Origin of the sequence: Rhizobium sp. N122, assembly GCF_002211295.1 — a bacterium.
In the GTDB taxonomy this organism is placed as follows: Bacteria; Pseudomonadota; Alphaproteobacteria; order Rhizobiales; family Rhizobiaceae; genus Rhizobium.
Genome location: NZ_LOKU01000002.1, coordinates 169,442 through 222,500 on the forward strand (window position 1 = coordinate 169,442; position 53,059 = coordinate 222,500).

A 53,059-nucleotide genomic window follows, 5' to 3' on the forward strand; every position below is an offset into this window, starting at 1 on the left:
GATGGTGACGATCAACTCGGAGACCTCTTCGGTCATCGAAGCGACAATTCCCGTCCAGTTTCTCGGAATGACGGGATCGCCTTTTTCCGGCGCGGCGCGAGGCTGAGCCGCAGGCGCCTCGGGCGCTTCCTGCCCGTCCTCGGCCGCTGCGATCTCGGTCGGCAAGCCTAGCGCAGCGTCGATCTCCTGTGGCTCGGATTCTTCCAGCGCGACCTCGCTTGCCGCTGCCGACGCGGATTGAGCCCGGATTTCGGGCCGAGGCGTCTCCGGATCGGCTGCTTCCACGGGCTCGGCGATGACCGCTTCCTCGGCGGTCGCCAGCGCCGTGGCCTCGATCAGCGCACTGGCCGGCGCGGACAGCGTGTCTGCCGGCTGGCGCATGGCGGCAGGCGAATGATTCTCATGCAGCTGGATCTCCGGCCGGGCTTCGGCGCGCATCGGCGAAGCGTCGTTCTGGCCATAGGAGCGCATAACGGCGCGGGCGGCGAGATCGCGATCCTTGTAGCGGACGATTTCCAGATAGGCGACGATGCGCGCCGCCTCCGGGCCCGCGGGGTTCTTCAGCGCTGCGGCGATCATCCGAAGCGGCAAGCTGTGGCCTTGCTCGGTGAGTTGGCGCTCGACTTCGTCGATCCTGGCGGCCGGCAGCCGCTGGATGGCATCGGCAAGCCGGGAGGCGAAGGCAAGATTGCTCTCGTCCTCGCCGCGATCCAGCGAGAGCGCGCGGCCGGCCGCATCGATGGCGTCGAAAAGGGCTTCGACCATGCGCTCACGTGCGGCAAGGAGCAGGATATTGAGCTTGCCGGCAATGGCGGAATTGAGGTCGGCGGCTTCGACGGGATTGACAGGCGCCGGTGCGATCACGGAACGACCGAGGCCGCCGGCGACGATTGCCGCAGTCTGGCCTTGGGACGAAAAGCTTGCATTGGACGCTGCACGAACGGGAGTCAACATGGCATGCTCCTTTCGTAAAGTGACGATGAAAGCAGGCTCTATAAAAGGACCGTGATCATCCGGCCCCCTTGCATCCCAGCAGATCCTCCCATCCGCATGACGCAGTACCGGCGTCATCGAAATGCATAAATATTAAGGGGAATTTTAGAAAAGAGGCGTTAACGAATCGCTAACGGCCGCAGACACGCCAGTCCACGGCCTTTGTCTATCTGCGTGTCGCAGCTGCTTTACTCAGCTATGGGCGAAGATATCGGCCTCTTCCCAGCCGAGCAGGTCGAGCTTGGCGCGGGTCGGCAGGAATGCGAAGCAGGCCGTCGCATGGTCGAACCGCCCGTCGCGGAGCAGGCGTTCCGTCAGCTTGTCACGCAATGCGTGGAGATAAAGCACATCGGAAGCGGCGTACTCGAGCTGGGCCGGCGACAGCGTCTCGGCCGCCCAATCGGACGATTGCTGCGCCTTGGAGATATCGACGTCGAGCATCTCCTTGAGATTGTCCTTGAGACCGTGGCGATCCGTATAGGTGCGGATCAGGCGCGATGCGATCTTGGTACAGAAGACGGGGTTCGTCGTGACACCGAAAGTGTGGAAGAGCACGGCAATATCGAAGCGGCCGTAATGGAAGATCTTCTGATGGGTCGGATCTTCGAGCAAAGCGACAAGATTGGGGGCCTCTTTCTGGCCGGCGGCGATGCGGATGACGTCGGCGGTGCCGTCACCCGGCGAAAGCTGGACGACGCAGAGCCGGTCCCGGCGCGGCACTAGGCCGAGCGTTTCGGTATCGATGGCGACCGCGCCGGTGTAGCGGGCGGCATCGGCCGCAGATATATCGCCTTCGTGATAACGTATGGTGGCGGCCATGAGACTGTCTTTCGTTCGGATGTCAGGCTGAACCGGCCCGAGATCGGGTCTTAGCGCTATAGCGCAAAGCGGCAATAGGCGAAACCGCTTCCTCCGCGGATGGGTCAGAATGTCGGCGGCGTGTTGATCCAGAGCAGCACGGTTTCGCCATCGTGGCGGTTGCGCCAGGAATGGTAGCGGCGGCTTTCGAAGTAAAGTGAATCGCCGGGTCCGAGATCGAAGAATTGATCGCTGTCGAGCACCAGTTCGAGCCGGCCGGACAGAACGTGCATGAACTCCTCGCCCTCGTGACGATAGGCGCCTTCGCTGGCAGCACCCGGCGCCAGCACGAAACGATGGCAATCCATCATCCTGCGGCCTTCGGCAAGCAGCTGCACCGTAACGCCCGGCGTCGTTTCCGGCCAATTACGCCATTCGCCTGAGCGCACCACAGCCGATCCATCCTCGGTTTCCTCCCCGGAGAGGCGGGAAACGGTGGTGCCGTAATACTCGGCGAGGTCATGCAGCGTCTTGAAGCTGACCCCCTGCGAGGTGCGCTCCAGGGTCGAAAGGGTCGAAGCGGTGATGCCGATGTCGCCGGCCACCTGATCCAGCGTCTTGCTGCTCGCGTGCCGCAGGCTGCGCAGCTTGCGGCCGAGGCCGGTGCCCTGGCTTGTCTCCGCGCCATCGGCGGACGGCTCCTCGGCCTCCAGCGCCTCGCGGATGGCCGCGGGATTGAGGCCGCGCTCGACACGATACCAGGAGATGCGCTTCAAGCGCGCCAGATCGTCGGCGCTGTATTGCCGATGGCCGGTTTGCGAACGGCCGGGAACGAGCAGACCCTGGCTTTCCCAGAGCCGCAGCGTCGAAGCCGAAACGCCCGCCAACCGCGCGGCCTCGGCCACCTTGTAGCGTACAGGCCCGCTATCATTCATCCGAAATATCCCTGATTCCAATCGCGTGCGAGCATTCATCAAAACACGTGATGTTTGAAGCAAAAAATGGCTCTTGTTTTCTTACAGGAAAAATGTAGGAATTTCGATAGCGATTGCAGAATTTCTGCAAGATAATTCCAGAACCCTTTCAGCCAGGAGCGCATCGATGACCGCGACAAGCCTTACCGACCGGAAGAACGCCGCCATTTCCCGCGGTGTCGGCATGACGACCCAGATCTATGCCGACCGTGCGGAGAATGCCGAGATCTGGGACAAGGAGGGCCGCCGCTATATCGATTTCGCGGCCGGCATCGCCGTTCTCAATACCGGACACCGTCACCCCAAAGTCATCGCGGCCGTCAAGGATCAGCTCGACCATTTCACCCATACCTGCCACCAGGTTGTTCCCTACGAAAACTATGTCAGTCTTGCCGAACGGTTGAACGCGCTGCTGCCGGGCGCCTTCGAGAAGAAGACGATCTTCGTCACCACGGGCGCCGAAGCGGTCGAAAACGCCGTCAAGATCGCGCGTGCGGCCACCGGCCGCTCGGCCGTCATCGCCTTTGGCGGCGGCTTCCATGGCCGAACCTTCATGGGCATGGCGCTGACCGGCAAGGTCGTGCCCTACAAGGTCGGCTTCGGCGCCATGCCGGGCGATGTGTTCCACGTTCCTTTCCCGGTCGAACTGCACGGCGTCACCGCCGATCAGTCGCTTGCGGCGCTGAAGAAGCTCTTTGCCGCCGATGTCGATCCGCAGCGGGTCGCGGCCATCATCATCGAGCCGGTGCAGGGCGAAGGCGGTTTCTACGCCGCCCCCGCCGCCTTCATGAAGGCGCTGCGCGAACTCTGCGACCAGCACGGCATCCTGCTGATCGCCGACGAGGTGCAGACCGGTTTTGCCCGCACCGGCAGGATGTTCGCCATGGATCATCACGAGGTGGCGGCCGACCTGACGACGATGGCAAAGAGCCTTGCCGGCGGCTTTCCGCTCGCCGCCGTCACCGGTCGCGCCGAGATCATGGACGCGCCCGGACCGGGCGGTCTCGGCGGCACCTATGGCGGCAATCCGCTCGGCATCGCCGCCGCCCACGCCGTGCTCGACGTCATCCAGGACGAAGATCTCTGCGGCCGCGCCAACCAGCTTGGCGGACGGCTGAAGCAGCGGCTGGAATCGCTGCGCGAGACGGTGCCCGAGATCGCCGATATCCGTGGCCCTGGCTTTATGAACGCCGTCGAATTCAACGACCGGACGACGGGATTGCCGAGCGCCGATTTCGCCAACCGGGTGCGGCTGATTGCACTCGACAAGGGGCTGATCCTGCTCACCTGCGGCGTCCACGGCAACGTCATCCGCTTCCTCGCGCCGATCACCATCCAGGACGAAGTTTTCGGCGAGGCGCTCGACATTCTCGAGGCCTCGATGCTGGAAGCGACTTCGGCCAAGTGACGCGACGGGTATCGGATTACAACGGCTGCCGGCAACAGGCAGCCGCTCCCAAGGAGATATGACATGGCTTTCACCACCGCCCTGACAAGGCACGTTCCCTTCTCTTCGCCGTTCCTGCGCGCTGCCGGCTATGTCAACGGCGTCTGGACATCGGGCGATGCCTCAAAGACCTTCGACGTGCTCAACCCGGCAACGGGCGAGCTGCTCGCTTCGCTGCCCGATATGGGGGCTGCCGAGACGCGGGCGGCGATCGATGCAGCCTATGCCGCCCAGCCGGCCTGGGCTGCCCGCCCGGCCAAGGAGCGCAGCGCCATCCTGCGCAAATGGTTCGACCTGATGGTCGCCAATGCCGACGCGCTCGCCGCGATCCTGACCGCCGAAATGGGCAAGCCTTTCGCGGAAGCGCGCGGCGAGATCCTTTATGCCGCGTCCTATGTCGAATGGTACGCCGAAGAAGCCAAGCGAATCTATGGCGAGACGATCCCCGCGCCTTCGAATGACAAGCGCATGATCGTCATCAAGCAGCCGGTCGGCGTCGTCGGCACGATCACGCCGTGGAATTTCCCGGCGGCGATGATCGCCCGCAAGATTGCGCCGGCACTGGCCGTCGGCTGCACGGTCGTCTCAAAGCCCGCCGAGCAGACACCGCTGACGGCAATCGCCCTTGCCGTGCTCGCCGAACAGGCCGGCATTCCCTCAGGCGTCTTCAACCTCATCGTCGGCGTCGACGGCCCGGCGATCGGCCGCGAGCTGTGCGGCAACGACAAGGTGCGCAAGATCAGCTTCACCGGCTCGACGGAGGTCGGCCGCATCCTGATGCGGCAATGCGCCGACCAGATCAAGAAGGTGAGCCTGGAGCTCGGCGGCAACGCGCCGTTCATCGTCTTCGACGATGCCGATCTCGACGCCGCGGTCGAGGGCGCGATCGCCTCCAAATACCGCAATGCCGGCCAGACCTGCGTTTGTGCCAACCGTCTCTACATCCAGTCGAGCGTCTATGACGCCTTCGCGGCCAAGCTTGCCGCCAGGGTCGCCGCAATGTCGGTCGGCGACGGCTTCCAGCCGGGGGTCGAGATCGGGCCGCTGATCGACGAGCAGGGCCTTGCCAAGGTGGAAGACCATGTCGGCGACGCGCTTGCCAAGGGCGCCAAGGTGCTGACCGGCGGCAAGCGCATCGACGGCGCCGGCACCTTCTTTGCCCCGACGGTGCTGACCGGTGTTGTTCGCGGCATGAAGGTGGCGCGCGAGGAAACCTTCGGGCCGGTGGCGCCGCTCTTCCGTTTCGAGACGGCCGAGGATGTCATCGCTCAAGCCAATGATACGGAATTCGGCCTTGCCGCCTACTTCTATGCCGGCGACCTGAAGAAGGTCTGGCGGGTGGCCGAAGCGCTGGAATATGGCATGATCGGCATCAATACCGGCATCATGTCCTCCGAGACCGCGCCCTTCGGCGGCATCAAACAATCCGGCCTCGGCCGCGAGGGCTCACGCCACGGCGCCGACGACTATCTGGAAATGAAATATCTCTGCATCGGCGGCGTCTAAGACCATTCCGTGAAAACAGTGCACGCGGCAGACAGCCGCGTGCCGTCAATAATGCGGCGGGCGGGTGATACCAGGCGCCTCCAGCGACTGTTCCTCGAGCGACAGGAAACGTTCGGTCAGCCGGTCGAGCTTGGTGCGCATCTGTTCCACGATCTTCCATTGCTCGGTCAGTTGATCGGAAAGCTCCTCGATCGTCTTTGCCTGATGGGCCAGCATTTCCTCCAGCCTGGTGATGCGGTTCGTCTCGTCGGACATTGATCCTCCTTTGCCGAAACCGGCAGTACAGATGGTTCTCCCAAAGCGGAAATAGGCCGCTTCGTCAATGCTTTCGAGGGCCCGCGCCGCCGCCTGCAAAAACCGAACCGTTCAGTTACTAAAAGACCTTGCCGCGCCTGATGTTGTGGGGTAGGCCCTTATCCATCAGGGAGGAATACTGATGGATGTAGGAAACGGCTTTCTTCATCCGGACCGGCTCTTTCCGGCCGACCCGGCAACACGGACGATCGCGCGCGACCTCTATGAGACGGTGCGCAATCTTCCGATCGTCAGCCCGCACGGGCATACAGAACCGTCCTGGTTCGCCGACGACAAGCCCTTCGAAGATGCGGCCTCGCTGCTGGTCATTCCCGATCACTATCTCTTCCGGATGCTGCACAGCGTCGGCGTTCCCCTGGACGCGCTCGGCGTGCCGCGGCTCGACGGCAAGCCGGTGGCAGCGGGGCGGACGATCTGGCGGACCTTTGCCAGGCATCATCATCTCTTCCGCGGAACACCGTCGAGCCTCTGGGTCGACCACGCGATGTCGGCCGTGCTCGGCTGCCCCGAGCCGCTGACATCAGACAATGCCGATGCGCTCTACGACCATATCAATGCTCAGCTCGCCCTTCCCGAATTCCGCCCGAGAGCGCTGCATCAGCGATTCGGCATCGAAACGATCGCGACGACCGAGGGCGCGCTCGACCCGCTGACGCACCATCAGAAGATGGCGGCCGACGGCTGGATCGGCAGAGTGCGCACCACCTACCGGCCGGACAGCGTCACCGATCCGGATGCGGTCGGCTTCCGCGACAATCTCGTCAAGTTCGGCGAGATCACCGGCGCTGACGTGACGCGCTGGGAGGGCCTGATCGAGGCGCATCGGCGCCGGCGCGCCTATTTCCGCCAGTTCGGCGCCACCGCGACCGATCACGGCGTGCCCACAGCCTTCACCGCCGATCTGCCGCTTGCCGAAAAGCAGGCGCTGCTCGACAAGGCGCTGAAGGGACCGCTTTCTGCTCAAGATGCCGAGCTTTTCCGCGGCCAGATGATGACGGAGATGGCCGGGCTTTCGGCCGAGGACGGCATGGTGATGCAGATCCATGCGGGGTCGCGGCGCAACACCGACAGTGGGTTGTTTGCGACGCGCGGGCCCAATATGGGCTCCGATATTCCAACCCGCACCGACTGGGTCGGCGGCCTGAATGCGCTGCTTTCCAAATACGGCCATGCGCCGGGGCTGCGGGTGCTGCTCTTCACGCTCGACGAGACGACCTATGCGCGCGAGATGGCGCCGATGGTCGGCCATTGGCCCTGCCTGATGATCGGCCCGCCCTGGTGGTTCCACGACAGCCCGCTCGGCATTCGCCGCTATCTCGACCAAGTGGTGGAAACGGCAGGCTTCGCCAATATGGCCGGTTTCAACGACGATACGCGGGCGCTGCTTTCGATCCCGGCGCGGCATGATGTCTGGCGCCGCGAAGTTTGCCGCTTCCTCGCCGGGCTTGCCGCCGAGCACCGGATTTCCAAGAGCGACGCCGCGATCGTGGCAGGCGAACTTTCCTATGGCAATGCGAAGAAGGCCTACAAGCTGTGACCGAACGACTGCAGACCCTTTCCGGCCTCGCCCCGACGGCGAAGCTTCCCGCCTATGACCGCAGCCGGCTGAAAAGCGGCATCCTGCACCTAGGCCCCGGCGCCTTCTTCCGCGCGCATTTCGCGCCGTTCACCGATGGCGCGCTCGCGGCCGCAGGCGGCGACTGGGGCATCGAGGTGGCAAGCCTGCGCACACCCGATGTCGCCGACAATCTGAGTGCCCAGAACGGGCTTTATACGACGCTGATCCGCGACACCTCGGGCACGACCGCCGAGGTGATCGGCTCGATCCTGAAGGCGCATGTGGCGCCGCGCGATCCGGCCGGACTGCTGGCCCGGCTCGAAGATCCCGCGATCCGCATCGTCAGCATGACGGTGACGGAAAAAGCCTATGGTTTCGATCCGGCAACCGGCGGCCTTGACCTCAAACATCCCGATATCGTCGCCGACCTCGCCGACCGGCATGCGCCGCGCGGCGTCATCGGCTATCTCGTCGAAGGCCTTGCCCGCCGCCGGCAGAAGGGCATTGCCCCGTTTACGCCGCTCAGCTGCGACAACCTGCCGAGCAACGGCACTGTTCTGAAGCGCCTGGTGCTCGAATTCACCTCCCGCATCGATGCCGATCTGCATCGCTGGATCGAAGCCAATGTGCCCTTCCCGTCGACGATGGTCGACCGCATCACGCCGGCCAGCACCGAGGCGACCTATGCCGATGCCGAGCGGCTGACGGGCCGCACGGATATGGCGGCGATCGAGACCGAGCCCTTTACGCAATGGGTCATCGAAGACCATTTCGCCAATGGCCGGCCGGCCTGGGAAAAGGTGCGCGGCGCGCTGATGGTCGAAGATGTCTCGGCTTATGAGAAGATGAAGCTCCGGATGCTGAACGGCGCCCATTCGCTGCTCGCCTATCTCGGTTATATCGGCGGCTATGAATTCATCCGCGACGTGATGGACGATGCCGCCCTGGCAGCGCTGGCCTATCGCCACATGCATGCGGCGGCGAGAACGCTCGATCCGGTCCCCGGCATCAATCTCGACGATTACGCCAACGAATTGATAGCCCGCTTTGCAAACAAGGCGATTGCCCATCGCACGTATCAGATCGCCATGGACGGCACGCAGAAACTGCCGCAGCGGCTGCTGGAACCGGCGTGCGAGGCGCTGGCCCATGGTGACCGGGCGGAGACCTATGCGATCGCCGTTGCGGCGTGGATGCGCTATGCGATCGGCGAACACGGCAATGGCGAGCGCTTCGAGCTGCGCGACCCCCGGGCCGCGGAAATCGCCGCGCTGATCGCCGATGTCCCGCGCACCGGCCCGGCGATTTCGGCGGCGCTGTTCGCCCTGCCCGGACTTTTCCCGAAGGCTTTGACGGAACATCGGGCCTGGGCGCAGGATGTGTCGGACAAGCTGGAGATTTTGATCCAGGATGATCGGCTGCCGTTGTTTTGAGAGTTGAAGATTCTCTAACGCAGCCTCTATCTCTTCCTCCGGCACGCCTTGCTCTAACTTAGCGAGAGCTGGCAAGGCGCGTGCTACACGTCCCTTCTCCCCAGCGGGGAGAAGATGCCGGCAGGCAGATGAGGGGGTGAGCGGCAAGGTCGCGAATGCGCTGAGCGCAAGCGAAGGCAATGGATGGCGTGCCGTGTGGCCCCCTCATCCGACCCTTCGGGCCACCTTCTCCCCGCTGGGGAGAAGACGGAGCCAAGTCGCGACCGTCCGCTTTGACGCAGAGGCGCAAATCTACGCCGCCCCCATCACGCCTTCACCCGCACCATATCCGGATCGTAGAGCGGCGCCAGCGACACCTTGCAGGGGATGCGCTCCCTGGCGACATCGAGTTCATAGGTGCCGGAGAGGACGAAATCCTCCGTCACGCCGTCGGCATTGCGGACATAACCGTAGCCGATCGGCTTGCCGAGCGTGTAGCCGAAGCCGCCGCTCGACAGCCAGCCGACGCGCTTGCCGTCGCGATAGATCGTTTCGCGGCCGAGCAGCACGGTATCGGGATCGTCGGGCACGAAGCAGGCGAGGCGCTTCTTGACGCCGTCCGCAAGCTGCCGTTCGATCGCCTCACGGCCGCGGAAGGGAATGTTCTTTCTGGTCTTCACCGCCCAGCCGAGGCCGGCCTCAACGGGCGTGTGATCGGGGCCGATATCGGAGCCCCAGGCGCGATAGCCTTTTTCCAGACGGCAACTCTCGATGGCGCGGTAGCCGGCATTGACGAGGCCGAACTCGCCGCCAGCAGTCATCAATACGTCATAAACCGTGGTCGCATATTCGATGGGGACATGCAGTTCATAGCCGAGTTCGCCGACATAGGTGATGCGCAAGGCCCGCACCGGGCAGCCCGAAATGCCGATGGTTCTGACCTGGCCGAAGGGGAAGGCCGTATTCGAGACGTCGCTTCCCGTCACCTTTTCCAGCACGGCGCGTGCATTCGGTCCCATCAGCGACAACACTGAGTAGGCTGAGGTGACATCGACCAGTTCGGCATGCATCTCCTCCGGAATATTGCGGGCGATCCAATCGAAATCGTGGGTGGCGAAACCGGTGCCGGTGACGATGTAATATTCGTTCTCCGCGACGCGGGCGACGGTCAGGTCGCATTCGATGCCGCCCTTGTCGTTCAGTATCTGCGTGTAGATCAGCGATCCCACGGGTCTTGCGACATCGTTGGCGGCGATCCAGGAGAGCGCCGCCTCGGCATCCCTGCCCTTCAGCACAAATTTGGCGAAGGAGGTCTGATCGAAGATGACGGCCGCCTCGCGCACCGCCTTGTGCTCGCGGCCGACGGCCTCGAACCAGTTCTGCCTGCCATAGCTGTAGACGTCCTTCGGTTCCTCATTGGCGAAGAGATCGGCAAACCAGTTCGGCCGCTCCCAGCCAAGCTTTTCGCCGAAACAGGCGCCCTGCGCCTTCAATCGGTCATAGAGCGGCGACTTGCGGCAAGGGCGGCCGCTTGCATGCTCCTCGAAGGGCCAGGCCATGGTGTAGTGTTTGCCATAGGCTTCGAGCGTGCGGGTGCGCACCCAGTCGGTATCGAAGTGCGGACGGCCGAAGCGGCGGATATCGACCGGCCAGAGATCATAGGGCGGCTCGCCCTTCGTCACCCATTCGGCGAGCGCCATGCCGGCGCCGCCGGCCGAGGCGATGCCGAAGGCGTTGAAACCGGCGCCGACGAAGAAGTTCTTCAGCTCCGGCGCCTCGCCGAGAATGAAATTGCCGTCCGGCGTGAAACTTTCCGGGCCGTTCAGCAGCTGCTTGACGCCGACATTCTCCAGCGCCGGAACGCGGCCGAGCGCCTGCTCCATGTTCTGCTCGAAATGGTCGAAATTGCTGTCCAGCAGCGTGTAGTGGAAACCTTCGGGGATGCCTTTCTCCGCCCAGGCGATCGGGTTCGGCTCATAGCCGCCCATGACGATGCCGCCAACCTCCTCCTTGTAATAGGTCAGGCGATCGGGATCGCGCAGGGTCGGCAGGTTGGAGGGCACACCGAAAGATTCGGTGATGATATATTGATGCTCGACCGAGACCAGCGGCACGTTGACGCCGAAGCGGGCAGCGAAGGCGCGCGTCCATTGGCCGGCGCAGACGACGACGCGCTCGCATTCGATACGGCCCTCAGCGGCAATGACGGCACGGATCCTGCCCTTGTCGATCTCGAGATCGAGGACTTCGGTATCCTCGAAGATCGAAACGCCAGACATGCGGGCGCCTTTTGCCAGCGCCTGGGTGATGTCGGAGGGATTGGCCTGGCCGTCGGTGGGAAGGAAGGCGGCGCCGACGAGATCGTCTATCGTCATCAACGGCCAGAGATCGAAGGCCTCCTGCGGCGTCAGCAATTGCATTTCGAGACCGAAGGACTGGGCCGTGGTTGCCTGGCGCTTGACTTCGGTCCAGCGCTCCTCATTGCAGGCAAGACGCAGGCCGCCATTCATCTTCCAGCCGGTGCCGAGGCCGGTTTCTTCTTCCAGCCGCTTGTAGAGATCGACGGAATAACCGAGCAGCTGGGTGATGTTGGCGCTGCTGCGCAACTGGCCGACGAGGCCGGCGGCATGAAAGGTGGTGCCCGACGTCAGCTTCTTACGTTCCAGCAAGACAGTATCGGTCCAACCGAGCTTGCCGAGATGATAGGCTGTCGAGCAGCCGATAATGCCGCCGCCGATGACCACGGCTTTCGCCGTCTTCGGTAATTGTCTCGTCATTTATCGATCCTGTTCAAAGGCTTGGTAGGCGCGTTCGAAACGCGCGAGATTTTCGGCGGTATAGGCGGCATAGTCGAATTGGATGGTGGAATGGATTTCCGAAATCATGCTCCACAGCGTTTCGCGCAGCAGCGAGGCGCATTTCATCGCGCGATAGCGCCGGCTGAGATCCGATGTCAGCGGCCGATCGAAATAGGTCTCCAGCATCATCTGCTCGCCAGCTTCCGAGAACTCGTTGTTGGAGGCCAATCCGCCGAGATCGAACAGCGGCGTGTTGAAGCCGGCATAATCCCAGTCGATCAGCCAGAGCCGCTTGCCGTCGTCGAGAAAATTGGCCGCCAGCAGATCGTTGTGGCCGAAGGCAATGTCGAACGGCCCTGCCGCTTGTTCCAGCGTCTCGGCCCTGCCGATCAGCGCCGGCAGCAATGGAAGATAGGGGCTGCCCGACTCCTTCAGGCTGGCGGCGTAGTCGCGGATGACGTGGAAGACCCAAAAGATCATCGCCTGGCCGCGGAGATGCCGGGCGATGTCGTGATGGCAGGCGCGCACCAGCGGAACGATCCGGGCGAGCATATCAGGCGTCCTGACATCCTCCGGGCAAAGCGCCCGCGCTTCGATATAATCGAGCACCAGCACGCCGGGCGAATGGTGGATGACGGCAGGCGATATGCCGGCAGCATGCGCCGCGCGGCTTGCAGCAAGCTCGTTCTGGCGGCTGATGTGATGGATCGGAATATCGGTGCCGAGTCTCACCACGCAGCGCGCGACGGCATCGCTGACCAGATAGTTCCGGTTGGTGATGCCGCCTGAGATCGGCGAGATTTCGATCGGGCCCTGCCAAATGCCGAGCGCATGAATCCTATCTTCAGGCGTCATGCATCATCCCCCATCACCTTCTCGAAATGATGGGGCAGAGCAGGATCGGCTGTCAAGCAGGGCGGTTAGATGGTCTTTCCAGCGGCGTCGAAGACGTGGCAGCGGGCCGGATCGAAGAAGGTCTTCACATTGGCGCCGCGCTCGACCTTCTGCTGGCCGTCGAGGGCGATCGTCAGCAGTTGGCCATCCGGCGTCGTGGTGTAGAGCATGGTGGCGCCGCCGAGATTTTCGACGAGATCGACGTTGACGGTCGACAGCGTGATGGCGCCCTCCGTGAGCGAAAGATGCTCGGGACGGACGCCGAAGGTGACGTCCTCACCGGCTTGCCCTTTCAGCCGGCGCGGCAGGCGGACGGAATTGCCGCAGACATGAATGCTGGTTTCCGTCTCGCCGACCTCTTCGATGCGGGCCTTGAGGAAATTCATCTTCGGGCTGCCGATGAAGCCGGCGACGAAGCGGTTGGCCGGATTGTTGTAGAGATCGAGCGGCGCGCCGACCTGCTCGATGCGGCCGGAGTTGAGCACCACGATCTTGTCGGCCATCGTCATGGCTTCGACTTGGTCATGGGTGACATAGATCATCGTGTTGCCGAGCTGCCGGTGCAGGCGGGAGATCTCGACGCGCATCTGCACCCGCAGTTCGGCGTCGAGGTTCGACAGCGGTTCGTCGAACAGGAAGATACGCGGCTCGCGCACGATCGCCCGGCCGATGGCCACGCGCTGGCGCTGGCCGCCGGAGAGCGCCTTCGGCTTGCGCTCCAGGAGTTTCTCGATCTGCAGGATTTCGGCGGCGCGTTTGACCTTCGGCTGGATCTCGGCCTTCTTATAACCCGCCGTCTCCAGACCGAAGGCGAGGTTCTTGTAGACCGACATATGGGGATAGAGGGCGTAGGACTGGAAGACCATGGCAATGCCGCGCTTGGCGGGCGCCACCTCGTTCATGCGCTCGTTGTCGAGCAGCAGCCCGCCGCCCGATATTTCCTCCAGACCGGCGATCATGCGCAGAAGGGTCGATTTTCCGCAGCCGGAGGGACCGACGAAAACGACGAATTCGCCGGGATCGATCGTCAGGTCGATGCCATGGATCACATCCATCGCGCCGTAGCGCTTCTCGACCTTCTGAAGAACGACACTGGTTGCCATCTTCTCAAAACCCCTCTCGTTTATTTATCGGTTACTTCGTTCTTGCGCGCCAATCGGCGTATTTCGGACTGTCGGGGCCGACCGGCAGCGGCACTTCGGCGCCGCTGTCGGAAGACTGGTAGATGGCGGTGACGAGTTCCAGCGCCCGGCGCGCATCCGCCGTCGTCACCGGCAGCGGCCCCTGGCCGCTGAGGAAGGCGTGGAACTGGCCCATCTGGGTGGTAAACCGGGGGGCGACCGGCTGCCAATCGCTGACCACCCGGTCGATCTTTTCCCGGACGTCGTCATTGGCGGCGATGATCTTCCAGGGGTCCTTGCCCGGCGTATAGGGCTCATGGCTGCTTTCGAAGGTCACATTCTCGAAATGCAGCCTCAGCCGGCTCAACTGTTCCTGCGAACCCAGCGTGCAGGACAGTGAGACGAAGGCGCCGCTTTCCATCAGCAGGCTAGCGGAGGCGCAATCCTCGACCTCGATATCGTTGACGCGGGTGGCGACCCGGCCGAAGACCCTTGCCGCCGGGCCCATCAGGTGCATCATCATGTCGTGCAGATGCAGCGCATGGGTGACGAGCACGCCGCCGAGTTCGGTCGCCCATTTGCCGCGCCAGGGCACGGCATAATATTCGGGTTTGCGCAGCCAGAAGGTTTCGACCGAGGCCGTATAGGCTTTGCCGGCAATACCGGCGTCGATGATCCGCTTGGCCTTCTGGATGCCGTCGCCGTAGCGATACTGGAAGATCGGCATCAGCACGCCTTTGGCGGCTTTCTCCGCTGCCATGATGGTATCGACGGCCGCGAGCGAGCCGGTCAGCGGCTTTTCGCAAACGACATGTTTGCCAGCGGCAAGGGCAGCCACGACCTGCTCCAGGTGCACCCCGGGCGGGGTGCAGATGTCAATGATGTCGATCGTGTCGTCGGCAAGCAGCTCGGCAAAGGAGGTGGTGCGCCGTTCGATGCCGAACTCATCACCGACTGCCGCCAGCCGCTCTGCGTTCAGGTCACAGATCGCCACGACCTTGAATTTGTCGGCATGCGGCAGATAACCCTCGACAATGTGGGAGCGGCCGATGCCGCAGCCGACGATCGCGACCGTTCTGATGCTCATGTCGCTGTTTCCCGTGACCGCCATCAACGCTTCATGCCCGTCGTGGCGATGCCCTCGATCAGCAGGCGCTGGAAGAACAGGAAGAAGAAGAACACCGGCACGAGCGTCAGCGTCGACATGGCGAACAAGCCGCCCCAATCCGAGGCGCTGGTGGAATCCACGAAGGTGCGCAGGCCGAGCTGGATCGTATAGGTGTTCATGTCGTTCAGGTAGATCAGCGGACCGAAGAAATCGTCCCAGGTCCAGATGAAGGAGAAGATGGCAGCCGTCGCCAAGACCGGCAGCGACAGCGGCAGCATGATCTTCCAGTAGATGCGCCAGGCGCTGCAGCCGTCCATCATCGCGGCTTCGTCGAGTTCGCGCGGGATGCCGCGGAAGAACTGCACCATCAGGAAGATGAAAAAGGCATCGCTTGCCAGGAACTTCGGCACGACGAGAGGCAGGATGGTGTTGACCCAGCCGAGGTTGAGGAAGAGCACATATTGCGGGATCAGCGTCACGTGATAGGGGATCATCAGCGTGCCGAGCATGATCGCGAACCAGAAATTCCGGCCGGCAAAACGCAGCCGGGCAAAGGCAAAGGCCGTCAGCGAACAGGCGATGACATTGCCGGTCACCACCAGCAGCGAAATGACGAGCGAATTCCAGAAGAACCGGCCGAAGCTGACATCGAGGCCAACCCAGCCGCGCGCATAGGAGGAGAAGTCGATCGACGACGGAATAAGCGAGGTCGATGAGAAGATCTCGGTCTCCGGCCTGACCGATGCCGAAACCATCCACAACAGCGGATAGACCATCAGAAGCGATGCGGCGATCAGCAGAGCGTGGATGATGAGCGACGCCGGCAGGCTGCGTTTGGTGATATCCGATGGCGGCCGGGCCGCAGTGACGGAAGCGGTCATCTCAGTCATCGTAATGCACCCAATAACGCGAGGTCAGGAAGGAGAAAGCGGTGAAAACGGCGATGATCAGCACCAGGATCCAGGCGAGCGCCGAGGCATAGCCCATGCGGAAGTTGCCGAAGGCCTCCTGATAGAGGTAGAGCGTGTAGAACAGCGTCGAGTTGATCGGACCGCCTGTGCCGCCTGAGATGATGAAGGCGGGTGTGAAGGCCTTGAAGGCATCAATGGTCTGGACGACGGCATTGAAGAAGATCACCGGCGTCAGAAGCGGCAGGGTGATCTTGTAGAATTGCCGGAATTTCGAGGCGCCGTCGAGGCTTGCGGCCTCATACATATCCTGGGGAATCTGGCGCAGGCCGGCGAGGAAAATAATCATCGGCGAGCCGAACTGCCAGACCGACAGAGCCACTAGCGTATAGATCGAATAGTTCGGATGCGAGATCCAGCTCGGACCTTCGATGCCGAATTGCGAGAGTGCGGCATTGACGAGACCATCGCTGGCGAAAAGCTGGCGCCAGAGCACGGCGATCGCCACGCTGCCGCCCAGCAAGGAAGGGAGGTAGAAGATGGCGCGATAGAAGGTCAGTCCGCGCAGGCCGCGGTTCAGCGCCATGGCGACCAGCAAGGCGAAGGTCAGTTTGAACGGCACCGAGAAGACAACATAAGTCAGGGTGACGTGCATGGCGGCCGAGAATTTCGGATCCGCCGTGGCGATGCGCACGTAATTCGCCATTCCCACCCACCGCGGCGACTGCAGCATGTCGAAGTCGGTGAAGGAGAGGTAGAGCGAAATCAGGGCCGGCCCGAGCGTCAGCCCGAAAAAGCCGATAAGCCATGGCAGGAGGAAGAGATAGCCGGGAGCATTGGCATTCCAGAGACGCCGGAAGCGTCCTTCGGCCACGGCCCCCTGATATCTTTCCACATTTATGGCCCCTGCGGGCGTGCGCATCGCATTGCTCATACGGGATCAGCCTCGTGCGAGAATCTGCGTGATTTCGGTGACCAGCTGTTTGCCGCCGTCGGCAGGAGACAACTGTCCGAAACCGACCTGTTCGGCGATGTTTCGCAGCATCAGCTCGCCTTCACCGGCGCCGGCCGGCGGCGGCGGCGGCAATTTGCCGGCGAGATCGCCGAGACCGCTGACATAGGCCAATGCGACCTTACCGTTCTCATCGAGCTTCGCCGCGACGACCTCGCGCATGGCGGCCGATTCCGGAATGCCGCGCTCGACATCCAGGAGCAGCACTGCCTCGGGATTCTTGACGAAGAAGTTGATGTAGTCCACGGCCAGGTCGATCGCTTTCGACTGGGCCGAAACAGAGAAGAACATCGAAGGCTTGCGATAGTGGCCGCCCTTCGAATCCGCCTTGATACGCATATAGTTGGTCAGCGCCAGCTTGTCCTTGTTCATGGCCTGATAGGCAACGAACTGATTGGAATGGGCAAAACCGGCCGCAGATTTGCCGAGCGACACTGTGTTCGTTTCGATATCGTTCTTGTCGAGAGCCTGGATATCGGCGGGAACGCAGGCGCCGGCTTCACGGAACTTGGCCCACATATCGTACCATTCCGATGCATCGTCCACGCCGAAGCCGATCTTGCCGTCGGCGGTATAGAGCGCCTTGCCGCGCTGACGCAGCCAGTTTTCGAACAGAGGTTCGCCGCCGCTGCCGTCAGCGAGGCCGAACATACCCTTGCGCTTGCCGGCCTTGGTGATCTCGGCGCCCATGCGGGCGAACTCGTCCCAGGTGGTCGCCTGCGTCGGCAGATCGACCCCGGCCTCCTTGAAGGCGGTGGTATTCAGAACCGTCGCGGCCGAATTCGCGCCGAGGCTGACGCCATACAGATGACCGTCGACGCTGCCGCCATCGATCTGCGCCTTGTCGAAATCGTCGAGGTTGAGCTTCGCCGGCATGTAGGATTCAAGCGGCGCAAGCGCGCCGCGACGCGCGTACTGAACGATATAGCGGTAGTCCATCTGGATGACGTCAGGCGCATTGCGGCCGGCGACCTGGGTCGCAAGGCGCGGCCAGTAATCGCCCCAACCGAGGAATTCGCCGGTGATCGAGGTACCGGCATTCTTCGTCTGATAGAGCTGGGACACCTTGTTGGTGCGGTCGGCGCGCGGCTGCGAGCCCCACCACAGGAGGCGCAAGCGCTGTTCCTGTGCAAAAGCGCTGGTTCCCAGCGCCGAGAGTGAAAGGAGCGTGGCCCCTCCCGCAACGAAATTACGTCTGCTTACACGTAGGCTCATTTTTTCCTCCTCCAAAGGGAAGCGCCTCCACACGCTTCCAACCAGTTACTCTTGCATAAATAACTAATTGGTTACAAGCTACGAGCAAAGCGGCAAGCGTGTCAAGCGGGTGTCGGTTCTTGGCGGCCGCCCTTTTAAATTCGGTTTTTACAATTTCGCACCGAAGGCTTATGAGCGCAACATGCGAGAGGGAGGGGAACGATGAACGACAGCGGCGAAAACGGGGAGAAGAGAAAATCCCGGCGTCCTTCTCAGGAACGCACGGCCCAGCGCGATCCGGAGCGGACGCGCGCCGCGATCCTTGAGGCGGCCACGCGGGAGTTTGCCGAAAACGGCATGGGCGGAGCCCGCGTCGACGCCATCGCCGAGCGCGCCGGCACCAATAAGCGCATGCTCTACCATTATTTCGGCGACAAGGAGCAGCTCTATCTCCGCGTGCTCGAAGAAGCCTATGTCGGTATCCGCACCGCCGAACGCGCGCTGCATATCGGTGACCGCAGCCCGGAGGAAGGCATCGGGGAACTGGCACTCTTCACCTGGCGTTATTTTCTCCAGCATCCGGAATTCCTCAGCCTGCTCGGCACGGAAAACCTGCATCGGGCCCGGTGGCTGCGCCAGTCCGTTCGGCTCAAGGAATTGCATTCGCATCTGATCGGCGAGCTTTCTGATGTGCTCGAGCGGGGAAAGAAGCAAGGCGTCTTCGTCGAGACCGCCGATCCGCTGCACGTCTATCTGACGATCGCCTCGCTCGGCTATTTCTATCTGTCCAACCAGTACACGCTTTCGACGATCTTCGGCCGAGACCTGATCGAGCCGAACCATCTCAATGCCTGGGAAAGACATATCGTCCATGTGACGCTCGCCTCGATCAAACACTGAATTCCGAAATCAGGATTTGACTATTGACAGCCTCGCCGCTCTTCTGCCATCAAGTAACTGTTTAGTTACCGGCTTGGGAGGGCCGGGCCGAATGCCCGCTCCCGCCGTAAAAGATTCCAGGGAGGAAAAAATGGCACGCTTGGGGATCATCTTGCACGGCGTTACCGGCCGCATGGGCTATAATCAGCACCTGGTGCGGTCGATCCTCGCCTTCCGCGACCAGGGTGGCATCACGCTGAAATCGGGCGAGAAACTGGAGATCGACCCGATCATCGTCGGCCGCAACGGCGCCAAGATGGAAGAGCTGGCGAAGAAGCATAACATCCAGCGCTGGTCGACCGATCTCGATGCCGCTCTCGCCAATCCCGACGACACGATTTTCTTCGACGCCGGCACGACGCTGATGCGCGCCGAGCTGCTGTCGAAAGCGCTCGACGCCGGCAAGCACGTCTATTGCGAAAAGCCGATTTCCGACGATCTGCAGGTGGCGATCGACCTTGCCCGCAAGGCGCGCCGCTCCGGCCTCAAGCACGGCGTCGTGCAGGACAAGCTCTTCCTGCCCGGCCTGCGCAAGCTGGCGCTGCTCAAGGATTCCGGCTTCTTCGGCAAGATCCTCTCGGTGCGCGGTGAATTCGGCTACTGGGTGTTCGAAGGCGACTGGGGCGTGCCGGCCCAGCGCCCCTCCTGGAACTACCGCAAGGGCGACGGCGGCGGCATTATCCTCGATATGCTCTGCCACTGGCGCTATGTGCTCGACAATCTGTTCGGCGAGGTCAAGGCGGTTTCCTGCCTCGGCACCACGCATATTCCGCAGCGCATCGACGAGCAGGGCAAGCCCTATGACTGCGATACCGACGATGCGGCCTACGCGACCTTCGAACTCGAAGGCGGCGTGATCGCGCAGGTCAATTCCTCCTGGGCGGTGCGTGTGCGCCGCGACGATCTTGTCACCTTCCAGGTCGACGGCACCCATGGTTCGGCCGTCGCCGGCCTGACGAAATGCTGGAGCCAGCACCGCGTCAACACGCCGAAGCCGGTCTGGAACCCCGACCAGCCGCAGACGATCGACTTCTACAAGACCTGGGACGAGGTTCCGGATACGCAGGCCTTCGACAACGGCTTCAAGGCCCAGTGGGAAATGTTCATCCGCCATGTCGTCGAAGATGCGCCTTGGCCCTATGGGTTGGAAGCCGGCGCCAAGGGCGTGCAACTGGCCGAGCTCGGCCTGAAATCCTGGGCCGAGCGCCGCTGGCTCGACGTTCCCGCACTGGAGTTCTGAGCCGTGACGACGATCAATCTCCCCCTCGACGGCAAGATCGTTCCCTATACGCTGACCGGCACGCCGATCGAACTGAAGAAGCGTGAGGCCAAGGACTTCCCGCGCATCGCCTTTGCCGCCGCCCATGTCGTCGCCGATCCGCTTGCCGACAACGACCCCTGGCTGACGCCGGCGATCGACTGGGACCGGACGCTCGCCTTCCGCCACCGGCTTTGGGATCTCGGCCTCGGTGTCGCCGAAGCGATGGACACGGCGCAGCGCGGCATGGGCCTCGGCTGGCCGGAGGCGCGCGACCTCATTCGCCGGGCGCTCGGCGAGGCGGCCGGGCGCAAGGATGCGCTGATCGCCTGCGGCGCCGGCACCGACCATCTGGTGCCTGGACCCGACGTGACCATCGACACCATCCTCAAGGCCTATGAGGAGCAGATCGAAACGGTGGAGGCGGCCGGCGGCCGCATCATCCTGATGGCGAGCCGGGCGCTTGCCGTCACTGCCAAGGGACCGGACGATTATATAAGGGTCTACGACCGCATCCTTCGCCAGGTCAAGGAACCCGTCATCATCCACTGGCTGGGCGAAATGTTCGACCCGGCGCTGGAAGGTTATTGGGGCAATGGCGACCACCTGAAGGCGATGGAGACCTGCCTTGAAGTGATCGAAGCCAATTCCGCCAAGGTTGACGGTATCAAGATCTCGCTGCTTTCCAAGGAGAAGGAAGTGACCATGCGCCGGCAGCTGCCGAAGGCCGTGCGCATGTATACCGGCGACGATTTCAACTATGCCGAGCTGATCGCCGGCGACGAAGAAGGCCATTCCGACGCATTGCTCGGCATTTTCGATGCGATCGCGCCGGCAGCGTCGGCTGCGCTCGACGCGCTCGGCCGCAAGAGCAACCATGAATTCTTCGATCTGCTCGAGCCGACCGTGCCGCTGTCGCGTCACATCTTCAAGGCGCCGACCCGCTTCTACAAGACCGGCGTTGTCTTCCTCGCCTATCTCAACGGCCTGCAGGACCATTTCACCATGGTCGGCGGCCAGCAGAGCACGCGCTCGCTCACGCATCTGGCTGAACTCTTCCGCCTGGCCGACAAGGCGCGGGTGCTCGCCGATCCGGAACTCGCAACGGCGCGCATGAAACAGGTGCTGGCCGTCCACGGCGTTCACTGATCTCAGGCATGGCGATGGGAGGAGAATGACATGCAGGTCGAAGGTCTTTCGATCAATCTGGCGACGATCCGCGAGCAATGCGGCTTTGCCGAAGCCGTCGATATCTGCCTGAAACACGGCATCACCTCGATCGCGCCCTGGCGCGACCAGGTCGCCAAGGCCGGCCTCGACGAGGCAGTGCGCATCGTCAAATCGAACGGCATTAAGCTGACCGGCCTTTGCCGCGGCGGCTTCTTTCCGGCCGCAAACGATGCCGACTGGCAGAAGAACCTCGACGACAACAGGCGGGCGATCGACGAGGCGGCAGCATTCTCAGCCGATTGCCTGGTGCTCGTCGTCGGCGGCTTGCCGGGCGCCTCCAGGGATATCGTCGCGGCCCGCCAGATGGTGTTCGACGGCATTGCCGCCGTGCTGCCGCATGCGCAGGCATCAGGCGTCAAGCTCGCGATCGAGCCGCTGCATCCGATGTATGCCGCCGACCGGTCCTGCGTGAACACGCTCGGCCAGGCGCTCGACATGTGCGAACCGCTCGGCGAGGATGTCGGCATTGCGATCGACGTTTACCATGTTTGGTGGGATCCCGATCTTGCCAACCAGATCGCCCGCGCCGGACGGATGAAACGTATCTTTGCCCATCACATCTGCGACTGGCTGGTGCCGACCAAAGACATGCTGCTCGACCGCGGCATGATGGGCGATGGCGTCATCGATCTCAAGGGCATAAGACGGATGATCGAGGCGGCCGGCTTCTTCGGCGCGCAGGAGGTGGAGATCTTTTCGGCCGAGACCTGGTGGAAACGCCCGGCCGACCAGGTGATCGCCACTTGCGTCGAGCGCTTCCGGAGCTGCTGCCAGATCTAAGTTTCAATATTCGTTTCATCACGCATGCAGGAGGATCATCGATGGAGAAACGCCGTTTTGCCCTGATCGGCACCGGGAACCGCGGCACCACCATGTGGGGCAAGGACTTGCTGGCCGGCTGGCGCGAACATGTCGACCTCACAGCCATCGTCGAGAAGAATTCGCTGCGCGGCGAGCGCGCCCGCAACATGATCGGCAGCAACGCGCCGCTCTATGAAAACATCGATTCCATGCTGGCCGAACAGAAACCGGATCTGGTCATCGTCTGCACGCCCGACCAGACGCATGACGATATCATCGTGCGGGCGCTGGAATCCGGCATCGACGTCATCACCGAAAAGCCGATGACCACGTCGGTCGAGAAAATTCGCCGGATTCTCGACGCCGAAAAGCGCACCGGCCGCCGGGTCGACGTCTCCTTCAACTATCGCTATGCGCCAACGGCCGCCAAGATCAAGGAACTGCTCAATGCCGGCGAGATCGGCCGGGTGACCTCCGTCGACTTCCACTGGTATTTGAACACCAAGCATGGCGCCGACTACTTCCGCCGCTGGCATGCCTATACGGAAAATTCCGGCAGCCTGTTCGTTCACAAGGCCACCCACCATTTCGATCTTCTGAACTGGTATCTCGACAGCGATCCCGACGCCGTCGCCTCGTTTGCCGATCTGCAGAACTACGGCCGCAAGGGCCCGTTCCGCGGACCGCGCTGCAAGCTCTGTCCGCACGCACATGAATGCGATTATTATCTCGATCTCGAAAAGGATCCCTTCCTCGATCAGCTCTACGAGGATCCTTCGAAGATCGACGGCTATTTCCGCGACGGCTGCGTTTTCCGCGAGGACATCGATATTCCTGATACGATGGTGGTCAGCCTGCGCTACCGCAACAATGTCCATGTGTCCTATTCATTGAACACCTTCCAGCCGATCGAAGGCCATCACCTCGCCTTCAACGGCACCAAGGGACGCATCGAAATTCGCCAGTATGAGACCCAGCCCTGGGAAGAGCCGAAGCAGGACACGATCCTGCTCATCCGCAATTTCCCGAATGGTAAGGAAGCCGTCGAGCGGATCGTCGTTCCGCATTTCACCGGCGGCCATTACGGCGGCGATGACCGGATGCGCAACATGATCTTCAAGCCCGACATGGAAGACCGGCTCGGCCAGCGCGCAGGCACGCGGGCGGGCGCCATGTCCGTGCTCTGCGGCATCGCCGCGCTGACGAGTTCGCGCGCCGGCAAGGTGGTCGAAATCGCGGATCTGATGCCCGAGCTCGCCGATGACGGCTCGCCCAATTCGTTGAGGACATCGCGCTGACGCTAAGCGCTGGACGCGTCAGGCGATGTTTTCGAGATCCTGCCGGCGGATCTGGTAGAGTAGCGGCCGGCCGCTCACAAAACGCTCGATCTCATCCGCCGTCATTTCGCCAAGACGCGCCCGTTCCAGGCCGATGGCGCCGGCGATATGCGGTGTCAGAAAGACGTTCGGCAGATCGTAGAAAGCAGAACCCGGCTCCGGGATCTCCGGATCGGTGACGTCGATGACGGCGTCGATGCGGCCGGTCTTCAGCTCCAAAAGCAGTGCCGCCTCATCGATGAGAATGCCGCGCGCGGTGTTGATGAGCGTCGCGCCGTTCTTCAGCAGCGACAGCCTTCGCGCATCGATCATATGCTGGGTCGCCGGCAGCGACGGCGCGTGCAGGGAAACGATATCGGCGCGGCGCATCAATTCGTCGAGATCGACCTTCTCCGCGCCCAACCCGGCGGCCTCGGCAGCATCGAGCATGGGGTCGAACAGCAGCAGCTCGAAGCGGAAGGGTTTCAAAAGCTCGATTACCCGCCGGCCGATGCGCGAGGCGCCGACAATGCCGAGGGTGCGGCCGTAATTTCCGATCGCTTCGCGCTGCATGGGGTAGGTCCGATCGCGATTGCGGTCGGCAATGTAGCGATCGCGGAAGCGGAAGGCACGTTTGCCGGCGAAAATGATTGCCGCCAGCGTGAATTCGGCGACCGGCACGGCATTGGCCTCGGCCGCATGGCTGACTGTTATGCCGGCTTCGAAGATGGCGTCGTCGATGATGCCCTTTATCGTGCCCGCCGCATGGACGATGAGACGAAGCCGCGGCGCGGCAGAGGCGATCTCAGGCCCGACATAGGGTGCGCCCCAGCCGGTAACCAGGATTTCGGCTTCGGAAAGCAGGCGGCTGGCGCGTTCATCCTCGAAATGCTGCAGCGGCTCGGGATCCAGCAGGCGGCCGATCGTATCGAGCCGGCGCAGGATCGCATCGGGCAGGACGTGCTCCGTGCGCGACGGCTCCATGCCAAGGATGATTGCCGGACGGTTCATGGCATCTGACCCGGCGCTTCGATGGCGCTGACCGTCATGCCCTTTTCCCGCACCAGCGCCTCCAGCGCCGCAATATCGGGCGCCTTCGGCGGCTTTGTCCAGGCGGATGCGACGGCGGCGGGATCGCCGAGTGCCAGCACCGCCGTCACCAGGATGGTTTCGCCGGCCGGAATCTGACCGCGCAGTTGCGGCACGATGGTTTTCGCGACAATCACATTGGTGTTGGGCTGCGCCTTCTGGGCGAGCCCGGCGCGTTTGACCGACGAACCGAGATCGACAATGCCGGTGAAATCGGCTTCGCCGATCGCATAGGCAGCGCCATCCGACGCCGACAGCGTGTCCAGTTCGAAATCCCGGCGGGCGATGGCAAAGCCGCCTTCGGCGACCCTCAGCGGCCGGGCCGCCCTGATCCGGTGGAGACGGATATGCCAGGGGGCCGCGGGCGCCAGCCAGCTTTCGACGCTGGCATCGGGGAAAGGTGACCATTTCGCATAAAGCACATCACCGGCGAGCTTCGCTTCCTCATTCGTTTCGCGCACGCGGTAGTGCAAACCGTCATCGCTGAAGGCCAGCATCGAATCGAAAGCGGCAAGCGCAAAGCCGCGTTCATCGGATTCGACGCTGAAGCCGTAGCGAGAGGAATAGGCGAATTTCGCGTATTTTTCCGTGCCGAAGCGCATCTGCAGATTTTCCTGGCCGGAGGACAGGGCCACGACGTCGCTGCCCGCCCGCATCATCACCATGCCGGGATGGCGCTGGGGAACGACCGCGGGCGCCGGCTCCGGCGCCTTCTCCTCGGCCGTCCAGAACGGATGATCCTCGGCGATCGCAAGGGGCAGAAAGGCCTTCAACGCCCAGTAGGGCGAGCCGGCGGAATTGTAGCTCTCCGACATCAGCAGGTTCGGATAGCCGAAACCGATCGACAGCACGCCGTCGCGATCGGCAATCGGCTTATCCCGCCACCAGCGCAGATGCTGCAGGCAGAGATGCTTTACCTCGCCCCAGGGCAGCGCCTCGACATCGGCAAAAGCGAGCGCCGACCAGAAGCCGGCGCAGGCGAAACGATAGGTCAGGCTGCGTCCGAAGGGGATCGTGGCGCCGTCGGCGGCAAACCAGTGGCGGAAATCGCGGGCAAAAAGGACCGCCCGTTCGCGGTAGCGTTTGGCATAATCGTCGTCGACGAGCTTCGCATAGATCAGCCCATAAAAATGCATGGCGAAGGGAATGTAGTGATCGACGCGGCGCACGTTTCCGTCGCGATACCAGCCGTCGCCGATATAGAAGCCTTCGAGTTCCTCCAGATATTGCCGCGTCAGGCTGCGATCGAAATCGGCGCCGAGACGATCGAGGGCGATATCGACGAAGATGCGGAAGAATTTCCAGTTGTTGTCGGCATAGTCGAACTGTCTGGCGTGCTTGAGATAGGCGATGACATTGTCGCGGGCGCGCGCATCGAGCGGCTCCCAGATCTTTTCCGGGACCAGCGCCAGGGCAAAGCCGACAGCAGCAAGCTCGACCATCCGCTGATCGCGGCCATTGACCGTTCCCCAATATTCCGGATGGGCGGGATCGGTGCCGTTTGCGAGGCCTTCGGCAAAACGGTGCCAATGGGCGAAATCACCGTTGCCGGCGCCGAGCGGCCCCAATCCCCAGAGCGGGCGGGCGAAACCTTCGAGATCGCCCGCCGCCCGGTCGAAATGGGCGGCGGCACCGCTCAGCCTGACGCGGGCATTGCCTTTCGAAAAACAGGCAAGCAGCGGATCGAAGCAATCAAGCAGAGCCCGGCTCAAATCGGCTCGGGTTTCGATCGGATTGCCGGCGAGCGGGTTGGCGCTGGCGGGATCATAGGTCATCGGCATCACCCACGGGTTTCAGCACTCGCAACCGTCCCTCCCGGAACGGGAACGACTGCCTGACAGATGTGGCGCGCCGGCGCCGTCCTGTTGCGGAAACGAGACAGCATCAGTGAGATGGCCTCGCGCCCGAGGGCGGCGCGGTCGACGCGCATGGTGGAAAGCGGCGGATTGGTCATCAGCGCGCAGGGCAGATCATCGAAGCCGACGATGGCGAAATCCTGCGGCACCCGCAGCCCGGCCTCGGTGACGGCCTCCAGCACGCCGACGGCGATGAAATCATTCATGCAGAAGGCGGCGGTGAAACCACCATTTTCAGCAAGGATCGCGGCCGTGCGTTCATGGGCCTCGCCGCTGGCACTGCCCTGCAGCGTCATGGATACGAAACGACCTTCGGCGCCAGGAACAGCGGCAATCGCCGCCTCGAAACCGCGGATACGCTCCCGGATCGTCTGGCGATGCGAGCCGCTCATATGCAGGATGCGGCGATGGCCAGCCTTCATCAATCGGCTGGTCGCCTGATAGGCGCCGAAGAAATTAGCCGGCGAAACGCCGTCGAATTGCATTCCGGGATCGGTGCCGTTGACGAGAACGGCGGGCGTCATGGTGTCCCGCAGCCAGCCGCGCAGGGTCTCGTTCGGATCGATGCCGACGAGAAAGAGCCCTTCGGCGCCTGCTGCCTGCATATAGTCGCGCACGGCGTCCGGCGTCGTGCGATCCTCGCGGACCATCCGGATTTCGAAGGGCATGCCTGCCTCGGCGGCGCCGGCGCGCAGCCCCTCGACGATGGCTTCATAAAAGACGCTGAGGCCGCCGGTGACGCCGTCGCTGGCGATCAGCGCCAGCCCGCCGGCCACGGCTTCAGTCGCAGATTTGACCGGATAACCATGCTCGGCCGCCACCTTCAAGATCTGGCGGCGCACGGTTTCGCTGATGCCGGGTTCATTGGCAAGAACCCGCGACACCGTGGAGACGGAGACGCCGGCCAATGTGGCGATATCGGCCTGACGCGGCCGTCTGATTTTCTCGTCGTTCCCGATTTTTTCGTTCTTCATAGGCAAAGCTTATGCAATTTATGCAAATTTGCAAGATATTCGTTATTTCTTGCAATAATTATTTTTTTGCGTACTCTCAGTGAGGACATGTCTGCAAACGCCGTTGGAGGATGGCAGCGGGCATATTGGGGCAAGGAGGATATCATGCAGGTCAACCGCCGTTCATTTCTGATGGGTTCAGCCGGAGCAGCCGCCGGCCTCGCCTTTGGCGCCGGAAGCGCCGTTCCGGCTTTTGCCGAAGGCGTATCGCTGCGCGCCATGTGGTGGGGCTCGAACGACCGTGCCAAGCGCACGCTCGACGTCGCCAAGCTCTATCAATCAAAGACGCCTGGCGTCACGATCGTCGGTGAATCGCTTTCGGGCGACGGCTACTGGACGAAGCTCGCCACCCAGATGGCCGGCCGCGCCATCGCCGACGTCTTCCAGCTCGAGCCGGGAACGATCTCCGATTATTCCAAGCGCGGCGCCTGCCTGCCGCTCGACGAATTCCTTCCCTCGACGCTGAAGGTCCAGTCCTTCGGCGCCGACATGCTGAAACTGACCACCATCGACGGCAAACTCTATGGTGTCGGCCTCGGCCTCAACTCCTTCTCGATGTTCTTCGACACCGTCGAATTCGAAAAGGCCGGCATTCCGCTGCCGACGCCCGATCTCACCTGGGATGAGTATGCCAAGCTCGCCGTCGAACTCGCCAAATCCTCCGGCAAGAGCGGAGGACCCTATGCAGCCCGCTACGCCTATGTGTTCGACGCCTGGCTGCGCCAGCGCGGCAAAAGCCTCTTCGCCAAGGAGAGCGTCGGGCTCGGCTTCACGGCCGACGATGCCACGGAATGGTTCGACTATTGGGAGAAGCTGCGCAAGGCCGGCGGCACCGTTGCTGCCGACGTCCAGACGCTCGATCAGAACACCATCGACACCAACTGCCTAGGTCTCGGCAAATCGGTGATCGGCATGGCTTATTCCAACCAGATGGTCGGCTATCAGCTGATCATCAAGAACAAGCTCGGCATCACCATGCTGCCGCGGGAAAAGAAGGGCGGACCGTCGGGCCACTATTACCGCCCTGCGCTGATCTGGAGCCTCGGCGCCACGACGAAGAACGGCGAAGCGGCCGCGAAATTCATCGACTTTTTCGTCAACGATATCGAGGCCGGTAAGATCCTCGGCGTTGAGCGCGGCGTGCCGATGTCGCCGGTGCGTGAAGCCATTCTGCCTCAGCTCAACCCGACGGAGCAGGAAACGGTCAAATACGTCAATCTTCTCAAGGATCAGGTCGGCGAATATCCGCCGCCGGTGCCGATGGGTGCAACCCAGTTCGACCAGCGCGTCCTGCGCCCGATCTGCGACGAACTCGCCTTCGAACGGGTTTCGCCGGCCGATGCGGCGACCCGGCTCATCGAAGAGGGTAAGGCGACGCTCAAAGGTTGATCGATCGCCTGACATGAGAGGAGAGGCCCGCAAACCCCGGCGGGCCTCTCTCTTTCCGGGCCGTCAGTTGGCCAGGCTTTCGACGACGCGCCAGTCCGGCCGGCCGAGATCGAACGGCCAGGCATGCACATCCCGATCGTTGAAATAGACGACTTCCCGCAAATTCGGAAAAGCGCTCTGCTTCAGCGTCGCGGTTTCGATCCAGGGCCTGACATAGGCGTCGCCGCCTTCATAACCGAGCTCCGCCACCCAGATCGGCTTGCCGTAGCCGGCGACCAGATCGTAACCCTGCTTCAGCGCTTCGGAGAATGTCCGGTGCTTGTCGTAGGCAAGCTCATCGTAGCGTTCCAGGCCAAAGACCGAGAGACCGACGAGATCAACATAATCGTCGCCGGGATAATAGTCCTGCAAGCCCGGCTCGCCCTTCGGCGACCACATGATTTCAGTGCCCGGCGCCTCCTGGCGGACGATATCCATCATCCGCTTGTAGGCGGTGATATAATCGCGCGGATTCCACCCGGACCATGAGAACCGCCCCGACTTGTCCTCCATCTCCTGGCCCCAGCGGACGATTACCGGGCTTTTCAGCTGGGATATCATTTGCGCGATCGCCCGCATGTTGACATCGTAATCACCGCGCAGGACCTTCCGGCGAAGCTCGGCGGAGGTCAGCCGCCAGTCGACGTCCCAGGACCACGGTTCCACTGTAATCAGCAGATTGCGGCCCCTGGCCTGCGCGTAGGCATCGGCCACGCGCAGCGTCTCCAGATCGACGTCCTCCCAGGGCAGGAACAGGGCTTCGGTTGCCACATTGGCTTGTGCACCGAAATCGCCATGCGGATCGTAGGCGCCGAACTTGATGCCGTCGGCATGAAGGACGGGGCGTTTGTCGATAATCGTCTGGACGCCTGCCGCCGGGTTCGGGGCAATGCCGGCATATTGCATCTCGCTTCGGCCAGGCATATCCGCGACACACAGCAGGAGCAGTGCCATCGCTGCGGTCGAGAGGTTTTTTTTCATCAGCTTCTTCACGGCTCACCCTCCTTTCGGGCTACTTCCTGGCTCAGCAGGACCTGCTTCAGGTCGCGCGCCTTGTCGCTGACCGAATCCATGGAAACGAGCTTGAGAAACTCGTCATCCCCGCGCACCGACGCATGACGGAAAACGTACCAATTGCCGTCCGGCTGGCGCCGCTGATAGATCGTGCTGCCGATCTTGCGGTGGCCGAAACAGGTGCTGGCGCGGGCCGCACCTTCGGCATTCGTCCAGGTGGCGCGCATGCAGAGCTGGCCGAGATCGTCGACCACCCACTTGCCTTCGGCGAAGGACTGCTTGCCCTTGTCGTTCACCCAGGCGACGAACCGCCGGCCGTCATCCGAGAAACGGCCGCCGCCGGTATTCCAGACCCAGGTCTTGTCGCCATAGATGCGGTAGAGCTCATAGGCGCTGAGCGGCGTCGGCGTCGCCGGCTTCTTGCCGGCTGCCTCGGCGCCATGTGCCGCCAACGGCAGGCACAGGCCGAGGGCAAGGGCTGCTCCATAAAGTTTCGATCCGATACGCATTACATCCTCCTGTTCGGCACGTGCCGGTTCCGCCGGCTCAGACACCCTGTTGGTCCCGTCCCATGTTGCCGAACCCATTCCATTTGAGACGGAATTTCGTGATCCTGGTTTTGCCGCCGCCGAGACCGGCACCGGCCACGGCGAATTGCGTTTCGGTGAAGCTGACGAATGGCTGGCCGTGGGAAAGGGCTTCGAGGCTGCGCAGGCCATGGCTGCCCAGCTGCATGCCGCCGGTAAGCCAAATGGCAAGCCCCATGGCGGTCGCGAACCGCAGCCCGTGCGATTGCGGCAGCAGCGGCAGACCGTTCTCGATGGCATGGCGAACGACGATCAGCATCGTCACCGACAGATAGATCGAGAGGTTTATCGCGGCGAAAATATAGAAACCCTGGGCGGCGGCGGCTTCGCTGGCGAGCGCCATGGCGACGGCGCAAAGCCCGGCGAGTACGATATAGGGCGCGACGACGCGCAGCGGCAGGGAATGCTGCTGCTGCTTTCCCTTCGGCGTGATGCGGAAATCGACGAAGGAACCGGAGATATGATCGCGCACGGCCGCCAGGCTGCCGGCAAGCGACCATGGCCAGCGCAGGAAGATGAAGGCCAGCCCCTCCCAGCCGAACAGTTTTGCATCATACGGCCTGAAGGTTCCCGTCGCCCGCCAGAAAACGGAAAACAGCGTCAGCACGACCGAGATCGGCACAAAATGCAGCAGAAAATCCGGATAGGTGACGTTGACGAAGACATGGCCCGTCAGCAGGGCGGCAACCGGCAGCAGGAACATCACTGCCATGAAAGCGGAAAAGAGCGGATACCACAGTTGCGAAAACACGAACTGAAATTTCAGCCGCCACGGCAGATGGGCGATGTAGTGGCTGGAATGTTGCAGCAGAATGGTGACGAGACTGCGCGACCACTGGAATTCCTGGACGACGAGGTCGGCAAAATTCGCCGGGCCGTCGCCGTGAGCGATCGCATCGACGGCATGCACGCCACGCCAGCCGCCGGCATTCATCATCAGCGTCGTCGAATGGTCTTCGGCAAGCTCGGGGCCGAGTCCGCCGATCTCACGCAGCGCCGAAGTGCGAACCGCATAATGCGAGCCGATGCAGAGCGGCGCCCAGCCATTGTTGTAACCCGTCTGCAGCGAACCGTGCAGGCTGGCCTCGGCATAGAGCCGGCCGCGCGCGGCCCAGCTCGCAGCCGCATTAGCATCGCAGATGCTAGGCGCCGAGACATAGCCGATGCCGGGGTCGGCGAAGGGGCGCAGGACCTCGCGGAGATAGGTCGGCGTCGGCACATGATCGGCATCGAACTGGGCGACGAAATCGTAACGCGCATAGCCGAAATGGTCGTAGAAATAGGCGAGGTTGCCTTCCTTGCAGCGCGTCCGGCGTGGCCAGGTCGCGCGATGATAATCCGCCACCCCCTTGCGGGTGGAGACCAGCACGCCGCGCTCGGCGCACCAGCGCCTGGTCTCCTCCGACGGATCCTCGTCGGCCAGCCAGACATCGAAATCGACGCCGACCTGGTCGAGCATCGCCTGCAGCGTGGCGCGGACGACGGCAAAGGGCTCGGACGGCGCTTTGGTGACCACCATCGCCACCCGCCCCTCCGGCAGCCGCGCGCGCGGGCTGACCGTCCGCGCGTCGAGGAAGATCAGGATGAAATAGGCCGGGACGAGGGTGATCCAGCCCAGCACGAGGGTGATGAGCACGAAGGCGGTCCAGGAAATGATGTGGGCCGACTGGCACCACCAGATCCAGAAATAGCCGAGTGCGGTCAGCCAGCAGAGAATGCCGAGGCTGTAGGCGGCGCGCTTCCAACCGGTAAAAACTGGATCGAATGTATCTGCGGCGGCGGCTTTCGCCGTCCTGGCACGGTGGTCGATTGCCGAACCAATGCTCATGCGCTCACCTTCAACCCGAAAGTGGGACCTGCGGTGCGGATGATCGTATCGATATCCGAAAGCGCCGGCGTGAAGCCGAGTTCGGCCTCCGCTCTTGCCGTGTCGGCAAAGAGGATCGGCGGATCGCCGGCCCGACGGGGGCGATACCGGACGGGAACTTCAAGGCCGGTCACCCGATGGATGGCTTCGAGGATCTCGCGCACCGAGGTGCCCCGGCCGGAACCGAGATTGACGCTGAGCGAGCCGCCATCGGCCATCAGATGATTGACGGCGGCAAGATGGGCCTGTGCGAGATCGCTGACATGAATATAGTCGCGCACACAGGTTCCATCTTCGGTGGGATAATCGGTGCCGAAGATATCGAGCCGCTCCAGCCTGCCGGCGGCAGCGAGAAGGGCGCGAGGGATGAGATGGGTCTCGGGCTGGTGGCGCTCGGCAAGCTCCCCCTCCGGATCGGCGCCGGCCGCATTGAAATAACGCAGCGCGGCAAAGCGGATCCCGTAGGCAGCGGCAAAATCTTCGAGCGCCATCTCGAAGATCAGTTTGGTGCGGCCGTAGGGATTGACCGGTTGCTGTGGCGTTTCCTCCAGTATCGGCAGGGAGGCGGGGACGCCATAGGTGGCGCAGCTGCTCGAGAAGACGATCCGTTCGATATCCTGGTCGAGGCAGGCCTCCAGCAGCGTCAGGCTGCCGACGACGTTGTTGCGGTAATATTTCCTGGGCATCTCGACGGATTCGCCGACATAGGCATTGGCGCCGCAATGGATGACGCAATCGGGCGAAAACTCCGCGAGCGTCCGGCGCAGCGTCGCCGCATCGGCGAGGTCGGCCCGGATGAGCGGCCCCCAGCGGACACTGTCGGCATGCCCTGTCGACAGATTGTCATAGGTGACCGGGACCATGCCGGCACGCGCCAGCGTTTTGCAGATATGACTGCCTATGAAACCGGCGCCGCCGGTAACCAGAATGTAGCGGGGCATCTCATACGACCTCCGCCTTCTCGGCGCCGGCCTTCTTTGCGCCAGTAAGCAAGCCGTCGAAATAATCAACGGTGCGCGCCAGGCCGGTTTCGAGGCCGATGCAGGGCTGCCAGCCCAGCTCGGCCATGGCCCGGGAAATATCCGGCCGCCGCTGGCGGGGGTCGTCGGTCACCGCCGGCAGATGCACGATGCGGGAGCGCGAATTGGTCCGGTCGCGGATGATTTCCGCCAGGCGGCGAACCGTGATTTCGGTCGGGTTGCCGAGGTTGATCGGACCGTGGCAGGCGCTGCCGGCGGCCGAGAACCGCAGGAAGCCTTCCACGAGATCGTCGACATAGCAGAAAGAGCGGGTCTGCTCACCGTCGCCATAGATCGTCAGGTCTGCATTGCGCAGCGCCTGCACGATGAAATTGGAGACCACCCGGCCATCGTCCAGACGCATGCGCGGCCCATAGGTGTTGAAGATACGGCCGACTTTGATGTCGACGCCGTAGGTCCTGTGATAATCGAAGAACAGCGTCTCGGCGCTGCGTTTGCCTTCGTCGTAACAGGCCCGCGGTCCGATCGGGTTGACATTGCCGCAATAGGATTCGTGCTGCGGGCTCTGGTTCGGGTCGCCATAGACCTCCGAGGTCGACGACTGAACGACGGTCGCACCGGTCTTGCGGGCGCAATCCAAGGTGTTGACGGCGCCGAGCACATTGGTGAGCAATGTACCCACCGGATCCCGCTGATAGTCAGGCGGAGAGGCGGGCGAGGCGAAGTTGAAGATGAGCGACGCGTCAATATCGAAGGGCTGGCGAACATCATGCTCGACGATGTGAAAACGGGCGTTCGAGGCGAGGTGATCGACATTCACGCGGCGGCCGGTCGAAAAATTATCGAGACAGACAACTCGGTGGCCGCGCTGCAGAAGCCTTTCGCAGAGATGCGACCCGAGGAAACCGGCCCCGCCATTCACCAGAGCGGTGCCCGGTTCTTTGCCCGTCACTGCGGAATAACCTTCGTTGGGAACGAAACTACGCATTACAAACTCCTTCCCAGGTATTTAGTCTTTTGTTTTAGTTATGCACTGCACGCCTTCTTTACCTGACTGGGTATTCTTGGTGCTGACCACACAGTCATGAATAACTTTTGAGTTATTCTTCAGATAACCGAATTACTATTAAAATGATAAGACGATTGCAATTAAGGTCAACTTCAAAAAACTCTGAGTATCCAAAATAATTACGCATCTATTCTTCGTTTTAACGAATGATTAATCATTTTCTTTCATTTTTCCCTCAGAACGCGTGTCCTGATATTGCTCAAGCTTCGCTCAATGAATCTGATCTACAAGTAATGGGGAAGGTTGGCCGCGTTGAACTGCACGACCGGTCTTGCATCCGGAAGCGCCATATGCGAGGGGTTTTTGCCATGTCGAAAAAACAAGCTGCAGCGGCGCCGAAAGGCTGGCGTTTATTTCATTTTGCGATGCTTGCCGGGGGAGCGACGCTTCTTGCGATCGGAACGACGGCCTGTACGGTCGTCAACGACGACATCGCCGTCGTCGCGAAAAAGAACGTCGTCGTGGTCGAGGCGCCGCGCGTGTCCAAAGCCTATGCCTATCCGGCACATCGGCCTGAACGCCCGGCTGCGTCAACGGTTCGCGTCGCCTATCACGGCTCAGCGCCTTATATCTGCTCTCCCAGCGGCTTCGGACAGAAGTCGCGCTGCTTCGCACGTCCGTCGATCTGAGGCAGCAATTCGACGCGCGACGCGCGTCTTGTGCGCATCACAATAGACGCGTGGCGGGGTAAATCAGTTGCGCCACCGGCCGGACATGTCGTCCTCGCTTGCAGGATGCTCGTTGAAGAAACGGGATGCGGCTTCCGTGCGGTTTCGGACGTTCATCTTCTTATAGATGTTGCGGACGTGAACCTTCACGGTGTTTTCGGAAAGATGCAGCTTGTCGGCGATGATCTTGTTTTGCGTTCCCTTGCATATGAGATCCAGGATCTGAACCTCGCGGGTGGTCAAAGAAGAGATACTGTCGCGTCTGAGCTTCAGCGCATTGGTGCGCGCCGCATCGACCGATTTTGTCTGGTAGAGCGACGGCTCGAGCTGGGTATTCTTGTTGGTGAGACGATTGAGCAGGGCTGACGGAAAATGTTCGCCGCCCTTCATCAGCAGATCCACCGCAGCCATGAAGACATCGAGCCGCAGGTTGAGCGGCAGGACGCCGTCGATGATCCTTGCCTCCACCAGGCGGCTGACATAGGGTTCGAGCATGTCGATCGCTTCGACGACAAGTCCGACAGAGGTTTCCGGGTGGTTTTCGCGGGCAGCCTGCAGCGCTTCATGCAGCTCCGGCGCAGGTATATGATAGAATAAAACGAGTTTCAGATCGCCGGTATCTTTTTCCAGCATCGGCTTCGTGCTCATTATGCTTGCGACATCGCAGTTCGGAAATTTCTTGGCCAGCGCCTCTACCATGCACTCCGAAAACAGATCCGCATTGGCGACCACTAATATAGTATTTCCCGATGAACCTAACTTCCTGCTCTGGTCTGTATTCTCCATTCCTGAGCTTGTCATGAACATATACGCCTCCCCTAGCGTTACACTTTACTCAAACGTGGAGCGATGGCGGGTATTCGATAGTAAGAAATGCCGACCCCTGATGTCACCGCTTTATTTTTTAGACATTTCTTAATTATGTTAATACGGATTGAGAAGGAAGGAAATGGCCCAAAGTGATTAGTTTTAGCGGGCAAAAAGCCATAAGATACTAAGCCTTGGTTGCATTTTTACTGTCATGGATACTTCGAGGTTATATTTGCTCTCACTATAGATCAGAGCTTGACGTAATATTTCAGTACAGATTGTTATATTTGCTGCCTCCATGAAGTGTTCGATCTGAGACAGGCGATCGTCGAAAGCCCTGCCCTCAACCCCACCGTGAATGCGCCGTAATCCCGGATACCCGCGACCCGGCGCCTCCCCAAGCAAGACGTCGCGACGTTTCACCGACAGAGGCTAGCCGGACGGCAAATCTGTCTTAGCCCGAATTGATATCTATCGGCTCCGTATTTTTTCCAGCAATCTGTGCTCGCTGTCCAAGTGGCGGCATGGACGATCCATGTATCGGCGTGTGTATTTGATACATAGCATCCATTTGTGGCAACTCAATAACAGTAACGCCTGGATACTCCTTATCCTCGTCAGGATGCGGATCCGGATATGTGCGGCCGAGTACTGAGTGCGTACATTCCCAATACCAACGGTTTGATCAACAAATCGCGAAAAGCTGCAGATGACTGGTACCGAATACATCTGCCGATGTTAACCGCATCGGAGCGAGCGCGAGCAAGATCCCATTTGAGATGAGAGGGATTTCGAAAAGCTGCTCCGGTTTTTTTCTGGAGAAAGTTTGATGTCCGACGCCTATAAACACGACCCGAAATCATCGGGCGACGAAACCGAGATTACGAAGGTCGGTGCGCTTGCCGACGGTTTTGCCAACAGCGCTATCAATTCCACTGAAGTCGACGACGGCTCGACCGGTTATGTCGGCGTCGCCAATGGCGACAATCGCGACAATACCGACAACAGCGTCGACGTCGACGTAAAGGCCGACATCGATGTCTCTGCCAATAACGGCAACAACCGCGACAACGAATACGACTGGAGCTACAAGTCCGACGACGACACCAGCACCAAGACCACGACGATCACCGACACCAAAACCGATTACGACTGGAGCTATGACAGCAAGTCGTACAGCGACAACGACACCAAGACGATCACGGACACCGATACGAAGACCGTGACCGACACGGATATCAAGACCATCACGGATACGGACACCAAGACGATCTCCGACAGCAACAATACCGCTGACAGCTTCAACAAGACCGACACCGATTTCGCCGTCATTGATGACGTCAAGGACTTCGACAACCTCGGTGTTGCCGGCCACGACCTCACCTTCAATCTCGGCGACGACTTCTCCTTCACGCTCGACGTCGACAGCATCCTCAACAATTCGCTGAGCGGTGCGGGCAACGACAGCGGCTTCAGCGCCGTCCAGGCCAACCATCTGGCCGACCAGGACAGCGCCTGGAACATCAAGATGGAGAACGAAGGCGCCCAGAACCATTTGAATGCCAATGCCGGCACCGCCGATAGCGCAGAAGGCATGGATATGGACGGCAGGGGCTGGGACCTCAAGGCCGGCGACGACGCCACCGGCACGAGCACGGCGGATGCTTCGGCAATCCTTGCCAATTCCGGCTTCCACCTCGAACTCGTTCAGGGTGCGAACCTGCTCAGCAACACGGTCGACTCCAGCGTCATCGGCGGCAATTCTCATGCCTCCGATGTCGGCGAGGACACCGGCACCTGACACTGACCTCCAAGGACCAAGAGGAACTGCACCGGCGCCCGCCGGTGCAGTTTGACTGCTTGAAAACGGTTTGACGACCACACCATGGCTCCCGGCGGGGCCGCTTCCAAGGCCGATCGTCATTTCGAATGGGAGGGCCGAACCATGCATATCGAGAAGATTTCGGAAATCATTGCGCACTTCATCGGTCTCTTCGAGATGACCACTGAAGAGATGAGAGCGCGCACCAAATATGCCGAAGGCGCGGGGCCGGGCGAAGATGGACCGGCTCTGCCGGATCAGGATGCTTTTACCGCGGCCTTCTCGTCCAATCTGCAGCTCAAGGACTATGATCCCGGTATCATCTACAACAGCGGCAGTTACGAGATCGAATTCGGTCCGGCGCGCCATTTGGGTCGCGTCTTCGAAGAGAGTATCGAGAAGCTGGCGGCAATTGCCGCACGGGACATACCCTTACCGCATTTCGGCGAACCCACCGATATCGTGCTGTCGGATGAGCCGGAGCTTCATGTCTTTGCCGGGCCTGGTTCGGCGATCAGTCATGTCCTTCAGGTCAACGTGCTTTACGACGACGACTATCTCGACATGACGGACGGCATCCATGCTCCCCGGGACACCAGTTTCGTCATCGAGCGGCTGGCGGAGTTCAGCACCGCAGCCGAAATTTACACGCCTTTTGCAAGCCTCCACCGAACCGATACCTATGATGGCGCATCGAAGATCGCCCAGGATATCGAAAACTACATCCAGAATGCCAAGAACACCGAAGACGGTAAAGATAGCAGCGACAGCGAAGCAACCTCGCCTAGCGCCGACGCCGCGCATGATTTCATCCGCATCGACCCCGAGGTGAACGACGCCGTCTACATCAACGGCAAGGTCGAGGCCGCCATCCCTGTGCTCGACGATTTCCTGCCCGACCGCGGTCTCGCCAAGATCCCGGAGGAGCCCGACGACAGCCATTCATCCGTCGAGCAGACCGACCCGAGCGGCAACAGCCTTGACGTCACCGCCGGTGCGAGCTTCGTCGTCAACGTCGCCTCGGTGATCAATACCGGCGTCATCGCCTCGGTCACCGCTGTCATGGGCAATTACCACCAGATCGACGCGGTTTCCCAATCCTTTGTCTACAGCGATGATGACGAGATCGCTTCGGCGCTGCGCTCATCGGGCTATTCGGCCGAGGAGGCCGGAACCGTCGCCAAGAATATCGCCGTCTTCCAACAAAGCAGCTTCGAAGCGAACCACGCCGAAATCGACGCGACCGATCCGACGTTCCCGACCAGCTGGCGCGTCAGTGTCATCGACGGCGATGTCTCCTTCGTGCAGTGGGTCGAGCAGTATCACTTCGTCAGCGACAATGACACGATGACGGTCACCACCTCGGGCTCCGAAACCACGGTTCTGACGGGCGGCAATACCTCCATCAACCTCTCCTCCTTTTTCGGCATGGGCATGCAGTATGATCTGGTGATCATCGGCGGCAATGTGCTCGACATCAACAGCATCACGCAGATCTCGCTGCTCTATGACAATGACTGGGTGCGGGCGGAAGACGGCATCGATCCCGGCGCCGACATCGAGACCGGCAACAACCTGATCTGGAATTTCGCCTCGATCCACAATGTCGGGACGGGCAGCCCGTTCGAGGCGATGCCGGACTATATGGTCGAAGCCCAGAAAGCGATCGAAGATCGCGATCCCAATATGCCGGAAGGGCTGTCTTTCGATGCGAATTTCCAGGGATATGCCGGCCTCAACGTGCTCTACATCACCGGCAATCTCTACGACATGACGATTATCAAGCAGGTGAGCATCCTCGGCGATTCCGATGACGTGACCCTGGCGGCATCGGCGCTCCGCGAGAACAATCCCGATGCGACGATTACGATCGACACGGGCAGCAATGCGATCATCAACATCGCCGAGATCGTCGATTACGACAGTTTCGGCGACACCACTTATCTGGCAGGCCAGCTCTATTCGGACGCCATCCTCATTCAGGGCGGGCTGGTGGAGCACGATACGACACAACCGCAACCGGCCGGCGACAGGCTTGCCAACGAGGTTATCGCCTTCCTCGATGACGACGATCCCGCGGGCGGCGATTCCACTGATGGCGTCATCAATGCCGGGCATGATCTTTCATGGTCGTCGGGGCATCCCGACGTCATGCAAGCCATGGTCGCGTGACCTTGAGTATCGCGGAGGAATCACGATGAACCAGATTTCCAAACAGATCTTCGCAGCCGGCAGCGTCCTCGATCTCAAGTCCGGCAATATTCCCGCCGCTGCGCCGTCGGAGGCCAAAAGGACCAATCTCTGCCTCTCTGCGATCGATGAGGCGGTCGAGAACCTTCGCCGGCTGAGCGGCAGCGCCGCTTCGTCTCCATCGCCATCTCCCGATCGCAGCAAGGAGACGGCCGGCGTTGCAACGAGCGACGCTATGGCGCGCGCAGCCATCGTGCAGATGCCTCTCCTGCAAAAAGCGGTGACGCCGGAAGCCTCGCCGGTCGCCGTCACCATGGCAGAACCGGCGCCTCCTGCGGCGGTGCTGCAGGGCCCGATGCCGGCACAACCGGTGGCAACAAAACCGGCGGAAGCAAAACCGATCGAAGCGGCCCAGCCAACGGTCGAAGCGCGGGCGGCGCCCGAAAAGCCGGCGGAAACCGAGCTCAAATCGAACCCGGCGGCGCCCTTCGGCAAAACCATCGATGGCGACAGGGGGCCGATCAGCGAGAACGACAGGCGGCTACGCAGCGGCGACGGTGGCAATGGCAAGAATTCCGATCCCGGGGGCGGCGGGGGCGGGGGCGGGGGAAGCGGCGGCGGATTTCACAAGCGCAGCGAGCCTGTGAATTTCGCCGCCAGCCTCGCGCGCGGCATGGCCGCGGTCCGCCGCAATATGGCGGTCGTCATGATGTTCACGATCGCCATCAACGTGCTTCTGCTGGCGATCCCGCTCTATCTCTTCCAGATATCCGATCGGGTACTGACCAGCCGCTCGATCGACACGCTCGTCATGCTCTCGATCGCCGTGCTCGGCGCCGTGCTGCTGCAGGCCTTCATGGACTCGGTGCGGCGCTTCATCCTGATGCGCACCGCAGTGGAACTCGAAGTGCAGCTCGGCGCGCCGATCCTCAGCGCTGCGGCGCGGGCATCGCTGCATGGCAGCGGCAAGGACTATCAGACGCTGCAGGACCTGCAGCTGCTGCGCGGCTTCCTGACGTCAGGCACGCTGATCGCATTTCTCGACGCACCGCTGATGCCGTTCTTCGTCGTCGTCGTCTATTTCGTGCATCCGCATCTCGGCATCATCATCCTGACCTGCTGCGCGGTGCTTTTCCTGATCGCCTATCTGAACCAGAAATTCACCGCCCGCCAATTTGCCGAATCCAGCGGCTATCTCAGCCGGGCGAATTTCCACCTCGATTCCATGTCGCGCAATTCGCAGATCATCAACGCGATGGCGATGATCCCCGAGGCCGTGAAGATGTGGGGCCGCGAGACGGCGGGCTCGCTGAAATCGCAGGTCGAGGCACAGGACCGCAATATCATCTTCTCCGGCATATCGAAGGCCTGCCGCATGATCACCCAGGTCACCCTGCTCGGCTGGGGCGCGCATCTGTCGCTCTCCGGCGAGCTGACCGGCGGCATGGTGATCGCGTCGTCAATCATCTCGGGACGGGCGCTGGCACCGATCGAAGGCGCCATCGAAGGCTGGCACCAGTTCAACCGGTCGGCCGCCGCCTATTCCAGGATCAAGAGCCTGCTCTTGAATTCGCCGTTGAACTTCCCGCGTCTGCGGCTTCCCAACCCCGAAGGCCGGCTCGATGTCGAACGCATTCTCTTCGTGCCGCCGCCGCAGAAGAAGGTCATTCTCAACGGCATCTCCTTCTCGCTCAGGAAGGGGGAGTCGCTGGCGATCATCGGCAATTCAGGGTCCGGCAAGACGACGCTTGGCAAAATGCTTGTCGGCTCGATCGTGCCCACATCGGGCAATGTGCGCCTCGACCTGATGGATCTGCGCAATTGGGACCAGCGCCAGTTCGGCGAGAGCATCGGCTATCTGCCTCAGGACGTGCAGCTCTTTCCCGGCACGATCAAGGCCAATATCTGCCGCATGCGCGACGATGTCGAGGATCGCCAGATCTACGAGGCCGCGGTGCTGGCCGACGTGCATGAACTCATCGCCGGCTTTCCACAGGGCTACGAAACCATCGTGGCGGCCGACGGCGCTCCGCTGTCGGGCGGCCAGAAGCAGCGTATCGCGTTGGCCCGCGCCTTCTTCGGCAATCCCAAATTCGTGGTCCTCGACGAGCCGAATTCGAACCTCGATACCCAGGGTGAGGCTGCCCTTGCCAAGGCACTGATCCACGCCAAGAAGCAGGGCATCACCACGGTGACCATCACCCAGCGCCCGGCTCTGCTCCAATGCGTCGACAAGATCCTCGTGCTCAAGGAGGGCACTGTCGCCATGTTCGGGGAAAGGATCGAGGTGCTGCAGGCGCTGTCCAAGAACAACGGCAATAGTAGTCAACAAACACCGCGCATCGAAGGGTGAACGACATGGGACGGAAAAATCAGGAGACGGCCGGTCCAGCCCAGCTCGAATGGTATAGTGACGTGCCGCGCTCGATCCGGATGCACAGCATCGTCGGCCTGACGGTTCTTTTCACCTCGTTCGGAGGCTTCGGCTACTGGGCTGCGACCGCCCCGCTCGCCTCCGCCGTCATCGCGCAGGGGAGCTTCGTTGCAACCGGTAAGAACAAGATCATCCAACATCTGGAAGGCGGCATCATCAGGGAAATGCGCGTCAGCGAAGGCGACACGGTGAAGGAAGGCGATGTCCTGCTGACCCTCGACACCACCGCATCCCGCTCGAACGAACGGATGCTGCAGCTTCGCCGCCTGCGCCTGGAAGCCGTCGTCGCAAGGCTGCGCGCCGAAGCACAGGGCCTGCGCGAATTCCAGTTTCCCGATATCGTGACGAAGGAGGCGGGCGACCCCGACATCAACGCGATCATCCAGAGCCAGAACGTCGTCTTCCACAGCAAGCAGATCAAACTCGAAGAGCAGCTCAACCTGATCGAGAAGAACATCAAGTCGCTGGAATACCGTTTCGCCGGCTATAAGGGCCAACGAGAATCCTTTGAAAGGCAAATGGCGCTGCTGACCGAGGAACGCGATTCCAAGGCCCGGCTAGTCAAGGTCGGCTATATGCGCAAGACCGATCTGCTGGCGATCGAGCGGGCGATCGCCGATGCGATGGGCGACATTTCTCGGCTGAACGGCGAACTCAACGAGAGCGAGGCGGAGGTTGCCAAATTCCGCCAGGAAGCCATCATCGCCGTCAATTCCAACAAGCAGGCGGCGCTCGATGCGCTCGAAACCGCCGAATCCGATCTGGACAGCGTGCGCCAGCAGATGCGTGAGGCTGCCGGCGTGCTGGAGCGCACTACCATTCGCTCACCGGTGACGGGCACGGTGGTGCGCTCTTATTTCCACACCGCCGGCGGTGTCATCACCACGGGCAAGCCGATCATGGAGATCCTGCCGGCACATGTGCCGCTGATCCTGGAAGCGCAGGTGCTGCGCACCTCCATCGACCAGCTGCGGGAGGGAGAAACGGCCTCGATCCGCCTGACGGCGCTCAATCGGCGGACGACGCCGGTCCTGGAGGGTAAGGTCTTCTACGTCTCGGCCGACTCGATCGAGGAAAATTCGGGGGTTTCGGTCAAGGACGTCTATATCGTGCGTGTTCAAATACCGGACTCCGAGATTGCGCGGGTGCATAATTTCCATCCCGTTCCCGGCATGCCGGCCGAAGTGCTGATCCAGACGTCGGAACGGACCTTCTTCGAATATATCAGCAAACCGATCACCGACAGCATGTCCCGGGCTTTCAAGGAACGCTGATCGCGGAGATCGCAAACGACGGCGGTCCGTTAAATACAGGGGATTTGTCCGTTGTTCTGATATGGCATCGGCATGTATCATCCCTTCGGGATGGATCATCCCCTTTGGGGAAGAAAGGGCGAGCATGGCGGCGATGTCCGATGTCCTGCTGCGGGTCGGGCGCCTGAACTATGTCTGGACGAATACCGAAAGTCTGCTGATCTACATCATCGCCCATCTGTTGCGGGTCGAAAAGGATGCGGCCATCGTCGTGTTCCTGACCCTCAATACGACACGGGCACGGATCGATCTCGTCGAACGGCTTGCCAAACTCGCCTCGACCTCGCCTTCCGACCGCAAGGCAATTCTTTCAGCCATGTCGCGGCTGAAGAAGGAATCCAAGACCCGCAACAAGTACAACCACTGCATCTATTCCTTCGACGAGAAGGGGGAGATTTCGAGCACGCAGCTGATGCGGCTGGTCGAGGACGACAAGGAGATCCGCTACGGCAAGGTCGAGCAGATGGATGCACGCGAGATCGACCTTCTGGAGAAGTCGATCGCCGAAATCGTCGCCATCAGCCGGGCGCTCTGGGCCTTCATTCATGCGAGCCCGCAGATCTCCGGCGAGCTCTAATCTAATCCTTCTGTATGAGTCATTCCAGACCGTCGCACACTTTCGGGCGATGGGACTCGAGGCCCGGCATCGCGTACAGCGCGCCTAGCCCTATGTCTTTGAATTATTACCAGAAACAGATTGCGATTTGAGGTTATTTGCCGGCTCAAAACTAATCACATTTAAGCGCTTCAAATCATCCTGACGGTTTATTTGAAGATCGGTGTTTCCCATTAGAATGAAAGCTCCCGAGTGACGTATGGGGTATTGGGGGGCGGACATGCGCATAGATATCATCGACACCATTGCCGGGTTCGAGGCGCTACGCGACAATTGGGATCAGGTCTTTATGGACGATCCCGATGCGCAGCATTTCCTCTCCTGGATCTGGCTGAAGAATTATCTGTCCCGTCGGCGTCGCTGGTTCATACTCGCGCTTCGCGAGCGTGATCCGGACGCGCCTTATGTGGCTTTTTTTCCCTTACGGCTGATCACGCATCTGAACGAGAAGACCGGGCAATTCTACGACGAGATCATCATGGCCGGCAATTTTGCCGCCGATTACACCGGCTTCATCGTCAGGCCGGATTATGAGCATCATGCCATTGCCGGCTTTGCCTCGTTTATCAAACATCAGAACTGGACGGACCTGAAGCTCGAATATTTCTGTGGCCCGGCCGGGCGGCGCGAGAAGATGATCGCGGCGCTGCGGGGGCCGGAGGTGATGTTTCGCGACAGCTCGCCGAAAAACAGCGAGAATATCGACAATACGATCTGCCCCATCGTTCCCCTGCCGGCAAGCTTCCACGATTATCTCGAGCAGCGCATGAGCAGCCAGACGCGCCAGAAGCTCCGGCGGTTTCTGCGCAAGGTCGAGGGAGACGATATCTACCGGATCACGATGGCGAGCCCTAAGACCATCGAGCGCGACCTGGACATCCTCTTCAATCTCTGGCGAGCCAAGTGGAGCGCCCGCAAAGGCACGGAGCGGACCGAGCGGCTGATCATCACCACGCGCGAAATGCTGATGGATTGCTTCAACAGCGGCAATCTCGACGTGCCGGTCCTCTGGCATGGCGACCAACCGCTCGGCGCGCTGGCGAATATCGTCGACCGGCAGAAAAAGGCGATCCTCTTCTATATCACCGGCCGCGACGAGACATGGAAGACGCCGTCTCCCGGTCTCATCCTGCATGGCTACTGCATCCGGCGGGCGATCGAGCAAGGCTTCAAGACCTACGACTTCCTGCGCGGAAACGAGCCCTATAAATATATGTTCGGGGTCGAGGAACGACGGATCAGTTGCACCCTGTTCCGCACCCGCAACGGCCAGAATCTGCATGGCGCGCTCAACCCGCGGAGCGTTCGTTTCGTCTACGAACAGGCGCTCGACATGTACCGGAACGGTGCCCGTGGGAAAGCCGAGATCGCCTTCAATCAGGTCCTGCAATCGGTTCCGGGCCATACCGGCGCGGAATTCGGGATCGCCAATCTGCTGTTTGACCGGGGCAAGCTGACGGAGGCCCTGGCTGCCTATAAGGCGCTCGCCGAGCAAGCGCCCGATCCGACGCCGATCCGGATGCGGCTCGGCGACACGCAGCTTGCGCTGCATCAATACGACCAGGCCGCCGAGACGTTCCGCCGGGTCGGCGAGGCCGGGCCGCATCTCATCCAGGCGCATTACAAGCGTGGCATCGCTCTTGCGGCCGGCAAACGACTGGCCGAGGCGGAGGCCGTTTTCGCCGCGATCCAGGACTTCCATTCGGACGATCCGGCCGCACTCGACTATATCACCAAGGCAACTGCCGCCCTCGAACTTATCCAGGCGCGTGCCGAGCCGCACAAGACGGATGTCGTGCCGGAGACCATCGCCCGCTGGAGCCGGGGTGGGCTGCTCGGCGAACGACGCCGGCCACGGCTGCACTGACGAGATCATCGCCGGCGGCGAAATGCGTTCGGGCGGCTCCTGGACGCGCAACCGCCGTGGTCTTTGATTTTGAGCGACGTTCGTTGCTAAAAGGGGTGCAAGCCTATTTTGCAACTCCTCAGTGGAAACTCATGCAGACCAATGCAGATGGCGCCGAAAGGGAACGGCTTCTGGCCATCCTCGATTTCTGGCACAAGATCGAGTTCTTCATTCCCTACGATCTCTCCAGCCGTATCGTCGCAGGTGAAGGACGAAGTGTCTTCTGGCTGCATGCAAGGACGCTCGACGATGACGGCGCCGCGCTCAGCCGCCCAGCGATCCCCGAGGAGAAGCAGATCACGGGTTTTACCCTGTTCCTCGGCGTTTTCGGCAAGTCCGAAATTACCTCTGTCCGCCGGCACTTCGATAGCGTTGCGGCCGATTTCGCCGAGTATGAGGATGCCGAACGCGGCGATCTCGATGGCGATACCTGCTTTGCCAGCTTGCAACTGACGCCTTCGGGGCAGCCGATTTTCGAAACATTTTCCGTATCCACGCTTCCATGGGCGCTGGGACGTGTGCGCAAATCCGGCCTCGCCGCGCTCAGCCACCAGGCATTTGCCGACAGCAAGCGGCAGTTGACGGAATTGCTTCAGAATTTTCGGGCGCAGCGGCAGCTGAGACCTTCATCCTTGGACGACGATGCCGATCAGCCGCTCGATGCCGGCGAAATCCTGACGCTGCATGAACTGCTCTGCGATTGGGCTGGCTTTGCCTCGCGTCAGGAGAAGCCGATCGCCGCCGTTGAAATCCGCTACAAAGACAGGGCGGAAAGGCCTGACGTCCTCTCGCTGCCGCCGCAGCAGGAGAGCCATGCGCCGGATGCCGATAATGAGGAGGATGAGAGCGCAAGTATCGAGGACGAGATCGGCATCCTGAACAGCTTCTTCATCGAGGATATCGAGCGGGCGATGATGCATGTCAAACACGGCGATATTCCCGAGCCGCTCAGGCGATATCTCACCCCGCTTGCCCCGGAGAAGCGGATCGACCTCTATTCGGAGGATGGGCGCCGGGCGATTGTCCGGGCCCTGCATCCGGGAAATCTCAACCGCGGACGCTGGCTCAGCGAACCCCATCACGCGATGAGTCTCATGCAGCAATTCGCCATCAATTCGGCCATCGGCGAGCTTTCGGAAACCGGGCTTTTCTCGGTCAACGGCCCACCAGGGACGGGAAAGACGACCCTGCTTCGCGACATGTTCGCGGACAATCTCGTTCGGCGCGCCCGCGTGCTCTCCTCCTTGAAGACGGCGCGCGACGCCTTTGAGGGATCGCCGCGCCGCGCCATCTTCGCCGACCGCAGCACCGCCTCCATATCGGCGCTGATCCCGGCTCTTACTGGTTTCGAAATGGCCGTCGCCTCCTCCAACAATGCCGCCGTGGAGAATATTTCGCGCGATCTTCCCAAGCGGAGCTCGATCGCCAGGACATCTTCACTCGAATATCTGCAGACGGTCGCGCACAAGATCGCTTGTCAAAAGGACAATGGCGCCACCGTCAAGCTCGCGGACGGCGATCGGCCATGGGGACTGATCGCCTGCGCGCTCGGCAATGCCAGGAACCGCCGGGCCTTCAAGGAACGTTTCGCCTTCATGGAAATCACCGAAAGGCCGAACCCCGGCTGGTCCGGTGCCGCCAAGCCGCAGACCATCTGGGAATGGCGAGACGATTACGAAGGGCCGAGCTTCGCCGAAGCATCGTCGGCCTTTCGTGCCGCCGACGAGCGGGTCCGCGACAAGATAGGTCAATATGCACGCTATGCCGATCTCCATGACGACATCGCCCTGGTTTCGCAGGATGCGTTCTGCAGCGATGCGCTTGAACGGGTCGGGGCAGCCGCCGCCGAACTTCGGCGCGCGCAGGAGCGCTACGATATGGTGGCGGCCGAGATGCTGCGGATCGGGCAAAAATTGTCGGATCTGAAGGAGGAGGAACATCTGCTCGACCGCAGCGCGCCTGCCTGGTGGGAGCGGGTGCTGCCCAATACCCCCGCCCGGCAGCATCGGCAGGATGTCGGCGCCAATGCGCGCCGGCAACTGGACTTGCGCAAGGCGCTGGCGGACTGCGAGCATCATCTTGCGAAAACCTATGAACCTCAGCTGGAACAGGCTTTGCGAGAACATGAGCGGGCTGAACAGGCACTGCGGTCACGGCAGAAAATCTGGGTAAGGAAAAGAGAGGAATTCGACCGTCTGGGCGAAGTTCTCGGTCATCCCGCCATGCCCGGGTCTCTCGCCGATCTGGAGACCGACCGCTTCCAGATCGACGGTCTCTGGCATCAGGACGAGTTCGCAGGCCTGCGATCGGCATTGCTGGAGGCAGCGTTGACGCTGCATGAAGCATGGCTGGCGGAGGTCGGCAGGAAGGGCGGCGGTTTTGGCGGAAACATCGTCGCCATCAGCAAACTGCTGTCCAACAACAGTCCCGTCGACGACCAGCACATTGCATTGATCTGGCAGAGCCTTTTCATGATCGTTCCCATCGTCTCGACGACATTCGCGTCCTTCGCCCGGCAGTTCCGCGGGCTTGAAGCCGGTTCGATCGGCTGGGTCTTCATCGACGAAGCCGGTCAGGCAGTGCCGCAAGCGGCGGTCGGGGCCCTGCTGCGGGGACGTCGCGTCATGGCGATCGGCGATCCCCAGCAGATCGAGCCGGTCTTTGTCCTTCCCAGCGCGCTGATCACCGCCATTTCGGCTCTCTCACCCCACACGGCGGCAGGACAATATTCGCCGAACCGGGCGTCGGTTCAGATGCTCGCCGATGCCGCCAACCGCTACGGAACGACCGTCCCCGGCGAGGAAGCGGACGGGCTCTGGATCGGCTGCCCTCTCAGAGTGCATCGGCGCTGCATCGATCCGATGTTCGGCCTCGCCAACCGGATCGCCTATCAGAACAAGATGGTATTCGGGCTGGACAAACGCCGACCGGCCGGCGACGCGCCGCCATTTTATGGCGACAGCGCCTGGATCGACGTCAGGGGCCGGGTATCGGGCAAGCAGACCGTTGCCGAACAGACCGACTTCATCGTCGATGTCCTCACTGCCACCTATCGTCGCGACGGCGCATTGCCGGATCTGTATGTCATTTCGCCCTTCAAGGAGATCAAAAACAGCCTGAAGCGGTCTCTGACCCATGCAGCATGGGTCGATCGCCACGGAAATACGCGCTCTCCATCGAAACTGTCGCGATGGCTACGGGAACGGATCGGCACGGTGCATACCTTCCAAGGCAAGGAGGAAGACATCGTCTTCATGGTACTCGGCGCCGATGCCGAGAATAGCGGGGCGGCGGCCTGGGCAGCGTCGAAGCCGAACCTCCTGAACGTGGCGCTGACACGCGCCAAGCGCCGCTTTTATATCGTCGGCGACCGTACTCTCTGGCAAACCTTACCGTATTTCAGGGAGACAGCGAATGCCTTGGAGACGATGAAGGCAGCAGAATTCCTGGCTCGAAATGGGCTGGACTGAAGGATCGGGATATTGCCAGCGCGCTGAGTTCTTTCCCGACCACTGTGCACAAACGCAAAAGCCCGCCGAGAGGCGGGTTTTTGCGTATTGGCAGTCGAGAATTTGGTTGCGGGATCAGGCTTTGCTGTTTTTCTGTCCCGCTTCGTCGGCTTTGCCTCCTTGCGGTCCCCTGACGAGGCGTTAACTCCTCGACCCGTTACCAAACAAAAAGCCCGCGCTGAGGCGGGCTATTTGTTTGGTTGCGGGGGCAGGATTTGAACCTGCGGCCTTCAGGTTATGGTGAGCTTTGCGAACGAGGAGCTACCATCGCCAGGGAAAGCGAAGCTTTTCCGCCAGCGATAACTGGTCTGGGTAGCTTGGCATAGGACAAAGGAATTTGGTTGCGGGGGCAGGATTTGAACCTGCGGCCTTCAGGTTATGAGCCTGACGAGCTACCGGGCTGCTCCACCCCGCGCCATGATGAGCTGTCTGGGCATGCCCGGACTTTTTGTTTGCCGGTCCTCGAAGGCTTTGCCTTCTGCGGTTCGGCGGGGGCTGCTCCACCCTGCGGTATATATTAACACAAAAGGCCGCTTTGTGAGCGGCCCTTTGATCGGCTTTGGGCCGTTGGTCTGTGATGAGAAGATTTTATATCATGAAGTTGCGTTTTGCAGACCTGGCAGCGACCTACTCTCCCGCGTCTTAAGACGAAGTACCATGGGCGCAGGGGCGTTTCACGGCCGTGTTCGGAAAGGGAACGGGTGCAGCCACCCCGCCATAACCACCAGGTCGGCAAAGCGCAACTTATGTTTGAGAAGCTGGTGATGTTTTCACATCGTTTATTTGAACACGTCTTCAAGCATCATCGAACTTTGTTCGATGAGCACAGTCAATGAGAACGATCAAGCCGATCGAGCTATTAGTACCGGTAAGCTTCATGCGTTGCCGCACTTCCACACCCGGCCTATCAACGTGGTCGTCTTCCACGGCTCTGATAGGGAATACTCGTTTTCAGGTGGGTTTCCCGCTTAGATGCCTTCAGCGGTTATCCCGTCCATATATAGCTACCCTGCTATGCCCTTGGCAGGACAACAGGTCCACCAGAGATATGTCCATCCCGGTCCTCTCGTACTAGGGACAGATCCTGTCAATATTCCTACACCCACGGCAGATAGGGACCGAACTGTCTCACGACGTTCTGAACCCAGCTCACGTACCGCTTTAATTGGCGAACAGCCAAACCCTTGGGACCTGCTCCAGCCCCAGGATGCGATGAGCCGACATCGAGGTGCCAAACAACCCCGTCGATATGGACTCTTGGGGGTCATCAGCCTGTTATCCCCGGCGTACCTTTTATCCGTTGAGCGATGGCCCTTCCACGCGGGACCACCGGATCACTATGACCGACTTTCGTCTCTGCTCGACTTGTCAGTCTCGCAGTCAGGCGGGCTTATGCCATTGCACTCGACGACCGATTTCCGACCGGTCTGAGCCCACCATCGCGCGCCTCCGTTACTCTTTCGGAGGCGACCGCCCCAGTCAAACTACCCACCATACACTGTCCCGGACCCGGATGACGGGCCGCGGTTAGACATCCATGACGATAAGGGTGGTATTTCAAGGATGGCTCCACGGAAACTGGCGTCCCCGCTTCAAAGCCTACCACCTATCCTACACATGCCGACACGAATGCCAGTGTAAAGCTATAGTAAAGGTGCACGGGGTCTTTCCGTCTGACCGCAGGAACCCCGCATCTTCACGGGGAATTCAATTTCACTGAGTCTATGTTGGAGACAGCGGGGAAGTCGTTACGCCATTCGTGCAGGTCGGAACTTACCCGACAAGGAATTTCGCTACCTTAGGACCGTTATAGTTACGGCCGCCGTTTACTGGGGCTTCGATTCAAAGCTTGCACCTCTCCTCTTAACCTTCCAGCACCGGGCAGGCGTCAGACCCTATACGTCGTCTTGCGACTTCGCAGAGCCCTGTGTTTTTGATAAACAGTCGCTACCCCCTGGTCTGTGCCACCCCACAAGAGTTGCCTCATATGGGGTCACGCTTCTTCCGAAGTTACGCGTGCAATTTGCCGAGTTCCTTCAACATAGTTCTCTCAAGCGCCTTGGTATACTCTACCTGACCACCTGTGTCGGTTTCGGGTACGGTCTATACGGTGGAGCTATTTCCTGGAACCGCTCCGCTGCCCTGATAATCCAATAAACCAGAACAACTTGTGCAATCCGTCACTACCACCAGGCCCACGAATATTAACGTGGTTCCCATCGACTACGCATTTCTGCCTCGCCTTAGGGGCCGGCTAACCCTGCTCAGATTAACTTTAAGCAGGAACCCTTGGTCTTTCGGCGAGAGGGTCTCTCACCCTCTTTATCGTTACTCATGTCAACATTCGCACTTCCGATACCTCCAGGAGCCCTCACGGGTCTCCCTTCATCAGCTTACGGAACGCTCCGCTACCACGTGTATTGCTACACATCCTCAGCTTCGGTGCATGGCTTCAGCCCCGTTACATTTTCGGCGCAAAGACCCTTATTTAGACCAGTGAGCTGTTACGCTTTCTTTAAATGATGGCTGCTTCTAAGCCAACATCCTGGTTGTTTTGGGATCCTCACATCCTTTCCCACTTAGCCATGACTTGGGGACCTTAGCTGGAGGTTAGGGTTGTTGCCCTTTTCACGACGGACGTTAGCACCCGCCGTGTGTCTGCCGAGTAGTACTCCCCGGTATTCGGAGTTTGGTTAGGATCAGTAAGACGGTGAGTCCCCATAGCCCATCCAGTGCTCTACCCCCGGGGGTATTCGCTCGACGCTCTACCTAAATAGATTTCGCGGAGAACCAGCTATTTCCGAGTTTGATTGGCCTTTCACCCCTAGCCACAAGTCATCCCAATCTATTGCAACAGATGCGGGTTCGGTCCTCCAGTTGGTGTTACCCAACCTTCAACCTGCTCATGGCTAGATCACTCGGTTTCGGGTCTAATGCAACAAACTATATCGCCCTATTCAGACTCGCTTTCGCTTCGCCTACACCTACCGGCTTAAGCTTGCTTGTTACACTAAGTCGTTGACCCATTATACAAAAGGTACGCCGTCACCCTTGCGGGCTCCGACTGTTTGTAGGCATCCGGTTTCAGGTTCTATTTCACTCCCCTTGTCGGGGTGCTTTTCACCTTTCCCTCACGGTACTTGTTCGCTATCGGTCATGCACGAGTACTTAGGCTTGGAGAGTGGTCTCCCCATGTTCAGACAGGATTTCTCGTGTCCCGCCCTACTCTAGGACAATCATGATATCTACGCGTACGGGGCTGTCACCCACTACGGCCGCACTTTCCAGAGCGTTCCACTTTAATCA

38 protein-coding genes, 1 tRNA gene and 2 rRNA genes (2 of these 41 cut by a window edge) are annotated in these 53,059 nt (G+C 61.1%); 18 read left to right on the top strand and 23 right to left on the bottom strand.

All coding sequences use genetic code 11. From position 1 onward, the window contains the following. The 3 genes from ATY75_RS02665 to ATY75_RS02675 form a co-directional block, all read right to left on the bottom strand. Positions 1–954 carry the 5' portion of a hypothetical protein gene (locus ATY75_RS02665; RefSeq protein ID WP_088936364.1) on the bottom strand. 600 nt of this gene lie to the left of the window's left edge, so the window shows 954 of its 1,554 coding nt (coding positions 1–954); the start codon lies at positions 952–954; its stop codon lies off the left edge, out of view. Positions 955–1,185: 231 nt separating this feature from the next. Continuing rightward, complete coding sequence (locus tag ATY75_RS02670; protein WP_088936365.1) at positions 1,186–1,812, bottom strand: ribonuclease D; 627 nt, start codon at positions 1,810–1,812, stop codon at positions 1,186–1,188. Between the two features lie 104 nt (positions 1,813–1,916). Beyond that, on the bottom strand, positions 1,917–2,726 hold the full coding sequence (locus ATY75_RS02675; RefSeq protein WP_088936366.1) for a MerR family transcriptional regulator: 810 nt from the start codon (positions 2,724–2,726) through the stop codon (positions 1,917–1,919). Between the two features lie 166 nt (positions 2,727–2,892). Between ATY75_RS02675 and ATY75_RS02680 the strand changes: the two genes are divergently transcribed. Together ATY75_RS02680 and ATY75_RS02685 are read left to right on the top strand one after the other, a co-directional pair. Further along, positions 2,893–4,173, top strand: a complete 1,281-nt coding sequence (locus ATY75_RS02680) for a 4-aminobutyrate--2-oxoglutarate transaminase (protein ID WP_088936367.1) — start codon at positions 2,893–2,895, stop codon at positions 4,171–4,173. A 63-nt stretch (positions 4,174–4,236) separates the two neighbouring features. Further along, a complete protein-coding gene (locus ATY75_RS02685; RefSeq protein WP_088936368.1) occupies positions 4,237–5,718 on the top strand; it encodes an NAD-dependent succinate-semialdehyde dehydrogenase in 1,482 nt (493 codons plus the stop codon). 45 nt (positions 5,719–5,763) lie between these two features. Here ATY75_RS02685 and ATY75_RS02690 read toward each other — a convergent pair whose 3' ends face one another. After that, positions 5,764–5,973 (bottom strand): SlyX family protein, encoded by a 210-nt coding sequence (locus tag ATY75_RS02690; protein WP_064841221.1) that lies wholly within the window; start codon positions 5,971–5,973, stop codon positions 5,764–5,766. A gap of 181 nt (positions 5,974–6,154) precedes the next feature. On the opposite strand from ATY75_RS02690, the gene uxaC reads away from it, so the two are divergent. Together uxaC and ATY75_RS02700 are read left to right on the top strand one after the other, a co-directional pair. Then, positions 6,155–7,570 carry a glucuronate isomerase gene (gene uxaC / locus ATY75_RS02695; RefSeq protein WP_088936369.1) on the top strand — a complete coding sequence of 472 codons (1,416 nt, stop codon included), beginning with the start codon at positions 6,155–6,157 and terminating at the stop codon, positions 7,568–7,570. Continuing rightward, positions 7,567–9,024 (top strand): mannitol dehydrogenase family protein, encoded by a 1,458-nt coding sequence (locus ATY75_RS02700; RefSeq protein WP_088936370.1) that lies wholly within the window; start codon positions 7,567–7,569, stop codon positions 9,022–9,024. Before uxaC ends, ATY75_RS02700 begins: the two co-directional genes overlap by 4 nt. A gap of 305 nt (positions 9,025–9,329) precedes the next feature. Here the strand turns inward: ATY75_RS02700 and ATY75_RS02705 are convergent, their stop codons facing one another. From ATY75_RS02705 to ATY75_RS02735, 7 genes are all read right to left on the bottom strand, one after another. Further along, positions 9,330–11,780 (bottom strand): FAD-dependent oxidoreductase, encoded by a 2,451-nt coding sequence (locus ATY75_RS02705; protein WP_088936371.1) that lies wholly within the window; start codon positions 11,778–11,780, stop codon positions 9,330–9,332. Beyond that, positions 11,781–12,656 (bottom strand): phosphotransferase, encoded by an 876-nt coding sequence (locus ATY75_RS02710; protein WP_088936372.1) that lies wholly within the window; start codon positions 12,654–12,656, stop codon positions 11,781–11,783. Between the two features lie 65 nt (positions 12,657–12,721). Further along, positions 12,722–13,798, bottom strand: coding sequence for a sn-glycerol-3-phosphate ABC transporter ATP-binding protein UgpC (gene ugpC, locus ATY75_RS02715; protein WP_088936373.1), 1,077 nt, complete (start codon positions 13,796–13,798; stop codon positions 12,722–12,724). Between the two features lie 31 nt (positions 13,799–13,829). Further along, the gene (locus ATY75_RS02720; protein ID WP_190241306.1) at positions 13,830–14,927 is read right to left on the bottom strand and encodes a Gfo/Idh/MocA family oxidoreductase; all 1,098 of its coding nucleotides are present in this window, start codon (positions 14,925–14,927) and stop codon (positions 13,830–13,832) included. Next, positions 14,927–15,805, bottom strand: a complete 879-nt coding sequence (locus tag ATY75_RS02725; RefSeq protein ID WP_049731318.1) for a carbohydrate ABC transporter permease — start codon at positions 15,803–15,805, stop codon at positions 14,927–14,929. The genes ATY75_RS02720 and ATY75_RS02725 overlap by 1 nt, the downstream gene beginning before the upstream one ends. Before the next feature lies 1 nt (position 15,806). Beyond that, entirely contained in the window at positions 15,807–16,766 is a 960-nt protein-coding gene (locus tag ATY75_RS02730; RefSeq protein WP_049731319.1) for a sugar ABC transporter permease, read from the bottom strand. A 6-nt stretch (positions 16,767–16,772) separates the two neighbouring features. After that, entirely contained in the window at positions 16,773–18,059 is a 1,287-nt protein-coding gene (locus ATY75_RS02735) for an ABC transporter substrate-binding protein (RefSeq protein ID WP_049731320.1), read from the bottom strand. A gap of 201 nt (positions 18,060–18,260) precedes the next feature. Between ATY75_RS02735 and ATY75_RS02740 the strand changes: the two genes are divergently transcribed. The 5 genes from ATY75_RS02740 (at position 18,261) to ATY75_RS02760 (ending at position 23,564) form a co-directional block, all read left to right on the top strand. Beyond that, positions 18,261–18,938: a TetR/AcrR family transcriptional regulator gene (locus ATY75_RS02740; protein WP_088936375.1), complete on the top strand. Its 678-nt coding sequence runs from the start codon at positions 18,261–18,263 to the stop codon at positions 18,936–18,938. A 130-nt stretch (positions 18,939–19,068) separates the two neighbouring features. After that, the gene (locus ATY75_RS02745; protein ID WP_088936376.1) at positions 19,069–20,217 is read left to right on the top strand and encodes a Gfo/Idh/MocA family oxidoreductase; all 1,149 of its coding nucleotides are present in this window, start codon (positions 19,069–19,071) and stop codon (positions 20,215–20,217) included. 3 nt (positions 20,218–20,220) lie between these two features. After that, the gene (locus tag ATY75_RS02750) at positions 20,221–21,384 is read left to right on the top strand and encodes a dihydrodipicolinate synthase family protein (protein WP_088936377.1); all 1,164 of its coding nucleotides are present in this window, start codon (positions 20,221–20,223) and stop codon (positions 21,382–21,384) included. Between the two features lie 30 nt (positions 21,385–21,414). Next, positions 21,415–22,245 (top strand): sugar phosphate isomerase/epimerase family protein, encoded by an 831-nt coding sequence (locus ATY75_RS02755; protein WP_088936378.1) that lies wholly within the window; start codon positions 21,415–21,417, stop codon positions 22,243–22,245. Positions 22,246–22,286: 41 nt separating this feature from the next. Then, positions 22,287–23,564 carry a Gfo/Idh/MocA family oxidoreductase gene (locus tag ATY75_RS02760; RefSeq protein ID WP_088936379.1) on the top strand — a complete coding sequence of 426 codons (1,278 nt, stop codon included), beginning with the start codon at positions 22,287–22,289 and terminating at the stop codon, positions 23,562–23,564. Positions 23,565–23,582: 18 nt separating this feature from the next. Here the strand turns inward: ATY75_RS02760 and ATY75_RS02765 are convergent, their stop codons facing one another. Genes ATY75_RS02765 through ATY75_RS02775 form a run of 3 tightly spaced genes read right to left on the bottom strand, consistent with a single transcriptional unit; the run spans position 23,583 to position 27,501 of the window. Continuing rightward, positions 23,583–24,593, bottom strand: coding sequence for a hydroxyacid dehydrogenase (locus ATY75_RS02765; RefSeq protein WP_088936380.1), 1,011 nt, complete (start codon positions 24,591–24,593; stop codon positions 23,583–23,585). After that, on the bottom strand, positions 24,590–26,446 hold the full coding sequence (locus ATY75_RS02770) for a DUF2264 domain-containing protein (protein WP_088936405.1): 1,857 nt from the start codon (positions 26,444–26,446) through the stop codon (positions 24,590–24,592). The genes ATY75_RS02765 and ATY75_RS02770 overlap by 4 nt, the downstream gene beginning before the upstream one ends. A gap of 5 nt (positions 26,447–26,451) precedes the next feature. Further along, positions 26,452–27,501, bottom strand: a complete 1,050-nt coding sequence (locus ATY75_RS02775; protein ID WP_088936381.1) for a LacI family DNA-binding transcriptional regulator — start codon at positions 27,499–27,501, stop codon at positions 26,452–26,454. Positions 27,502–27,645: 144 nt separating this feature from the next. On the opposite strand from ATY75_RS02775, the gene ATY75_RS02780 reads away from it, so the two are divergent. Beyond that, positions 27,646–28,929 (top strand): ABC transporter substrate-binding protein, encoded by a 1,284-nt coding sequence (locus ATY75_RS02780; RefSeq protein ID WP_088936382.1) that lies wholly within the window; start codon positions 27,646–27,648, stop codon positions 28,927–28,929. Positions 28,930–28,992: 63 nt separating this feature from the next. On the opposite strand, the gene ATY75_RS02785 is transcribed toward ATY75_RS02780, so the two are convergent. From ATY75_RS02785 to ATY75_RS02805, 5 genes are read right to left on the bottom strand one after another with little or no spacing between them, the layout of a single operon-like run. Then, a complete protein-coding gene (locus ATY75_RS02785; protein WP_088936383.1) occupies positions 28,993–29,961 on the bottom strand; it encodes a glycosyl hydrolase in 969 nt (322 codons plus the stop codon). Further along, positions 29,958–30,491, bottom strand: coding sequence for a DUF995 domain-containing protein (locus ATY75_RS02790; RefSeq protein WP_088936384.1), 534 nt, complete (start codon positions 30,489–30,491; stop codon positions 29,958–29,960). The genes ATY75_RS02785 and ATY75_RS02790 overlap by 4 nt, the downstream gene beginning before the upstream one ends. Positions 30,492–30,528: 37 nt before the next feature. Next, positions 30,529–32,397: a glycosyltransferase family 2 protein gene (locus ATY75_RS02795; RefSeq protein ID WP_088936385.1), complete on the bottom strand. Its 1,869-nt coding sequence runs from the start codon at positions 32,395–32,397 to the stop codon at positions 30,529–30,531. Then, entirely contained in the window at positions 32,394–33,377 is a 984-nt protein-coding gene (galE, locus tag ATY75_RS02800; RefSeq protein ID WP_064835544.1) for a UDP-glucose 4-epimerase GalE, read from the bottom strand. Before galE ends, ATY75_RS02795 begins: the two co-directional genes overlap by 4 nt. 1 nt (position 33,378) lies before the next feature. Further along, on the bottom strand, positions 33,379–34,404 hold the full coding sequence (locus tag ATY75_RS02805; protein ID WP_088936386.1) for a UDP-glucuronic acid decarboxylase family protein: 1,026 nt from the start codon (positions 34,402–34,404) through the stop codon (positions 33,379–33,381). A gap of 389 nt (positions 34,405–34,793) precedes the next feature. Here ATY75_RS02805 and ATY75_RS02810 point away from each other — a divergent pair, with 389 nt between their 5' ends. After that, positions 34,794–35,114 carry a hypothetical protein gene (locus ATY75_RS02810; RefSeq protein ID WP_088936387.1) on the top strand — a complete coding sequence of 107 codons (321 nt, stop codon included), beginning with the start codon at positions 34,794–34,796 and terminating at the stop codon, positions 35,112–35,114. A 63-nt stretch (positions 35,115–35,177) separates the two neighbouring features. On the opposite strand, the gene ATY75_RS02815 is transcribed toward ATY75_RS02810, so the two are convergent. Next, complete coding sequence (locus ATY75_RS02815; RefSeq protein WP_088936388.1) at positions 35,178–35,960, bottom strand: response regulator transcription factor; 783 nt, start codon at positions 35,958–35,960, stop codon at positions 35,178–35,180. Positions 35,961–36,792: 832 nt separating this feature from the next. Between ATY75_RS02815 and ATY75_RS02820 the strand changes: the two genes are divergently transcribed. The 7 genes from ATY75_RS02820 (at position 36,793) to ATY75_RS02850 (ending at position 49,714) form a co-directional block, all read left to right on the top strand. Then, positions 36,793–37,764: a fibrinogen-binding protein gene (locus tag ATY75_RS02820; protein WP_088936389.1), complete on the top strand. Its 972-nt coding sequence runs from the start codon at positions 36,793–36,795 to the stop codon at positions 37,762–37,764. A gap of 144 nt (positions 37,765–37,908) precedes the next feature. Continuing rightward, positions 37,909–39,957, top strand: coding sequence for a hypothetical protein (locus ATY75_RS02825; protein ID WP_088936406.1), 2,049 nt, complete (start codon positions 37,909–37,911; stop codon positions 39,955–39,957). A gap of 25 nt (positions 39,958–39,982) precedes the next feature. Next, entirely contained in the window at positions 39,983–42,328 is a 2,346-nt protein-coding gene (locus ATY75_RS02830; protein ID WP_088936390.1) for a type I secretion system permease/ATPase, read from the top strand. A 5-nt stretch (positions 42,329–42,333) separates the two neighbouring features. Continuing rightward, positions 42,334–43,683, top strand: coding sequence for an HlyD family type I secretion periplasmic adaptor subunit (locus ATY75_RS02835; RefSeq protein ID WP_064835532.1), 1,350 nt, complete (start codon positions 42,334–42,336; stop codon positions 43,681–43,683). Between the two features lie 124 nt (positions 43,684–43,807). Next, entirely contained in the window at positions 43,808–44,299 is a 492-nt protein-coding gene (locus tag ATY75_RS02840) for a hypothetical protein (RefSeq protein ID WP_049731340.1), read from the top strand. Positions 44,300–44,558: 259 nt separating this feature from the next. Then, the gene (locus ATY75_RS02845) at positions 44,559–46,205 is read left to right on the top strand and encodes a GNAT family N-acetyltransferase (protein WP_088936391.1); all 1,647 of its coding nucleotides are present in this window, start codon (positions 44,559–44,561) and stop codon (positions 46,203–46,205) included. A 131-nt stretch (positions 46,206–46,336) separates the two neighbouring features. Next, positions 46,337–49,714: a DEAD/DEAH box helicase gene (locus ATY75_RS02850; protein WP_088936392.1), complete on the top strand. Its 3,378-nt coding sequence runs from the start codon at positions 46,337–46,339 to the stop codon at positions 49,712–49,714. Between the two features lie 377 nt (positions 49,715–50,091). Here ATY75_RS02850 and ATY75_RS02855 read toward each other — a convergent pair. The 3 genes from ATY75_RS02855 to ATY75_RS02865 form a co-directional block, all read right to left on the bottom strand. Further along, a tRNA-Met gene (locus ATY75_RS02855) sits at positions 50,092–50,168 on the bottom strand. 199 nt (positions 50,169–50,367) lie between these two features. Continuing rightward, positions 50,368–50,482: ribosomal RNA gene (gene rrf, locus ATY75_RS02860) — 5S ribosomal RNA — on the bottom strand. 109 nt (positions 50,483–50,591) lie between these two features. Beyond that, positions 50,592–53,059: ribosomal RNA gene (locus tag ATY75_RS02865) — 23S ribosomal RNA — on the bottom strand; it runs 411 nt beyond the window's last position.

Bases quoted from the DNA above. Each gene is read 5' to 3' on its own strand.
- ATY75_RS02670 (WP_088936365.1), bottom strand. From the start codon at position 1,812: ATGGCCGCCACCATACGTTATCACGAAGGCGATATATCTGCGGCCGAT.
- ATY75_RS02675 (WP_088936366.1), bottom strand. From the start codon at position 2,726: ATGAATGATAGCGGGCCTGTACGCTACAAGGTGGCCGAGGCCGCGCGG.
- ATY75_RS02680 (WP_088936367.1), top strand. From the start codon at position 2,893: ATGACCGCGACAAGCCTTACCGACCGGAAGAACGCCGCCATTTCCCGC.
- ATY75_RS02685 (WP_088936368.1), top strand. From the start codon at position 4,237: ATGGCTTTCACCACCGCCCTGACAAGGCACGTTCCCTTCTCTTCGCCG.
- ATY75_RS02690 (WP_064841221.1), bottom strand. From the start codon at position 5,973: ATGTCCGACGAGACGAACCGCATCACCAGGCTGGAGGAAATGCTGGCC.
- uxaC (WP_088936369.1), top strand. From the start codon at position 6,155: ATGGATGTAGGAAACGGCTTTCTTCATCCGGACCGGCTCTTTCCGGCC.
- ATY75_RS02705 (WP_088936371.1), bottom strand. From the start codon at position 11,780: ATGACGAGACAATTACCGAAGACGGCGAAAGCCGTGGTCATCGGCGGC.
- ATY75_RS02710 (WP_088936372.1), bottom strand. From the start codon at position 12,656: ATGACGCCTGAAGATAGGATTCATGCGCTCGGCATTTGGCAGGGCCCG.
- ugpC (WP_088936373.1), bottom strand. From the start codon at position 13,798: ATGGCAACCAGTGTCGTTCTTCAGAAGGTCGAGAAGCGCTACGGCGCG.
- ATY75_RS02720 (WP_190241306.1), bottom strand. From the start codon at position 14,927: ATGGCGGTCACGGGAAACAGCGACATGAGCATCAGAACGGTCGCGATC.
- ATY75_RS02725 (WP_049731318.1), bottom strand. From the start codon at position 15,805: ATGACCGCTTCCGTCACTGCGGCCCGGCCGCCATCGGATATCACCAAA.
- ATY75_RS02730 (WP_049731319.1), bottom strand. From the start codon at position 16,766: ATGAGCAATGCGATGCGCACGCCCGCAGGGGCCATAAATGTGGAAAGA.
- ATY75_RS02735 (WP_049731320.1), bottom strand. From the start codon at position 18,059: ATGAGCCTACGTGTAAGCAGACGTAATTTCGTTGCGGGAGGGGCCACG.
- ATY75_RS02740 (WP_088936375.1), top strand. From the start codon at position 18,261: ATGAACGACAGCGGCGAAAACGGGGAGAAGAGAAAATCCCGGCGTCCT.
- ATY75_RS02745 (WP_088936376.1), top strand. From the start codon at position 19,069: ATGGCACGCTTGGGGATCATCTTGCACGGCGTTACCGGCCGCATGGGC.
- ATY75_RS02755 (WP_088936378.1), top strand. From the start codon at position 21,415: ATGCAGGTCGAAGGTCTTTCGATCAATCTGGCGACGATCCGCGAGCAA.
- ATY75_RS02760 (WP_088936379.1), top strand. From the start codon at position 22,287: ATGGAGAAACGCCGTTTTGCCCTGATCGGCACCGGGAACCGCGGCACC.
- ATY75_RS02765 (WP_088936380.1), bottom strand. From the start codon at position 24,593: ATGAACCGTCCGGCAATCATCCTTGGCATGGAGCCGTCGCGCACGGAG.
- ATY75_RS02770 (WP_088936405.1), bottom strand. From the start codon at position 26,446: ATGACCTATGATCCCGCCAGCGCCAACCCGCTCGCCGGCAATCCGATC.
- ATY75_RS02775 (WP_088936381.1), bottom strand. From the start codon at position 27,501: ATGAAGAACGAAAAAATCGGGAACGACGAGAAAATCAGACGGCCGCGT.
- ATY75_RS02780 (WP_088936382.1), top strand. From the start codon at position 27,646: ATGCAGGTCAACCGCCGTTCATTTCTGATGGGTTCAGCCGGAGCAGCC.
- ATY75_RS02790 (WP_088936384.1), bottom strand. From the start codon at position 30,491: ATGCGTATCGGATCGAAACTTTATGGAGCAGCCCTTGCCCTCGGCCTG.
- ATY75_RS02795 (WP_088936385.1), bottom strand. From the start codon at position 32,397: ATGAGCATTGGTTCGGCAATCGACCACCGTGCCAGGACGGCGAAAGCC.
- galE (WP_064835544.1), bottom strand. From the start codon at position 33,377: ATGCCCCGCTACATTCTGGTTACCGGCGGCGCCGGTTTCATAGGCAGT.
- ATY75_RS02805 (WP_088936386.1), bottom strand. From the start codon at position 34,404: ATGCGTAGTTTCGTTCCCAACGAAGGTTATTCCGCAGTGACGGGCAAA.
- ATY75_RS02810 (WP_088936387.1), top strand. From the start codon at position 34,794: ATGTCGAAAAAACAAGCTGCAGCGGCGCCGAAAGGCTGGCGTTTATTT.
- ATY75_RS02815 (WP_088936388.1), bottom strand. From the start codon at position 35,960: ATGTTCATGACAAGCTCAGGAATGGAGAATACAGACCAGAGCAGGAAG.
- ATY75_RS02820 (WP_088936389.1), top strand. From the start codon at position 36,793: ATGTCCGACGCCTATAAACACGACCCGAAATCATCGGGCGACGAAACC.
- ATY75_RS02825 (WP_088936406.1), top strand. From the start codon at position 37,909: ATGCATATCGAGAAGATTTCGGAAATCATTGCGCACTTCATCGGTCTC.
- ATY75_RS02830 (WP_088936390.1), top strand. From the start codon at position 39,983: ATGAACCAGATTTCCAAACAGATCTTCGCAGCCGGCAGCGTCCTCGAT.
- ATY75_RS02835 (WP_064835532.1), top strand. From the start codon at position 42,334: ATGGGACGGAAAAATCAGGAGACGGCCGGTCCAGCCCAGCTCGAATGG.
- ATY75_RS02840 (WP_049731340.1), top strand. From the start codon at position 43,808: ATGGCGGCGATGTCCGATGTCCTGCTGCGGGTCGGGCGCCTGAACTAT.
- ATY75_RS02845 (WP_088936391.1), top strand. From the start codon at position 44,559: ATGCGCATAGATATCATCGACACCATTGCCGGGTTCGAGGCGCTACGC.
- ATY75_RS02850 (WP_088936392.1), top strand. From the start codon at position 46,337: ATGCAGACCAATGCAGATGGCGCCGAAAGGGAACGGCTTCTGGCCATC.